The organism is Bacillus sp. GbtcB14 (genome assembly GCF_019091205.1).
In the GTDB taxonomy this organism is placed as follows: domain Bacteria; phylum Bacillota; class Bacilli; order Bacillales; family Bacillaceae_G; genus Bacillus_A; species Bacillus_A cereus_AG.
Genome location: NZ_JAGXJT010000020.1, coordinates 1 through 47,143, shown reverse-complemented (window position 1 = coordinate 47,143; position 47,143 = coordinate 1). Strand labels below are relative to the sequence as shown.

The window sequence follows — 47,143 nt, the reverse complement described above, 5'->3', positions numbered from 1 at the left end:
TGCGATGAAAGTCGCACGTACAGTGCTAAGCGGGGGAAAAGATGGAGATAACTTCAAAGTCTTACCTATCGCAACTAAACGAAAAGGGGAACGGAAAAGAAACCTTCATTTGAAATGATAAAGAATGAAAATGGCGGAGTAGATATGATTTATACAACGAGTGGAGGGAAGCAATCTTTCACTTACTTTTCTGGTCCACCGGAAGATATAGATCATGTTTGCTTGGATTACATGAAAGAACGGTTCGGAAACGTTAGAACTTGGAAACAAGTTGATTTTATAAAGCGGAAATATAAAGAAGGTTATCGAACGATATTCGGAGTAATAGATGAATTAAAAGTAGGTGACAAAGTAGTGATGCATACATGCGGAGAAGCGGCACACTATGACGGTAAAGTTTGGACATGTCGGACGGATCAATTCAAAACGAGTAGTGGCTCGCAAGTGGTGTTTTTAGAAGGATTTAGCGGATACTTCTTAGTTGAATATTTGCAACATGTGAATTTATAAAAAACTAAACAAAGCTGGAAATTAAACTTAAAGTTAGGACTATTATAGTAGCCAAAATATTGGTATTGGGAGGATAATTATGATTGATGCCGTATCAGAAAAAACGTTAATAGCTATTGATAATTTTACGGTTTTTCTATATATAGCAGTAGTTATATATTGTTTCTCTCGGTTATCTCACCGTAAACAATAATAAAATAGTTTCGCATTATTAAGAAGTGAAAGGATTTGATGTTATGGAAATGGAAAAGTTCAATGCAAAAGCATTCTTTATATTTATGGGCATAATTTTATTACTCTGTATCGGTACTAGATTTGCTCAGGAATTTAGGGCGGAACAAGAAAAGAATCATGAGATAAGGATGGAACTAACTAGGAGTAACGTGAAAGTTGCAGAGGATATGGTTGCGAAAGAATTAAATACAGATAATAAAAATTTTCGAATGACTGCTGTACCAGGAGATCTGCTGAATCGAAGTTACTGGATAACTAAAGAGTTAGTATCAGAGATAAAAAAAGATGGGGAAGAATACCGAATCTACTTTGAAACAAAAAGAGTCAGCAATAGTGAAGGGGATCTTGTTATGTATAAACCTACAGGTATATATAAAATTCTTAAAGAAGAGTAGATAATACTATTTGGATTTAAAATTCTGATAATATAATATTTGGAGGTAAATGAAAGGTGAATATAGTAAAATGAATCATAGTAATTTACATAAATCAGGTTATGTTATACTCATATACTTTGTAATGACTCAATTTGTTGGGATTATAGGAGTACAATTGTTAGCAAAGACAGGTTGGTATGATATTAAGGGAAATCAACAGCAAGCAATTCAGCAACTACTTATTCATTGGGAACTAATAGGGTTTTCACTCATATTAACATTCACTTTTCTTGTATATAAGAAAGAAGCGATGAACGATTCGAAGTTATCGATTAAATTATCAAGAAACTCATTCGTATGGATTTTAATAGGAATTGTTGCAGTATTTTTAGCGCAGACAATTGGTAGTATTTTAGATAAGAGTATATTTCACTTAACTACACAATCAGTAAATACATCAAGTAATATTGAAGCTGCAACTATAGCTCCTCTTGCTCTTATATCAATTGTAATTCTTGCTCCGTTAGTTGAGGAACTGGTATTTCGTTACGCGGCCATAAATATACTAAGTCGTAAATTTAATGAAATTGGGTGTATATTAATTAGCTCAGTCTTTTTCTCTATCATGCATTTTGATTTTCCTTTTGTATTTGGATATTTTCTAATCGGACTTGTACTTGCCGCAATATATGTACGTACTAATAGGTTACTAGTCTCATTTATCATTCATGCTACTATGAACTTAATAATTGTTATACTGCAGATTTTTTGATAGAAAATATGTAGGTAAGGAGAGCGTAACTTGACGAAAAAGAAGGCAATATTTTTAGATCGTGATAATGTAATTAATGTTCTGTTACATTAAAGTTAACCATAGGGACTAGATAGTGAAAAGTTCAAGGATGTCTTTTCAAACTATTCTATTACTGTGAGTTCCACTGGAAATTTAGGTTTAAGTATTGGTATTATGAGTGCGAAGTTAGGCTTTAATGTGACTGTTCATATGTCAGCAGATGCGAAAAAGTGGAAAAAAGATTTACTTCGAGGTAAAGGAGTTAATGTTATAGAATATACAGCGGACTATAGTAAAGCCGTAGAAGAAGGAAGAAAACAAGCTGATAAGAATCCGATGTGTTATTTTATCGATGATGAAAATTCAAGGCATTTATTTTTAGGCTATGCTGTAGCCGCTGCGCGCTTACATACACAATTAGAGAAATTTCAAATAAAAATCGGCGAGTCTTGTCCTCTATTTGTTTATCTGCCATGTGGAGTAGGTGGAGGTCCAGGTGGTGTTTCGTTTGGTTTAAAGTTATTGTATGGTGATAATGCGCATGTATTTTTTGCAGAACCTACTCATTCTCCTTGTATGCTATTAGGTATGATGACAGGATTGCATGATGGAATCTCCGTGCAAGATTTTGGAATTGACAATAAAACAGATGCAGATGGACTTGCGGTGGGAAGAGCATCTGGATTTGTAGGTAAAACAATAGAGCCATTTTTAAGTGGTATATATACAATTAGCGATAATCACCTATATAAGTTACTAAAAGGGTTAGTAGATACAGAGGGTATAGAGTTGGAACCATCAGCATTAGCGGGTATGATTGGGCCAATCAAATTGTTTAAAGAAGGACAAAGATATATAACAAATAATGACTTAACAAAAAAATTGAACCAAGGTATTCATATAGTATGGGGAACTGGAGGGAGTATGGTTCCAAAAGAGGTAATGAAAGTATACTATCAGGCAGGTTCTCAGTTAATCAATAAAAAATATTGATAGATATAAAATGAGTTCATTTTTCATGGCTACCTATGAGAAGATGAACTCATTTTCGTTTTTTGGATGATGGCCATTTTCTGGTACTCCATGTCCATCAATTCAAGAAAGTAGATCCTTTTCTAAACGATAAAACTGAACTTCGGTGTTATCAAAACTCAATTTTTCCGTTTAGGGCTTGGTAAAGAAAATGTGCATCCACTATGAACATTTAGAGGTAGATTTACTTCCAAGGAAATATGTCGTGCGTTTTATGGATAGAAGCTCCTGTATTCGAATTTCATAGTATTAGTGAGGGAATTGGAAGGAAAGCGATAAAGATGGGACACAATAAAAGATTTCGTGATAGTAAAGAATTAAGTGCAGTAATAATATCATTTCCAGGAACTACATGTATTTTAAAAAATAAATATTCCGATAAAATTTTACCATGTCTATTTTGGGAGCCTCTGTCAAAGTTGAGTTGGTTTTCTATAGAAAATAGTTATACATATATGTTTATAGTGGTTTGAAGCAGAAAATAGAATTAGAAAAGTCTTCTAGTTGTCTTGAGGTAAAATATATTCTTCAAAATCCTTATTTAAAATTAAAGAGTACCTTGGGAGAGAGGCGCTTTATGGCCAAGGCTAATGATGAAAATAGGTGACTACGATTGTATTGTATGTACGAGTTTAAATAAAACCCTTACTAGGTAGGTAATAAAAAAATAAATTAGATTCTATATTTAACACTTAGAAAACCATCGTCATAACATAAATTGTAGTAATTCAAATGAAAGAGGGTTGGATATTTATGGATTATCCTGGTATTAATGGCTTAATTAGAAGGTATCGTCCTCAAGCAGGTACCACGGCTATATCATATAGTGCAGCGCAAGGTACTCTTCACGCTGTTCATCATGCAATGCAAATGCAACAACAAATGCATCCTCATATGCAACAACACACGTATCCTTATATGTATCCTCATATGCAACAACATTATACATCTACTGGATATTACAATCCTATAGTGATTTCAGCAGATGGGTTATATATATCAACAATTCCCCATGGAACTCTATACAATTTATAGAAAGATTTTAACTGATAAGTAAATGTTCATTTGAAATAACGATTTTATTAAATAGGTAAAAAAAGGGCACCTGACCAGGGTGCCCCGCCCATAACTATGAATAACAATCCATAATAATATATGTGACTTTTGCCCAATCGTGATGGAATCCAATAAAATCTTTATTTTTGAAAAAAGAGGTGATTAATTGATAAGTAAGTGTTCATTTGAAATAACGATTTTATTAAATGGGTAAAAAAAGAGCACCTGACCAGGGTGCTCCGACCATAACTATGAATAACAATCCATGATAATATATGTGACTTTTGCCTAATGGTGATGGAATCCAATAAAATCTTTATTTTTGAAAAAGAGAGGTGGTTCTTTGTACTGGCTATTTTATCAGTTTGATAATGGGAAAATTGTAAATCCTCCTATTACAATACCATTATTTGTTGCAATAGGAGGATTGGAAGTCCTAAGTTAAAGAAATAAGAATTTGTTTTTCAATGCATGTTATTGATCTTAAAGGCGAATGGAATTTTGTTGAGAGTCAATTGTAGAAAGAGAAAGAGTATTGGGAAGGTATTTCTCATATCAAGAAGTCGTTTAAAAAATATATGTTGAAGAATATTTTTAGTTTATTATTTAGAAAGCATGACATATACACAGGAGATTAATACAAATTGTCTTATATACTTAAGTTTCTATAAAATCGTAAATTTAATAAAAGACGAGAGGTAAATATAATAACACAAATAATCTATTTTCTTATATATAATAAATAAATCATTAATAATTCCAAGCTATCAATTTAATTATCAAGAAATGCAATCATATAGATTTTAAAGGGGATCATATTAGTATTTCTAGCGCAGATGATCGGTAGTATTTTAGATAAGAGTATATTCCATCCATTACAGATGTATTTATTTGAAATAAGAACCATTTAGTGAATTAATAATGAGTGCCACTTTAAAAGAAGAGAGGGCTTAGAATGGATAATGATGTTACATAAATATTTTATTTTTGTAAAAAAATGTTGTTTACAAAAGATAAGAAAGCGTACACTAACTAAAAAAGCTAATGCTAATATTGATACTAAAAAAGAGACATTTCTACTTACTTATATTGGTGGATAAAAAGGGGGTATATCATGTTAAATGCTTTTGAAAATAATTTTATTGAAATAATTAATGCTACAGAAAATAATCTGAAAAATATTCATTTAAAGATACCAAAGAAAAAGACGACAGTGTTTGTTGGTCTTTCAGGATCGGGAAAATCATCACTTGTCTTTGATACACTAGCTGCAGTATCAAGGAGGGAGTTAAATGAAACATTTCCAAGTTTTACACAACAATATTTACCGAAATATGGTCAACCTCATGTGGAAAATATTAAACATTTACCAGTAGCAATTGTGGTCGAACAACAACCGATTGGAAAAAGTGCTAGATCCACTTTAGCAACCTATACTGGAATTTATTCGTTAATAAGATTAATGTTTTCTAGGATTGGCAAACCTTTCATTGGATATTCTGAACATTATTCTTTTAATTTACCTCAAGGGATGTGTCCTACCTGTCAAGGATTAGGATATATCGATGAGATTCACGAAGACCTATTAATTGACAAGAACAAGTCACTTAATGAAGGAGCTATTACTTTCGTTAGTTTTGGACCAGGAACTTGGCGATGGGAAGGATACGCCAATAGTGGTTTATTTGATTTGGACAAACCACTTAAAGACTATACTCCAGAAGAATTTGAAATGTTTATGCATGCCCCGCGTCAAAAATTAGAAAACCCTCCTAAAGAATGGGGGAAAACTGCGTTATATGAAGGCTTGGTACCTAGGATAAAACGTTCCATTATTCAAAGCGCTGAAGGTCGACATCACAAAGCAGCAATTGAAGCTGTTGTTACTAAAAAAAACTGTCCGAATTGTAAGGGGACAAGGTTAAATTCAAAAACATTAACAAGCCGAATTAATGGATATAATATTGCAGAGGTCTGTTCCATGGATTTAATTCATCTTGTTGGATTTATTCAGAAAATCACAGAACCAATAGCCAAGGGTGTAACGCGTGAAATATTATCAAAAGTAAACGCATTAATTGATATTGGTTTAGGATATCTATCCCTAAATCGTGGAACAGACACTTTATCAGGTGGCGAGGCTCAGCGAATAAAAATTGCAAAATATTTAAGCAGTTCATTATCTGATTTAGTTTATATTTTTGATGAACCTAGTGTTGGGTTACACCCACATGATATTATCCTTATTAAACAAGCACTAACTAAGCTAAAAGAACAAGGTAATACAGTTATATTAGTTGAACATAATCCTAGCATCATAGAAATGGCTGACTATATTGTAGAAATGGGACCAAAAGCTGGGACTTACGGAGGTTATATAACATTTACTGGAAGTTATCAAGAGTTATTAGAATCGGATACCATAACAGGGAGAATGCTTCAACAACCCATAAAATTCAAAAAAACAAGATCTTTTTCTAAATATATTCAGGTGAATCATATTGAATCTCATAATGTCCATGATGTAGATGTTAAAATTCCAGTTGGAATTATGACAGTAATATCAGGTCCTGCAGGTTCGGGAAAAAGTACTTTAGTTAACGCAGTGAAACGGCAGGTTTCTCCGAACCTTTATATTGATTTAAAACAAGACTCCATAGGTATAAATATAAGGTCGACACCAGCAACTTATTTAAATATATTATCTCCAATTAGAAAACTCTTTGGGAAGGAGAATAATGTATCCATACAACTATTTAGTTTTAATGGAAAAGGGGCTTGTCCAAAATGTAAAGGAAAAGGGGTGACAATTACAGAAATGGCCTTTATGGATCCTGTGACTCAAACATGTGAACTTTGCAACGGAAAACGATATAGCAAAGAAGCTCTCCAATATAAATATCAAGGAAAAAATATTTATGAAGTACTTTCATTACCGATTTATGAAGCTTTGGATTTTTTTAAAGACATTTCAAATATCTATAAAAAGCTAGATAATTTAAAACAGGTAGGACTTGATTATTTAAATCTAAGTCAGTCAATGACTACCTTATCTGGTGGCGAGTTGCAACGTTTAAAATTAGCATTTCAGTTGGAGAATACTGGTCAAATCTATTTTTTGGATGAACCAACTTCCGGACTTCATTTACAGGATACATTAAAGTTGCTTAGGTTATTTAATGATTTGGTAAATAAGGGGAATACTTTAGTGTTGATTGAGCATAATTTAACCGTTATTTCACAAGCAGATTGGCTGATTGATATGGGTCCAGATGCGGGTAAATATGGAGGCCGCATCTGTTACTCGGGAATACCATCGGATTCTATTCAAAACAAGGGATCACGTACTGGCGAAGCGTTACGTGTAGCTATGTCTTATTCGGATGAATATTATTAAAAATATAAATTTTGTTTGTTGAGACTATTTTAAAGAGACGTTCTAACTTCTACTGGCCGATATCTATTAAAGTTTATGTAGTATTGATATTGTGTTTTAAAGACGTTTTTATAAGGAGTGCAATACACTTATCTGTTATTAATAAACTTTTAACATGGATTTCGGTCAATGGGATTTGTCTTAATTAATACATATTAGTGGTCATAATTTTAAAAACTTCGACTGTTTATTTGTAAGATATTCACAGTCCAAGTTTTACATGTATTAATGTAGTGGCTGCTGACCTAGTTCATTTTTACAGACTTACAAATCAACAATCGTTCGGAGTGATAGATGTCTTAGCTAATCGAATATCTATAGCTAAGATATCGAAGTATGCTTAGTTGAGAAGATTGTAAGGACAATTCTACTCCAAGTCCTTTAATTTGAGCTAGTTGTTATAATGTCTTAAAAGCTTTATTGCAGATTATCAGGAAACGAATATTTACACTTATTACTCTAGCTGTAATGAAATCACTATGGTTATATTTATGATGGATATATATCGTTGTTTATGTGGGCAGCAAAAACGATAAATCGTTATAAATAATATGCAGGGATATATCAGCTTGAAAGGGATTTTAAACGATTGATTTAGAGTAGGCATTCAAAATAATGGAATGGTGGTCCATTATGGCGATATATTTATCAATGTTATTTCTTTGTATAAGTAGTTAAAAATAGAAATTTGGCATTCCTAAATGATAGTATGAGATTCAAGAATAGCATAGGGATTTCGCTATTCTTGAAGTCAACGACAGAAAAAATAGACTTTTTGATTAGCAAAGCGGATAGAGAAACTAACACATCATGTCACGTGTTAAATTTGCATGAATGAATATAGCAGTGTGGATTGCTACAAGTATTATAAAGGGAACTTTCAAGGAACTACAAAGAGAGTTGAAAAATATAGGTTTAGAGAAAAGAAATGTAAGTTCAATATTTTTTATGAATCATTAGTATGTACTTAGAAGTTGCTCTAAACAGTGAATTTTCTATTGGTGTACAGTGACAATAAAGATGCTTAATATTTACTTGATGGATTGGCATTATTACGCTAGATAATAGTCTTTTTGTAAAAATAAAGTTGTTTAATTTTTTTATATAGGAATTGTAATGGCTATATAAAAAAATTGTAAAACTCTCGCTAAATATGCAAGAGAAGGTAAGTGTAGTAGCTGTAAAAAGTTAAGCAATTATTGTAAATGATAACAACTTAACCGTTATTTAAACGATTTTATTTTTAATTTAAAAGTAATATTGTCACTCGATACTAATAAAGAATTTCCCTATATAATAGATGATATTTACCTCCTTAGAATCCCACTTAGCCTTGAATAAAGCCGTTTGGAAATCTTTTCCCAGTCATTCATACTTCTCTTATTATCAACATCCAGGTAATTAGTTATTAATAGACATAATGGCTCCATATAATTATTTATTATTTTGTTTAATAGTCCATCGATATATGTACTATCATCAGCTAGTTTTATATGTAAATAATCAAGAAAGTTTACATCATTTTTATTATAATGAATCATGTTCCTTAATACCCTACATTCTTCTCCAATATCTTTATCATAATCACTTATCAAACGAGAAAATTCATAATTGTAACTTTCATCTATTTGAGTAAATTTCCCTTTCAAAAATTTATTCATGTTTTTTATATTGTCCATAACTTCATCTATTTTTATAGATGATAATCTCATTAAAATATATTTATCTAGATTTAATTCAGTTGTATTCAATTGAAGTATATTATAAAGCCATATACAAGTCGAAGCCTCCTGAAGAGACAAGATTAACCTGGTTATTATTATTTTTTCTTCTGCCTCTCCAATAAAAAACACTGAATCATGAATATCCTTATCTCTATAATTCTTTTCATCATTATGAACAAATATCGGGAATTCTGAGTACTTTAATGTACCATTAGAATCTATTACTAGCTTTTCCTTTAGTAAGTTTATTGTCTCACCGACCTTTACAAAAAAACTCTTAAGGTCAATTTGACTTTCTTGTGATAAATCCGGAAAAAAATCAGTATCAATAAATATATAAGTTGGATAGATAGTACTCCCTACTAACTGTCCTTCTTTTAAATAAAAGCCTAAATTATCTATATCATTACCAAATTGATTAATATGAAAATCCATTATTCGATTATATATTTTTATGTTATCGCGCTTTTCATATAATTTGACGCGATGTCTAATTTTTTTTATGTTTGGATCAATAGAAATAGAATCATCAAAGAGTTCTTTATTTATTTGATATATTATTAGACATATGTCCCTAGCTAAAGGGAATATATGTACAGCATTATTCTTTTGGTTCTTTTGTAGTCTTAACAAATAGGACATTCCCATTAAGTCATAATAAGCAGCGTGAATGGCTGACATATTTAATTTATCCTCCCAAAAATCTATTAATTTTCATTGATTCCAATAATTGTCGTTAAATAAAGTTTATCATACTGATACATTTAACTGCTTCACCCAACCCATAAACACATCATTTAATATTCACTTGATGGATCGGGATTATTACGTTAGATAATAGTCTTCTAATGAAAATAAAGTTGTTTAATTTTTGTATGTAGGAATTTTAATAACTATATAATTTACATTGTAAAACCCTTGCTAAATATGCAAGGGAAGGTAGATGTACTAGCTGTAAAAAGCTAAGCAATTATTGTAAATGATAACAACTTAATTGTTATGTAAACGGCTTTATTTATTATTAAACAACAATATTGTCACTTGACAATCAGGACAGGTAGAGAATGCGTAGCTTGTTTATCCTATAGTTAGGCTACAATGAATTAATATCATAATCCCACAAGCCTAACTTCCCCCTAGCGGGTATATAATTTATTAACATTTCTTTATTAGAAACTTCCCAAGCATAATTCCCAACCCTAAAATCCCCTAAAAAGTAGTCATTTCCTGAAACTATACGTCCATCTTCCAATACTGCATTCGTTTGGTTGTCTTCTATTACCTTTAAACAATTTATAAGATTACATACACCAATAATCTTACCGGTTGGTAGATTGTTGGTGTTCAATCCTTGTTTGCTGAGTATAGAATGAATTATTTCATTGTTGCAAGCATTACTATCAATCTTTTTACTCGTGTGAATTGCCAATGAACCACGATATTTAGTATTCCATGTCCTTGTTTCATAGTGAGCTTCATTAGACAGAAAAAGGCTAGCCCATGGTTGAATCATTGAAAGTACCTTCATGTAAGTAATCCCACTTTCTTTTAATATCATTGAAATATAAAGCAAAGTCGTGTTCTTTCAAACACGACTTTGCTTTATATTTATGGTTTGAGAATAACCTTAGTACACTCATCTTCATGGTCATTAAAAATCCGATAAGCTTCACTTGCCTGATCCAATGGGATTTGATGACTAATAATTTGAGTTGGATCTAGTTCGCCGGATGTAATTTTTTCAAATAACATTGGCATGAGATGTATAACAGGGGCTTGGCCCATTTTTAAATTGATATTTCTTTCCCATATATTACCGAGAGGGAATTGATTGTATGTGGAACCATAAACGCCTGTGATTTGAATTGTACCACATTTACGGACTGCATCTGAGGCGATTTTGAGAGGGCTTAGTGTCCCCCCAATCATCATCATACTTTGTTCAATAGATTCAAGCATTGTTTTTTTACCATCCATACCTACACAATCGATAACCACATCCGCTCCGCCATTTGTTAGTTCACGGATATATAGTCCGGTATCAGTGAATTCTTCAAAGTTAATTGTTTCCACATTGTTCATTTGTTTTGCTTTTTGTAATCTGTATGGTAGGCGATCAACAGCAATAACACGTTTAGCTCCATGCATCCAAGCAAACTTTTGTGCCATTAAGCCGATTGGTCCACAACCTAGAATAACGACAGTATCACCCTTTTTTACTCCACCATGCACGACGCTCCAATAAGCTGTTGGTAATACGTCAGATAGGAACAATACTGACTCATCGGGCAGCTCGCATGATTCCGGAATAATGAAGGGAATATTGTTCCCATATGGTACACGTAATAATTCCGCTTGACCTCCGACGTAATCCCCGTAGCGGTCTGTAAAACCGAAGTACCCGCCCGTATCTATATTATAAGGGTTAGGGTCAGTATTGGCATTATCGCATTGACTTTCCATATCTTGTTGGCAATATTGGCAATGACCACAAGCAATATTGAAAGGTAATACAACTCTATCGCCTTTTTTCACGTGTGTAACCTCTGGGCCAACCTCTTCAACAATTCCCATTGGCTCATGACCAACTACATAATCTTGTTGAGCTGGTAATGCGCCTTGATAAATGTGGAGATCGGAACCACAGATCGCAGTTGATGTGATTCTTACGATAATGTCATCGTTTTTTATTAAAACTGGATCTGGGACATTTTTAACCTGCATATCTCTTACCCCTTGGTACGTCACTGCTTTCATTTCTTTACCTCCTAGTCTGTCTTGCTCAGAAATTTCATTATAGTATCGTCCAGTAAATTTAAGTATATACATTTGTATTGATTCAATTTAATTTTTTTCAGCGTACTGCAATGAGATTTTTTTGGATTAGGGATCATCCACATGTTACGCTCATAAACTTGTTAATTGTATTATTGTGCGATGAAAGTTTCTGCCGTATTCTCTGCTAATGAACGAAAAAACTGAGGGGATTTCATAGGTTGTTCCAGCTAAAAAATGACGAAAAACATCCTTTATTCTTTATGCATTAATGTACTTCTGGAAACTCTTGCACTTCTATTTATGGAATAAAGCTCAATAAGAAAATTGATTTATAGAAAAATACACTTAAAAGAAAAGGGGAAGAGAAGGGTTGAGAAAATGAAAAAAACCACGAAACACCTTGATATGAAAGCGTTTCGTGGTTTTTTAGATGTTTCAAACACATCATTTAAGAATTTCTTCCTCTTTTGAGTGTAAATCGTATACATAAGAAAATTGAGTATTATTATTCGATTCCTTCGTTATCCTAACATTTGTATCGATTTTTATGGAAATGGATTGTTTACAGCCTCTGTATATCCTCTTACCAATTTGAATCAACTTAGATTTTATTCAACTGATTTTTTATTAGAATCTTTCGCTAAAAATTCTCTGAAATCATCTCCCCAATCACAGATAGAGTTTACAACGGGTTCTAGAAGTAAACCAATTTCACTCAGTTGATACTCTACTTTAGGAGGTACAACGGGGTATACAACTCTAGTAATTATTTCATCTTCTTCTAATTCTCTCAATTGTCTAATTAACATGCGTTGATTGACATCGGGAAGGTATTTTTGTATTTCACTTAACCTTAATGGAGCCTGTTGGAGCAAACACCATATAATCGCTATTTTCCAACGTCCACCTATAACGGATAAAGCCAAATCTTTGCTAGTGAAAAAAGTTTTTTCTTTATAATCAATAACCATTATATCACCACTTCTTTCTATTAGGGTTTTGTTTATAGTGACAAAAACGTCAGTATTGTCTAGTGAATTATAATATGTAATTATGGAAAAGTAAATTAGAAAACAAAAGAAAGAAGGGATTCAATTGAAAAGTAGAGCTGCTGTTGCATTTAAGCCAGGAGAACCACTTCAAATCGTAGAAATCGATGTAGAAGAACCAAAAGCAAAAGAGGTATTGGTAAAAATACTGTATACTTCTGTCTGTCATACAGATGCTTTTACATTATCAGGTGACGATCCAGAAGGCGTATTTCCTGCTGTATTAGGTCATGAAGGTGCCGGTGTTGTCGTTTCAGTAGGTGATGAAGTGACTTCAGTAAAACCTGGTGATCATGTGATTCCACTATACACGGCTGAATGTGGAGAATGTAAGTTCTGTCGTTCGGGTAAAACAAATTTATGTAGTGCCGTACGAGAAACGCAAGGTAAAGGTTTAATGCCTGATGGAACAACTCGTTTCTCTTATAATGGAGAGCCTATTTATCATTACATGGGAACAAGTACGTTTAGTGAATATACAGTCGTTCCTGAAATCTCTTTAGCAAAAATTGACCAAGAGGCGCCGCTTGATAAGGTTGGCCTATTTGGATGCGGTGTGACTACTGGGATTGGTGCGGTACACAACACAGCAAAAGTAGAAGAAGGGGCTGTGGCAGCTGTATTTGGTTTAGGAGCGATTGGATTAGCCGCTATTCAAGGACTGGTTCAAGCGAAGGCAAGCCGAATTATTGCAGTTGACCTAAATCCTGAAAAATGGGAACTAGCTAAAAAAATGGGAGCGACTGATTTTGTGAATCCTGTGGATTATGACCGCCCAATTCAAGAAGTTATAGTCGAAATGACAGATGGAGGAGTAGATTATAGCTTCGAGTGTATTGGTAATGTTGAAGTAATGAGGTCTGCTCTTGAATGTTGTCACAAAGGTTGGGGTGAAAGCACAATTATCGGTGTAGCAGGCTCTGGTAAAGAGATTCATACTCGTCCATTCCAATTAGTAACGGGTCGAGTATGGCGTGGTTCTGCTTTTGGCGGCGTGAAAGGTAGAACACAGCTTCCAGGAATGGTTAAAGATTATATGGATGGTAAAATCGATATCGATTCATTTATCACACACCACTTAAACTTTACAGACATCAATGAGGCATTTGAATTGCTCCATAAGGGCGAGTCAATCCGTACGATGTTAACATATGAAAAATAATGAGTATATTCAAGGAGGATAACGACATATGACTACCACTAAATTACATCCAAGATTAGATAACGGGATTAATGATTATCCAGTAGTAAAAGACTTTGCAGGAGGAACATTAAAGTGTCTCTGTGAATCAAATAAAGTAGAAGTCAAGGTAGATTCGCAAACAATGCACAACCATGCATGTGGTTGTTCTAAGTGCTGGAAACCAGAAGAATCCATTTTTTCTATAGTAGCTGTAGTACCTCGCGACAAAGTTCATGTCATTAGTAACGGCCATAAGTTAGAGATTGTTGATAAAACAGCAGCAATTCAAAGACATTTTTGTAAAGAATGTAAAGCACATTTATTTGGTCGTATAGAAAATAAAGATCATGCATTTTATGGTTTGGATTTTGTTCATACAGAATTATCAGAGGATAAAGGGTGGTCTGCACCCCAATTTGCTGCATTTGTTTCGTCGGTAATCGAAACGGGTACTCCCGCTTCAAAAATGGCCGATATCCGAAAAAATTTAAATAACATTGGATTACCTACCTATGATGTCCTATCACCTGAGTTAATGGATTTAATTTCTATTAATGCTGCTAAACTAAATGGCACATTAAATGAATAAAAATTTATACTTTAATGTAGTGTAAGTCCGAAATGTAAAAAGTAAATCTTGCTGGTACGCATGATAAATAGCCGCCTGTTTATTGATTTTTCATCAAATAGGCGGCTGTTTTATAATTTTGTACAGGTAGCTTGCCTAATTATTTTTAGATCAGGACACGTGCTGATCCAGCATTTTAGGATTCTAATGTATGGTCAACAAGGCAGAAAACGCTGTACAGAATCTATGTACAAGTACTAATCCGTGTGAAACATCTGTAGAAGAAACGAAAGAAACTGAATGTAACCTCATTTTATGGACAAGATGTTCCCTTCTAAATAAAGATCAGCAATTAACTAAAACAAGGTTCATAAAATTCGCTTTTTTGCAGCCGTTCTAAGAGGGAGCGACTGCAACTATTTTTATAGTTGATTACATTCCATTAATCTAGAGAGGTGTTATCATGACACAATATATTAAAAACAAAAAATTGAAATTTTCGGTTCCCGTCATTTTTCAATTTGCTTTAAATATAGCATTGATTTTATTAGCTTTTATTTTTTTTGTTTTACTTGGAAAAGAAATAATATATTTCATTCAGTTTTCTATATTTAACGAAGGTTTTGAGAATCAATACAAGCTTCTGGATCGCATTTTAATTTTCTTTTTATATTTTGAGTTTATCGCCATGATTACAAAATACTTCCAAGGACATTATCACTTTCCACTACGATACTTTCTTTATATTGGTATTACTGCTATGATTCGTCTGATCATCGTCTACCATGAAAATCCGATTGATACACTTCTTTACGCTTCAGCCATACTGGTACTAATTATCGGTTACTATATTATGAGCTCTTCATCAGCAATGGAGCAAAAATGTTAATTTGAATAACCAAAAGGAACTCACCAAAAAACTAATATACAAACTGTCATAATTAAATATATCAAGCTTATGACGGTTTGTATCTTCTAGAAAGGTTAGGTTTTACATCTTTTTTATTCGTATTTAGAGTAATCTCTTCAACAATATACCTATTTAACAATACTTCACTCATGGATTTATCCCTATTTCAGATTTCCACCCTATATCGAAGCATACTAGTAGACGCGTAAAAGAGACTTCACCAAGAAATGATAAAGTCTTTTTATATATAATGATTTGAAGTAACATCTTAGTCTACAATATAAAGGCCTAAAGTGCTTTTTGACTTTCTGTTAATTAGTTATTAAATCTAAAACCAGTTATCGGATACGGTTTTCTACCTAGTGAAAAGGAAGTTTACCTGTCTCTTCAGAAATAACAAGAACTAGAGCGTGACTTAACATAGTTAAACCGAGAGCAGTACGATGACGAGTTCCGAGTTTTTTCACTCATGATTATAATTGTGATAGGAAGAATATTTGCTGCTGATACAGTCTAACTTCCTCGAATCAAAACTGCCCATCGTGTAAAGGGTTTCCAGGGGAAAATTGATTCCAATAAAAATGAAGTCAAAGCAGTCCTATTGAAGTTTCAGTCCGTACCAGCGAATCTTCTAGTGGAATTATCCTTTCTACGACTATTAAAGCCCATTGTTGGCGTTTTGATAAATTTTGGATCGTTGTAAATATGTCAACATACTTGTCTGTGAACGGCGCTAAGTAATTTTTTTAATAAAAGCTGGTGGCCTTAGCTTCACTTTTCGCAAATCCCTCTTTTATATCCTCGAATTTTTTAAAAGACAATAATGTGCATAGTCCAGATCTTTCAAGCAATTTTTCATTCGAGTCACTAATGGCTCTAGACCTTCTTTCATCAGTCTTTTTATTGGAGTCAAATTGAATTAATCAAAATTTTGTTCCATCGACACCTTTTTACAACTTCCCTTTATATTATTCAAGTTCCTTCATAAATAATTATTTAAAAATTATAGTGACAAAAATGTCAGTATTGTACGATGAATTATAGTATGTAATCATGGGAAAAGTAAAGATTAGAAAAAAGAAAGAAGGGATTCAATTGAAAAGTAGAGCTGCTGTTGCATTTAAGCCAGGAGAACCACTTCAAATCGTAGAAATCGATGTAGAAGAGCCAAAAGCAAGAGAAGTATTGGTAAAAATACTATATACTTCTGTCTGTCATACAGATGCTTTTACATTATCAGGCGACGATCCAGAAGGTGTATTTCCTGCTGTATTAGGTCATGAAGGTGCCGGTGTTGTCGTTTCAGTGGGTGATGAAGTGACTTCAGTAAAACCTGGTGATCATGTGATTCCACTATACACAGCTGAATGTGGAGAATGTAAATTCTGTCGTTCTGGTAAAACAAACCTATGTAGTGCAGTACGAGAAACACAAGGTAAAGGTTTAATGCCTGATGGAACAACTCGTTTCTCTTATAATGGAGAGCCTATTTATCATTACATGGGAACAAGTACATTTAGTGAATATACAGTCGTTCCTGAAATCTCTTTGGCAAAAATTGATCAAGAGGCGCCGCTTGATAAGGTTGGTCTATTTGGATGCGGTGTGACTACTGGGATTGGTGCGGTACACAACACAGCAAAAGTAGAAGAAGGGGCTGTGGCAGCTGTATTTGGTTTAGGAGCGATTGGATTAGCCGCTATTCAAGGACTGGTTCAAGCGAAGGCAAGCCGAATTATTGCTGTAGACTTAAATGAGGATAAATTTGAATTAGCTAAAAAAATGGGCGCAACTGATTTTGTAAACCCTTCTAAATTTGATAAACCAATTCAAGAAGTCATTGTTGAAATGACGGATGGAGGAGTAGATTATAGCTTCGAGTGTATTGGAAATGTTGAAGTAATGAGGTCTGCTCTTGAATGTTGTCACAAAGGTTGGGGTGAAAGCACGATTATCGGTGTAGCAGGCTCTGGTAAAGAAATTCATACTCGTCCATTCCAATTAGTAACAGGTCGAGTATGGCGTGGTTCTGCTTTTGGCGGCGTAAAAGGTAGAACGCAGCTTCCAGGAATGGTTAAAGATTATATGGATGGTAAAATCGATATCGATTCGTTTATCACACACCACTTAAACTTTACAGACATCAATGAGGCATTTGATTTGCTCCATAAGGGTGAGTCAATTCGTACAATGTTAACATATGGAGAGTGAAAAAGTGAGTCTTAAACTTATTGAAAAACATCACTCTTTCGGTGGAGAACAATGTAAGTACCGCCATTATTCAGAAGTCTTACAATGTGATATGACATTTAGTATCTACTTACCATCAAATAAAGAAGAGAAAAAAATTCCTCTTATATGGTGGTTATCTGGTTTAACTTGTACAGATGATAATTTCAGTCAAAAAAGTGGATTTCAAAGATTGGCTGAAAAATATCAAGTGGCAGTCATGATTCCAGATACTTCACCACGTGGGGAATATGTTGCTGATGATGCAGGATGGGACCTTGGACAAGGGGCAGGTTTTTATTTAAATGCAACACAAGATCCATGGGCAAAGCATTATCATATGTATACGTATATCGTAGATGAATTAACAGCTATTGCGTCAACATTGATTCCTAATTTTTCAGGAGAAGAAAGTATAATGGGTCATTCAATGGGAGGTCATGGTGCTTTAGTAATTGGCATGAAAAATGCTGCGAGATTCAAAGCGATTTCTGCCTTTTCTCCTATTGTAAGCCCTAGTCAAGTCCCATGGGGCATAAAAGCCTTTTCCTCTTATTTAGGTGAAGACAAAGATTCTTGGAAAGAATGGGATGCGTCAGAACTGGTTAAAGAAGCTGGTATGCCACCTGTTCTCATTACGCAAGGAATTCAAGATGAGTTTTATCCAAAACAATTAGATGAAACAATTTTCCTAAAGAATGCTCAGAAAAATAATCAAGTAGTAAATTACAAGAAAATAGAGGGTTATGATCATAGCTATTTCTTTATTGCTACTTTCTTAGAGGAACATTTTGCTTTTCATATGAAGTACTTAAGATAATTCTTTTTTACGAAAAATATCCACATTGTAATTGAATGTGGGTATTTTTTGATAACTGCATGTTGTTATATTTTTAAGTTTATTATCTATAAAATAAGAAATTATTTGAAGCATGGGTAAGCTAATTGGGGGTATCGTTAAATTGAATTTCAAAAAAATGTTAGTCAATGACCGTGTTAAACCATACTTATTAAAAGCCCGTTATGGGATTGAAAAAGAAAGTAAACGAGTAGATTTATCGGGAAATTTAGCTAAAACAGATCATCCTAAAAGTATTTCGTTGCGAGATGATCATCCATATATTCAGCGTGATTTTTCAGAATTACAGATGGAAATAATTACACCTGTTACTGAGACATTAGAGGAACTGTTTGATTACCTAGCAGCAATACATGATGTTGCTTATCGTTCTATGGGTAAGAATGAAATGCTTTGGCCATTAAGCATGCCACCACAGTTACCAGAAAAAGACGAAGATATTGTGATTGCAAAATTGAAAAATGCTGAGAATGTTCAATATCGTCAAACTTTATCGAATTCTTATGGCCGTCGTAAACAAATGCTTTGTGGTGTTCATTTTAACTTTGAATTTGGCGATGAGTTAATTCAGGCTTTATTTAACGCGCAATCGGAGATTAAGGATTATCAGCATTTTAAAACAGAGATGTATCTAAAAGCCACAAGAAACTATTTACACCATCGATGGTTATTCACTTATTTTTACGGATCTTCTCCTAGTAGTGAAAAGAATTTTTTTGAAGAAGATTCGTTGAAAGAGGTAGTAAGAAGCATTAGAAGCAGTAAATATGGTTATACCAATTCCAATGATGTTCAAGTGTCATATAGCAGTATACAGAACTATGTATCAGATCTTTCTTTGATGGTTAAAAGAGGGCTTCTGTCAGCAGAAAGAGAATTTTATTCACCTGTCCGTTTAAGAGGCGGACATCATGCTTCAGATTTAGAGGATCACGGTATTAGTTACATTGAATTAAGAAATATAGACTTAAACCCTTTTGAAACGTATGGATTTAGCTATGAACAAGCGGAATTTCTCCATCTTTTCTTAATTTATTTACTATGGAAAGATGAAGGAGAAAATTGTGATGAGTGGGTAAAAATGGGCGACTTTTACACTGATATAGTGGCTCTTGAGCACCCATTAGAGCATACACAATTTGAAATAGAAGCTAAAAATATGATTAATGAGATGGAACAGTTAGCAGAAACTTTAAATTTGACTATTTCAGAGACGTTATTTGTGCAACTGAGAGAAATGTTAATGGATCCAAGTAAGACTTTAGCTGGGAGACTTTATAAAGAAAGTGAAAAAAGCAGTCAAGGTCAAGTGGCTACGTCGATTGCTAAAGAAAATTATAAAAAATCATGGGATAAGCCCTATCAATTAGCAGGATTTACTGACATGGAGTTGTCTACTCAGATTTTAATGTTTGATGCGATTCAACAAGGGATCCAAGTAGAAATCTTGGATCGACAAGATCAATTTTTGAAGCTGAAATTAAAAGATCATGTTGAATATGTGAAAAATGGGAATATGACGAGTAAAGACAATTATGTATCCACTTTAATTATGGAAAATAAAACAGTAACAAAGAAAATTCTTCAACAACATGGATTCCGTGTGCCGAAAGGTGAGGAATTTCAGACGATTGAACAGGCTTTACGTTCCTATGATTTCTTTGCTACCAAACCTTTTGTTGTGAAACCGAAAACAACAAATTATGGATTAGGAATATCAATTTTCAAAGAAGACGCCAGTTATAAAGATTATCAACAAGCCATTACATTAGCATTTAAAGAAGACTCTTCTATATTAGTAGAAGAATTTCTTAATGGAACAGAATATCGATTTTTTGTATTAAATAATCGAGTTTATGCTGTTTTATTAAGAATTCCTGCGAATGTTAAAGGTGACGGCAAACATACAATCGAAGAGTTAGTCGTGCAAAAGAATCGCGACACGCTAAGAGGAAGAGACCATAGGACACCTTTAGAAACTATACAGTTAGGTGAATTGGAGAACCTTATGCTTAAAGCTCAAGGATATGGAACGGATTCAATTCCAGAGAATGATGAAATCGTCTATTTACGTGAAAACTCTAATATTAGTACAGGTGGAGACTCGATTGATGTGACAGATCACATTCCTGATGATTATAAAAAAATAGCAGTGGATGCAGTATCCGCACTTGGAGTTGAAATTTGTGGTATCGATTTAATTATTGAAAATACCGAAGTTCCTGCTACTAATAAAAATGCTTACGGAATTATTGAAGCGAACTTTAATCCATCCATGTATATGCACATCTATCCATATAAAGGAGAGTCCCGACGTTTAACTATGCATATCATACATTATTTATTCCCCGAATTATTAAAAAATCAGTCAAATTAGGGGTACCACTATTAAAATTTCAAATTTACAACGCTAAGCACATTTCTAAATTGATTCCGGCACTTCTAACAAAGTTAAGAAAAAGTGATTTAGTTGAACAAGCAAAGGCATAACACATTTTATATTGACTAATATGTTATGCCTTTTATTAATCCGCATTTTCCAGACGCTACCCCAATATAATCTGTTTGAGTGGACTCGAGATGACTAAGGGGATTTTAAACTTAAACCTCCGCTAGATTTTTTTACATCTATTAGTGTTTATTTGATGATAGGGGGAAAAGCTTCATCCTAAAATTGGGTAACAGTTCTTTATTGGAAATTTCCCAAATATAGTTCTCTACCACAAATCTCCTAAGGAATATTCGATATCTAAAATTATACGTCCATCTTCCAGTACTGTATTTCCTTGATTGTCTTCCGTTAGGTTTAAACAATTTATAAGATTACATACACCAATAATTATACCAGTTGCTAAATTAATTTTATTCAATCCATGCGAACTTTTGTGTCATTAGACCGAAAGAACTCAATTTAGATGGTACTCTTTTTTATTTTAATGAGAAGATAGAGTACAGGTAAGTATAAAAATATAAGATATAATCCGACTTTTGAAAATAGTTGCGAAAGACTTTGGATCTGGTCTTTATTCTCGATTAGATTCCCTATACATAACATTAAAATCAAAAAAAGGATTAAAAAAGTTCTTTGTTTAATATTTGTTATTTTTCTAGCACCTCTACACGCAGCCCATAATTTAATACAAATATTTGGTAGAGCCAATAGGAACCAAATTGAAACTACAACAATTTCAAACCTTTCAATTATAGGGAACTCGGCTATTTTCATTATTGATATTGAAGGCCAATTGGTATGTTTAAGATATTCTTCGCTGAAGTACAAAAATGTCAGAAAAGCAATATAAAGATATAGTAAGGTAATGAAAAATACGCACAGGTGCGCCCATTTTTTTGATTTTTCAGGTTTTTTGAGAAAAGGATAAAACATTAGTATTGCTTCAAAGCCAAGATATTGAAAAAACATGGTTTTAGAAGATCCTAATATATCTGTTAAGGAATGGTTAAACAATGGTAATATATTGTTGATGTCAGCGTAATCAATTGCAAATAAATTAAGAGGGGGAAGGATCAATAGCGGGATGACTGTACCCCAGAAACAAATGCCTGCAATCACGCGGAATCCACTTGAAACAATATAATAAATCAAGATTAGAAATACTAATCCTATTTGCCATGTATTCATTAAAGGGAACATCCACACTTGTACAACTTCAATATATACTCTATAAACAATTATGGCCAATGAAAAAAAATAAATAACAAAAAGGCAATTAAATAGCCACCCGATCCATTTTCCAAAACAATACTGGTTAATAAAAATTATATCATTGTTAACTGCCTCTAGTATCTTATATATCAACCAAATTGCCATATGTATACTAATACTTGTTAAGATTATTGATAACCAAGCATCATAGCCGGCATCCTTTGCTATCTCTCTCTGGAAGTTCAAAATTCCAATACCAATGACGTTAGAGAATATTAAAAAAAAGACATAAAAATCTGATACCATAAATCGTTCATTAACAACGTTTTTCACAGTCATCCTCCTTATGGGACATTCACTCATCTAAACCTGTCTGAATTATATCCACATTTGTATCAACTGAAATGTTCATCTGAGGATAAAAACTTAAATAGTGTTGATAATTCCAGTTTTTTGATTTAGCCTTGAGTCTCTCTCCAAGCCCAATCGGGTCTACTTCGTATTCTTGAAATATTGAAATCAACTGTTCAATTTGTTTATTAAAGTGTGCCTCCAATAGTTTCTCCGTCTTTTGAACATCTGCTTTCTTGGATAAATCAATCCATTTGGGAACCTTTTTAACCTGAATTTTTAAAGATAGCTTGATGTTTATTACAGGATTTTTTTCGTTTTTGATTTTATATTTCGATTTCGAATCTAAACTTCTTAAAAAAATTCTCCCTTCTTTATTATCATCTTCCACTTTTGTCTCATAACTACCGTGTTTGATTGGAGAATCTAATAATCTTAATAGATAGGACTGTTCCAAATTAATATGATTTATATACTTTCCTTTTTTAAATAATGCAATTCCATCAATTTTAGCTCTCCCATCTTCTAAGATAAAAAAGGTAGATAAGGATCTTTTCCTTCACTATAAAAATCATTCAAAAATATATGAAGGTTCATTTTAGGTAATCCCGCATATTTAATGTTCTGATTGATTTTATCGTAGAAGTGAGCAGAGACCTTTTCTGACATACTAGATTTTATAACTGCCTCGACATCTCCTTCAGTAATCCCCATTTGAAGCCGAGATCCTATAATAGGATCTCTACTTAAATATTGGATAATTTCATCGATCTTTTGTTCCTCAACAAAATCTTCACTAAATAAAATTGTACGTAGTTGCCCTATATCAATTGGGTAGGAGGATTTAGAATTTAAATTTATAAGTACTTTATCAAAAGTTTCCGCCTCAGTGCTCAATGTATGAAATATATTTTTTCCTTGTTCTTCGAAAGTTGGATACACAACTGTTCCTTTTACTTTTTCTTCTTTTAAATCGTAGCCTAGGACTTGAATAATTTGGACATGATCAATAATTCTTTGATTAACACAACCAACTAAAAACAAATTAATACAAAATACTCCCAAAAAATACTTCTTCATTATTCACCTCAATAACTACTCATTCATCAAAATCATTTTTCTTTTTTCTTTCAGGATTAGGATGATACCTCCAAATAGACTTTGGACGTAAATAAGTTTTTCTTTTTTCGGTTTTATTTAATGGTAGCCTAAGAAAGGTATCTGAATAATCTTTAACCCTTAAAGGGTATAACGGAACTGTATAGGGTGCTCCTAATGATTCTAATCGCGTAATATGTGTAAGTATAAAACAAATACCTATTACAATTCCTAATCCACCCCAAACAGCTGAAAAAAATATTAACGGAAATCTTAAAAATCGAATGTTATTAGACATTTTATAATTTGGTGTTGTAAATGAAGCTAACGCTGCTAATGCTACGATAATAAGTAATACATTACTAGTTAATCCAGCTTCCACAGATGCTTGACCAATGACAATACCACCTACTATCCCTAAAGTCTGGCCAACTTTAGTTGGTAACCTTGCGCCTGCTTCTCTTAAAAGTTCGATTGTAAGTTCCAAAAAAATCACTTCTAACACTGGAGGGAAAGGAACATTATGACGAGAAAACCCAAGGGTGCTAAGTAATACTCTAGGTATCATTTCAGAATGATAAGTTAAGACTGCAATATATATTGGTGTTGCAAAAATTGAGAATAATACACTTAATATCCGAATAACACGAAAAAATGAAGCTAATACCCAGGGAAAGTAGTAGTCTTCAGGGGATGTGAAAAAATCAAGTAATGTGGATGGCCCGGTAATCGCGTAAGACGAACCATGATTAAATACAACTACCTGACCGTTAACTAAAGAAAATGCAGCCTTATCAATACGCTCTGTTGGGAGTAGAAGAGGAAAAGGCGAATTGGAATTATCTTCTATTATCTGATGGAGCTGAGAAGAGTCAAAAACTACATCATAATTTATAGCTTCTAAACGTTGTATCATTGTTTGAACGTAGTCATCATTTGTTACCCCATCAATATAGGCGACCACTACTTTAGTGTTCGAAATTGTACCAATATGAATTTCTTTAAATATTAAATCTGGCGTATTAACAGTTTGTCGTAACAAATTTAAATTAGTTGTAATATCTTCAATAAAACCAATTCTTGGCCCAATCACACTATACTCATTCTCAACGTTGTTTTGAACACGCATTCCAGCATTTGTATTAGATATATTTACCAGAGCGCAACATTTATCTTTTTCAGTAATTTGAATGATAGCGTACCCTGTCATCAATTTAGATTTAATACAACCAATATCATCCGTTATTATAATATCTTCGATAGGGATTATTTTTTGTATGTCATTAATATTCTTAATATTATTGCTTTGGTAAAATGGAGCTCTAAAGATCGGGAAAATATGCTCTTCTAATTTTTTCTGATCAATTATTGAAGTATAATACGATATAAGTAAATACCCCTCAGTTTTCGTTAGCTGCGTTTGATAAAAATCATGAGATTTTTTTGCTTTTTCAAGCAAATCTTCTATTGAATGCATATTGCTGCTTGACTTTTCATCTGTTTTTTTTATGTTTTTATCCGAACTTTTTTTTATAATCAAATGTTTCACCTCTAAACACAGGATGGTTAATCAAATTGAATTTATTAAACTTGTTGCCACTACATTTTAATTTTTAGTCAAGTCATTACGGTCAACTACAATTGGAGGCTGTTCTAGCCATCCTTTTTCTCATATAATCTCTTACTTCTTTAGAGCAATTAATTTGACTAAACCCTAACTCAAGCACCATTTTCAACGTTGTTTTTTGAATATTTAAGTACACTCCACTAATTTCAGTTGTATTAATAGGTCTTCGTTTAGTTAACCATCCAGTAGAACTAGTTTTACTATTATTGAATTTGCTGTTCTGTGTATTATTTAATAGCGAAAAATATAACACGCCAAGCTATCATCCATATATTAAGCCCATAGCGCAGTGTGTTCAGTGGCACTCATTTTCGTTTGGTGTTCCGAATCATTCATTTTCTAATTTCTTCTAGACATCTACATAGTTAAATTGTCCATATTCCCAGAATAATATTTATAAAAAAATGAAAGCAATAAAATTAACATTTTATAATGTGAAGAGTTTTTTAGGAAATAAAACTTCTGGTCTTTGCAGAGGAATACTAACTATTATAGGTACTATAAAAATATAGGACCGAACAATTTATATGCCAAAAATATCAGATAGTAGCAATGATTTAAATACCTTGAGCTATTCCCCCAGTGGTTTATTAGTTGTTTTTTCTACAAAACCACTAAATTTATCTTCCAAATCACAGATGGCAGTTACTACGGGTTCTAGGAATAACCTATTTCATTAAGTTCATACTCAACCTTTGGAGGTACTATAGGATATACACACCTAGTAATTATTTTATCTTCCTCTAACTCTCTTAATCGTCGGATTAACATGCATTGATTCATATCAAGAAAATTTTTTTGTATCTCACTTCATCTTAAAGGTGAACGGTGTAACAAAATCCATATAATTGCTATTTTCCAACTTCCTCCTATCTACAGATAAAGTTAAATCGTGTCCATTGAAAAATTCTTTGTCCTTATAATGAATAACCATAATTTCCGACTTTTTACCACGAAAAATGTTTATAGTGACGGATTTGTCAGTATTGTAATTAAAAATATAAAGTGTAATCTTAGTAATGTAAATAATAAAAAAAGAAGGTAGGGATTCAGTTGAAAAGTAGAGCTGCTGTTGCGTTTAAATCAGGAGAACCACTTCAAATTGTAGAAATCGATGTAGAAGAGCCAAAAGCAAAAGAGGTATTAGTAAAAATATTATACACCTCTGTCTGTCATACAGATGCTTTTACCTTATCAGGTGATGACCCAGAAGGTATATTTCCCGCTGTACTAGGTCATGAAGGTGCTGGTGTGGTTGTTTCTGTAGGGGCTGAAGTGACTTCAGTAAAGCCTGGTGATCACGTGATTCCACTATACACAGCTGAATGTGGAGAATGTAAATTCTGTCGTTCTGGTAAAACAAACCTATGTAGTGCAGTACGAGAAACACAAGGTAAAGGTTTAATGCCTGATGGAACAACTCGTTTCTCTTATAACGGAGAGCCACTTTATCATTACATGGGGACTAGTACATTCAGTGAATATACAGTTGTGAATGAAATTAACTTAGCGAAGATCGACGAAAATGCTCCGTTAGATAAAGTTGCCTTATTAGGTTGTGGTGTGACTACAGGTATTGGTGCGGTACACAACACTGCAAAAGTGGAAGAAGGAGCTGTGGCAGCGGTATTTGGTTTAGGAGCGATTGGATTAGCCGCTATTCAAGGACTGGTTCAAGCGAAAGCAAGCCGAATTATCGCAGTTGATCTAAATCCCGAAAAATGGGAACTAGCTAAAAAAATGGGAGCGACTGATTTTGTGAATCCTGCGGATTATGATCGCCCAATTCAGGAAGTTATAGTCGAAATGACAGATGGAGGCGTGGATTATAGCTTCGAGTGTATTGGTAATGTTGAAGTAATGAAGTCCGCTCTTGAAGCATGTCATAAGGGTTGGGGTGAAAGTATTATTATCGGTGTAGCTGGTGCTGGTAAAGAGATTCATACCCGTCCATTCCAATTAGTAACAGGCCGAGTATGGCGTGGGTCAGCCTTTGGTGGGGTTAAGGGAAGATCTGAGCTTCCAAAAATGGTTGAAGATTATATGGAGGGTGATATTGATTTAGATTCGTTTATTACTCATCATTTAGAATTCAAAGACATCAATGAGGCATTTGATTTATTACACAAAGGTGAATCCATTCGTACGATTTTAACATATGGAGAGTGAGATAATGAGTCTTAAATGTATTGAACAACATCGTTCTTTTGAAGGAGAGCAACGTAAATATAGTCATTATTCAAAAGTTTTGCAATGTGATATGAAATTTAGTATCTACTTACCATCAAATAAAGAAAAGAAAAAAATCCCGCTTATATGGTGGTTATCTGGTTTAACTTGTACAGATGATAATTTTAGTCAAAAAAGTGGATTCCAACGTTTGGCTGAAAAGCATCAAGTTGCAGTAATCATGCCAGATACTTCACCGCGTGGAGAACACGTTTCAGATGATACAGGATGGGACCTTGGACAAGGGGCAGGTTTTTATTTAAATGCAACACAAGATCCATGGGCAAAGCATTATCACATGTATACGTATATCGTAGATGAATTAACAGCTATTGCGTCAACTTTGATTCCTAATTTTTCAGGAGAAGAAAGTATAATGGGTCATTCAATGGGAGGTCATGGTGCTTTAGTAATTGGCATGAAAAATGCTAAGAGATTCAAAGCAATTTCTGCTTTTTCGCCAATCTTAACCCCTAGTCAAGTTCCGTGGGGAATCAATGCTTTCACTTCTTATTTAGGTGAAGATAAAGATTCTTGGAAACAATGGGATGCTTCAGAATTAATTAAAGAAGATACGATTCCACCTATTCTTATTATGCAAGGTAGTCAAGACGAGTTTTATCCAAAACAATTGGAAGAGCATATTTTCTTAGAGAATGCTCAAAAAGATAGTCAACTGGTAACTTATAAAAAAATGGAGGGCTATGATCATAGCTATTTCTTTATTTCCACTTTCTTACATGAGCATTTCTCTTTCCATATGAAGTATGTAAGATGATTCTTATTTACAGCAAAATATAGTAACAAAAGTATCCGCATGTAGTTAAGATGCGGGTACTTTTGATTGTTATATTTTGTGATGAAGTATTTTTATAAAAAAGTGTGTTGGGATGGATAGTTTATGTGGATTAAAAAAATGACGATTAAATATTGTATGAAATCAGGGTTATTGAAATTTCAGAATGGGACTGGAAATAAAAAAAGTCAAATTAATTTATTTGAGAGTCTAACTGAAACTTCTAAAGCTATTTCAATAAAAGGTACCATATCTGCATCTCAAGAATTCCTGGCGGTACAGGTAGACAGTATTCCGCCTAATACTAAACCAGTAGAGAGGGTATTTAATTATTTAGGAATTCACAAATTTGCATCTCTTTCTGAGGACGATAATAAAAGGATTTGGCCACTAATATCAAAATGGTAAATTACAAAAAAATAGTAAATATCATTTCAAGTGTTTAAGATGAATAATTTTAGTCACAGACTGAAAATTAATAAAAAAAGTTGATGGAGTACGGCTTATATAAAAAAATGTTAATTAATAATTAAATGAAACCGTACTTATTCAAAGCCCGCTATGGGATTTGAATAAATATAGTATTCGATATATTGAATTAAGGAACCTTGTTTTAAACCCATTTGAAACATACGGAATTGGCTATGAAAAGCAGAATTCTTGTATATTTTCCTCGTCTATCTACTTTGGATTGATGAAGCCGATAATAATGATGAATGGTTAGAAATTGATAATGTTCATAATAATAATAATGTAGCCCTTAAGCATCCCTTAGAACATAAGCAATTTAAAACAGATGCTATGCACATTATCTATGAAATGGAAATTGTAATTGTAATTAAGATGTTCGGTGTAACGGTTTCGGGTACTTTATTTTTTATTTAAGAAAAATGCTTACTGATCTAAGTGAAAATGTTGGAAGAAGATTGTTTTAAGAAAGTCTCAAAAATAGTCAAAGTCAAGTGGCTACCCATATTGCTAAAGAAAATCATAAAAAGTTTTGGGATAAACCATATCAATTAACGGGATTTACTGACATGGAGTTATCAAGAAAAATTTTGATGTTTGATGCTATTCAACAAGGGATGTAGGTTGATATTTTAGATTGATAAAATCAATTTTAAAAATTAAAATTGGGAAATCATATTGAATATGTAAAAAATGGGGGCATGACAAGTAAAGATAGTTATATATCACCATTAATTATGGAAAATAAAATAATAAGAAAAAATTCTTACGGTAGCATGGGTTTCGGTATACCGATAGGTGCGGAATTTAATGATATAGAAAAAGCTATACGTTCCTATGATATATTTTCAAGGTTTGAAATATTTTTAAATCTAACACATGGATACGATTAAAAGTAGAAGTATATGGAGTCCTGATTAAAAAAGGAGTTAAAAATCGATTACATTTAATGTAAGGCCAAAAATGAGATTGGGACGGGAATAATGTACAAATCAATATTTTAAAATGATGTGTTAATTACATTTTATGGTTATAATGTAATTAAATTAAATTTATATAATGGAGGGACAATATTGGATAAAAATGAAAAGGAAAGTTTTGAAGAGAAAAACTCGGTAGAAGAAATTGAGGATTTTTTTCAAGGACTTGGGGAAAAGATAAGTCAATATTCTGGATTGGATATTAAATTTCCAATTAATCAGCAGGAAGAAAATTTACTTTACAATCTTAAAGGTAAACTATCGTTAAATATACCTCAGGTAACTAATAGAGTAACAATGGAAATAATTAAAATTGTTCAAGAGATTTTAGAAAAATCAGTCGGTGATACAGGTATGCTTAATGGAAATATACTGCAAAATATTCAAAGAGAATTATCCCTCATATTAATTGATAAAAAATATCTTAGTCTAAGTCCCACACAGCAGTATAAGTTTTGGGAAAATATAAATTCATTGAAAAATATTGGAACTAAAACTTATGAAGGAAATTCGGTGAATATTGGAGTAATATATTGTCTCGATGAAGAATTAACAATTGAAGAAATAAAGAATTTAAATGTGGAAATCAAAACTATTGAGAATAGAAAGCCTATTCAACAATTCTTTCTGGATGAAAAACCCTTTCTAAGACTAATAGATAACAAATCGTTAGTAGTGTCAGTTAATAAAAACTTTGAAGTGTTTGCAATGATAAGAAAAAAAAATGAAGGGAAAAGCTTGTCAGATATAATCAAATCGCAGTTTAATAACTGGACAATAAATGAGATGAAGAGAAAAACATTTTTGAATTTAACTGATGATTTCAAAAAAACAAGAAAGGGACATGAGTTAAATGAGGACCTAAAAAATGAAATGCGTAAATCAGAAGAATTTTTGATAGCTTATACTAAGGGATTAAGAACTCAAGAACGTCTAAACTATATTTATTTTTCACTTTCAGACAAAAAAATGGATGTATTCCTTAATAAAGAATTTTTTCTTAGTTATGACAATGGGGATTGGAAATTGAAACATTATGGTTTAATGTTGGCTTCATTAATGAGGATTTTATTTACGAAAACGCTAGATTTATTGTATTCTTTAGGGGCCGATTGTTACAAAGAGCTTCATTTGAAAATGACAGCTTCTATAATAAAATTAGTAAACGTTATTGAAATGTTATCGAAAAAAGGAAGTAGTTCAATTTTTATTATTGTACTTCAAAATGAACATAACACTAATCTAACATATAGTGATGCTGAAGAATTTTTGGTAAAGAATAAATTTAAGAAAAATAATTTAGACAGAGACTTTTTAAATGTTATTAGAGATAATAAAAGGCATTTGAGTGTTACAGAGATAGATAAATTTTTATTAGAAACTATTTCAGTAGTTGATGGTGCAATGGTAATTGATGGCCATATGAATATAGTGAGTTTCGGAGAGATTATTGAAATGCCTAACAATGTGGTATATAAAGATACATTTGGTACAGGAACAAAGGCTGCTAGATATGCCTCAAATTTAGGAATTGCGATTAAAATCTCAGAGGACGGTGATATTTACATTTTTAGTAACGAAGAATTGTTGTTGAAAATATAGTGAAATGAGTCGAATGGTCCCAGCAACCGTGATAGGGAAATACGTTAATGAGTGAGATAGCATTTGATACTGAATTGAGACATAATTTGTATTTAATAGTCGAATGAGATTATAGGGAAGATCTCTTTACATTTCCTTAGGTTTTTTTACTGCTAATGATGTGTTTTATAAATAATACTTGTATAGATAGGGGCATACGGCCCTTTTTTAGTACTCTTTAATAAAAGGGAAAGAATGGTGAAAGTAGTTACTTTCAATTTAGATGGAACTTTGTCGATAGAGATAGTTCTCTCAAGCTTGTTATAAAAATCAATACGCGCTGTACATTAATGAACTCAAACATGTATCTGAAAAACAATATGCAAACTGATTTATTAAGTTATATACAAGAGGTATGTTTGGAAAGGAAAAGTATATGGAGTTTATTAGTCATGATTACAAATGCATCTTATGGAATATGCACCTTATTACCCTTCATTTTATATGGAATATTATTCCTCTCAAGTTTGTCGGTATTAACGCTTTCTATAGTATCGCTCCATTGTACCTATTTTCCGTTGTATTCTTTTTGACAACCAGATAATATGAATAAAATAGACAGACAAAAAATAAGCATAAGCTTCTTTTTCAAAATCTTTATCCCTTTTTATAAGCAAATATGTATTTCCAAGATGTTTATTTAAAGAATTAAGTACAATATAGAAAAATTATTCGCAGGATATATAGTAAGAATTTTTGCATTATAGAGAAAGTTCTTACTGATTTACAATTTATTTCTTCTTACAAATAAGCTTTTTATTACTTACTATAAATAGAGTTTCATAATTTATAAATAAGTTGTAAACTAATGGAAAGCAATAAATTAATGTGAATATACCAATATACATATTAGTGGAGAGTTTTAATAAATGAAGAAGAGGGGATTTTTCAATTGGTAAAAACAGCAAATAGTGCATACGATAATTTTATTAAAAATTCTGTGGACTTAGATAGCGAACAAACTGGAATTGCTAGAAATAGTAGAGATTGGTTGTATGGGAATTTAAAAAATTTTCCTAAAGTTGTTGAAAATTTCCCGAAGCTTTATGCAGGGAAAGAAATTATTGGTTTTGGATCTTTTAGAAGAAGAACAAAAATACGTCCACTTGACGATATCGATCTTATGCTAGTTTTTACAGGTGAAGGAACGACGTATACGGAATACGCAGATAAAATAGTATTAAACGTCCCGGAGGATGCAGATAAGTTAAGGAAGTTAGTTAATGATGATGGTACACTAAATTCAATTAGAGTAATAGAAAAGATTAAGAGTAGTTTATCAATAATTCCACAATACAAAAAAGCAGAAATTCATAGAAGACAAGAAGCAACAACTTTAGAGCTCTCAACTTATGATTGGGTTTTTGATATTGTACCAGCTTTTATTACTTCAGAGAATGCTTATGGAAAAAGTTATTATATTATACCAGATGGTAGTGGAAACTGGAAAAAAACTGATCCCAGAATTGATAATGAAAGAGCGACTGAAACGAACCAAAAATTTGATGGGAATGTATTAGGTCTTATTCGTGTTATAAAGTACTGGAATACTAACTGTTCTAAAAAAATATCTTCTTACTTAATGGAAAATATTGTTTTGGATTATTTTCAAAATAAATTTTATTGGAACGGCATGAAACAAGAGCTAAGAGGATTTTTCGAATACTTAAAAACCTCTATATACAATAGTCATTACGATCCCAAAGGGATACAAGGGGATTTAAATACATTGGATTATAATACTAAGTTTTCCATTAGTAACCAATCTAGTGGATGCTTTGAAAACATAGATTTGGCTATAAGGTATGAGAATTTAGGACAACATAAAGAAGCTATAGAATGTTGGAAAAAAGTTTTTGGTGATGAGTTCCCATCACATGAAGATTAGGATGGTGTAAGGGTGTTAGAGAAGCAAAACAGTGAAGAAAATATAGAGCTCTTGAGAGCAATGAGATATTGCTATAACAAGTCAAAAACATTTTATGCGGTAAGAATATGTATTAGTATATTTATTCCGATACTCTCAATAAGTATTTATTTATTTAATCGCGGGAGCACTGGAACATCGAATGCTGGTGTCTGGTTCTCAGTAATAGGTTCCATGTGGTTGTTAATTGCTTATCAAATCGAGAAGCTAGAAAGTGGCTATATTGAAAAAGGAGCTAAGATACAAGAAAAATTTGATATTAACCTATTTAATATAAGATGGAACAATGTGCTTGTAGGTAATCAAATTTCTCCTGAGGACATTAGGGATTTTTCATCTGAATTTAAAGGAGATGAAGAAAAACTAAAAAACTGGTATGGGGGATTATCTTCAAAACACTTCTATGTTAATGTAATTTTAGCTCAACGAAGTAATTTGATGTGGGCAATTTCATTAAAACGTAATTTTTCAATTTTATTATTTGCAGTTTCTGGGTTATATCTAATTTTAACTATTGCATTTGGATTTTTTGTGAATATGTCAATGCAAGAATATATCATAAAAATATTATTACCTTCGATGTCTATATTAATTTATGGTTTTAAAACATCCGATGAATTGAAGAAGCAATCAAATAAATTAGAGGCATTAGGAAATAGTATTATTAACAAATTTGATACTGGGAATTTATCTGAGATTAATGCAAGTGCATGTAGAGAATATCAAGATGCAATTTTTATTTATAATAGAATAAGGTCAATATTAATACCTGAATGGTTATATTGGCTAAGGCAACCGAAAGATGATGAAAAAATGATTCAAATAAATAAAAGATTAACTGAAAGATCTAACTTATTGTAATTTTTTAGGATGTTTATTTTAAAATGTGGTTTTTACCATTGAATTATGTTCTTAATCATTTGATTTTTGAGGCAGACATATTAGTATTGTAAAAAACTTGTAGGAACCCCTACAAGTTTTTTTGTGGATAATATAAAAAAAGTGAAACAAGCTATCTCATAATTTGAATCGGAGCAAACACTCTAGCTACGGGTTGATTTCATTATATATCAAACATTAACATTTAGGTTTTAATATTTGAAAATTATGTGAATTTAGAAAGAGAAAACGAAAGCACGTCTTCCCTTTCTAAAAGTTCCACTTATTCACTTTGTATAAACCTCTTTAAATAAATGTTGATATCATAATAAAATAGTGAAAATATAGGTATAGGTAATTTGAGAAGAATATAGTATTCTTGCTTATTAATCAGTATTTTAATTGGAATGTAATTTATAATTTTCTGATGGATTTATAGTTGTAATGAAATATACTTTTCTAATTAATCTTAAACTAGAAAAGTATGCATTTTAGGATGAAAAGCTATATATTGGATGTTTTCTGGAAATGTTTAATTGTTTGGGTGAGGTCTTGATAAAAATCTTTATTTGTTTTTAGAAACGAATTTATTTCCCTTTTTCATTTGAATTTCACATGAAATTTAGTGTGAATGATTCAAAAGTAACTATACATGGGTACGAACCTTCCTAAACAATTTAGTTTAAATTTGTTAGTTATACTTTTGAAAATTATAGAGCTTATGCAATTGAATAGTTTACAAATTTAATTTAAATATTGACAACAGAATTTATGAAGTACTTACAGATCGTGTTAGATTTGTAAATAAACCAGAAGATATTTACCTGCTACCTGGTGCAGCTGACGCAATTGCTATATTTAATAGACAGGGTTATATGGTCCTAGTTACGTCGAATCAAGGAGGTGTCGGATTGGGTTATATGACTCAAGAAGAGCTCTTAGAAATACATAAACATATGCAAGAAAAATTAATTAATGAAAACGCCGGTGCTCATATACAAGAATTTGCTGCCTGTATCCATCGGCCAAAAGATGGGTGTTCTTGTAGAAAACCAGAGGCTGGTATGCTGCTGCAGTTAGCTCAAAAGTACGATATTGATTTAGCGAGCAGCTATATGATTGGTGACCAAGAAACCGATATATGTGCAGGGAAGAAGGCTGGAACAAGAACAGTTCGAATTGCTGATTCTTTGGAGGAAACAAAAGCAAATTTAAAATTTCCTTCTTTGCTTAATGTAGCGCTTGGAAACATTTTTTAATATTTTTTATGAAGATAAAGTTTTAACAAGTGGTGATTAGTAACAATAAAGATATTTAATTCTACTGGCCAAAAAATAAAGTACAGCATTAAAATAAGAATTTTAGTTATAAAAATAGGCATAAGGAGGTATTTTTCAATGAGTGAATTTCAATCAGGAAAAAGAGAAGGATATATTTATGGTTATATATTTCTTTCGGGAAATAAAGTTTAATCAAAAAAACTCCACAAACCCATATTATATGGTAAATAAGAAGACTCCATTTTGAAAAAAGATTAATCAAAATGGAGTCTTCTGTTAGAAATCCGAATCTAGTTTTTATAAAAAAGATTAATCAAAACTCATAGACATATCTATTACAACAATTTACTTATACCTAACCTATTCTTCAAACCAAAACAGAACTTCAATAGGTGCATTCAAAACCTTCGCAATATCATAAGTGAGTTTGAATGAAGGATTATATTTTCCATTTTCGAGATTGCCAATTGTTTCCCTTCGGACACCAACCTCATTGGCTAGATCTTCTTGAGACATACTTAGCTTTACCCTAAATTCTTTCATTCGAGTTTTAAGTGGCATCTTGCATCCCTTTCTTTTCTCTACGTTCAAATATTTCTAAATTAATTACAAAAGTTCCTAATGGTATTACAACTGCAAGTACAACGCATAATCTGATTACATGTACATTTGCAAAAATAACGATACTTAAGATTAGTAAAACACCCATTACTAATGCCACGAAAAATGACTTTGTGGCAGCAATGCGAACATGTAGGATAAAAAGTTCATCTGGTATAACTTTTGCATATAAAAAGAAGGGGAAGAAAGCGAAAAAGTAATATGTAAATGATGTTTCACCTAAAAATGAATGAGGACCTAAAAGTCCTAGAAATCCTAGAAATCCAATAAACCCCAAGTAAGCCAGTTTGTTTTTCATGTGAATTCTCCTTTGTGATGTATTTCGCACTAATTGTTATAAATATATCACATCAACTTGGAAATAAAAAGGATTGAAAACGGTACGACTTTTTTATAAGCAGTTAATCTTTTTTCAAAACGGTTAAACTTTATTGCAAACCTACATCAAAAATGCCTTTTACTAAATAATATTATTATCTAATACATAAGTATTAAAGGTTTATTAAAATACATATTTTAATAAAGAAAAGACACCTAAGGTGCCTTCCTCTGACTTGAACCACTTTAATTTTAATAACATCATTTTACAATCACAAATATATCTTTAATCTTTCATATGATATTTTATCATTTTTTTCAGTCAATTGCATGAAACTGGTGAAAAATAGGTTATTTTTTGTAAATGCCTTTTCTCCATATCCATTCAATGGGACCATAGCGAAAATATTTACTCCAAATTTTGCTGAATATAATTTGCGCAAAGATAATTAAAATCCCGAAGATACATAATTGCCAGTAATATACCTGTGAGACATCTTTAAAGTTCAACGAAAGAATGACAAGAGTTAGTATACTTTGGCTAATGTAATTCGTTAAAGCATACTTGCCTACGTTCATAAAGGGTTGCAGCTGCTCTATATATTTTTTATTCTCACAAACCCTAAGTAGAGTACAAACATAGAATATAGCTAGCGTTTTCCCTCCAAATAGAATCCATAGTTTAATATCCTGAGAGTAATAGACATCCGTTTTTATAAAATAGTAGATAATAGGACAAGAGAGAAGACATGAAATGCATAACGAACTCCACTGGATAAATCTAATTTCCTTTATTAATTCCGGTACCCTTTTAAAAATATCTTTCTTACCAGCCCATAAACCAATTAAGAACAAGCCTATATATTCCGGAATTCCTATTAGTAATTGTTGAAATTCCTCGATTATTAAAAAGAACAGACGAGCTTTTACTTGTTGTGAATAATGTGTAAATAGATTTACAGTGTGATTGGTAGTGTTGCCTGTAAACATATATTGATAGTAACTAGGTACGGCAGAAATAGAAGAACTTGCTTGTATAAATAAAATAGCATGTAGTGTATAGCTAACAAATAGAGAGATGCAGCCAACTATAAAGATAAGCTTTGTAGATCGCTTATAAAAGAACAATAGGATAAAACCAGCTAAGGCATATGCGTGTAGAATATCTCCATACCATAGAAAGATAAAGTGGAGTAAACCAAAGAGTAGCAAAATACACAATCTACGGCTAAATAGCTTATATATAGAATATCCTTTTGCTTCCGCGTTTTTTATAAAGATAAAAAATCCTACCCCAAATAAGAATGCAAAAATAGTATAGAATTTTGCTTGTATAAACAAATCTATTAAAAAACGAATCCCTTTATCTGTACCGGAATAACCGGCCTGGTTAAAGGGATCTAGTCCCGTCATAGTAGGTAGATTAGAAAATAGGATACATAGTATGGCTATACCTCTTATTGCGTCTAAAGAATAAATACGGGCGTTTTGTTGCATGTAAATTCCCCTTTCTTAAAAAGAAAAACGAGCACTATATTAACTAGCGCTCGAATTACGTCTCGCAAAGAATCCGTCATATGTAGCAGCTGACACTGCACCTTCTAGGCGTTCAATTTCTTCACCTCTGTTATAAGCTACAACAACTGGAGTGCCAGGAATATCGAACTCTTGAAAGGCACTTTGATTTTCTGGCGTAGAGATATCAATACGATAGATGGTTCTATCATGCTTTTTTGACATACTATTGATATCTGGTGCTGCCTTTTTACAATAATGACAAGTTGGTTGATAGTAGTACGCAATAAACTCTTCATGGGATTGTATTTTTTGCTTTAATTCTTCTTTTGAAATATCTTTAATATTTTCGGGCGATCCTTTTGTTTCTGCAGCTGATACAATTGTTTTGTTTGGTGTTACAGTCTCTGGGTTAACAGATTCATTTTTAGTTAAAGTAAAGATAGCGATACAAGCAACGCATAATGTAGTAACAATTGCTCCAATTTTGTAGACTTTATTCATAGTAAATTCCTCCTTAAAGTAAAAAAAAGGACAAACCTCGCCCGAGTTAACTGGGCGTAAGGTTTGTCCTTCACGCTACGTACAATAGAGTATAAACAATGGAAACAAATTTTCTACTTATATTTTAACATATAATCCATATAAAATACTATATAAATTTTCAACAAAAGCACTAGATTATAAAATTTCACGTACCATATTATTTTTAAACCTATTTACAAAGTAAACAGTACATAGTACAATTCAGTAAGCATCTATTTACTTTGTAAACGGGAGGGTCTGTAATGACAAATTTTATTGATCTGGAAGAACTTGCATTAATCCTAAAAATTAATAGCTCAGAGATTGTAGAAAGAATCGTTAAACAATATACGATGGATTCAAAAGATATTATGGATAGATTTGAAATTAGTAAACAAAGATTGTTAGCTTTAAAAAAGCAAGGTGTACTTAAAGAAATAAAAAAAGGTATATTTATAATACCGGATGCTGAGGAAATGCGAAAAAAACAAGTTGAAGAAAAAAGATTACAGAAGTATTCTAACTACGATTTAACGCCAGCATATAAAAAAATAGAGGAAGATATCTTGATAGTGAATAAACTACGCTTCTTTGATTGCCTAACAATGGTAAATAAAAGTGAAGATTCCATGAAATATAATAAGCACTTAGAAAGTACCTTACACTCAATTTATGAAATCTTTAAAGATGGTGGAGTCCTTTACTTTACATTACATAAAGGATTTGATGAGGTCGAAAATTTGCAAGAGCTAAAAGAGTTAGAAATTATACAAAGGAAGTTTACTAAGAATGAATTTATAAAATTTCTAGAATCGGTTGAAATGAGGATTTTGGGAATACAAAAAGTCTTAGGATTCGTTTCTATCTTAAATAATTTAAAAACATTAAAGTAATATTATAATGCATATCATGCTTCCGTTGAGTATTAAACAATTGATGGTTTACAAAAAAATATAGTATGTAAAGTAACTGGTACAGGATCTGTCTTTAGTGATATGTACTTAAAATAAGGATATTTATATAACAATAAATAGAAGGTGAATTAAGTGACGACAAATTATGTATTTACTGGCCACAAGTTTTTGGAATTTGTAGACTCTTCTAAGATTATAGAAGAAGCGAATGAAAAATTAAGTTCTTCTATAAAAATTGAAGATAAAAAGAAATTGAGTACGTATTTTGAAGAAGTAATTAGAAATAATCCTAAAGATAGGTATTTACTTAACACTATATTTTTTGAGCATATAATGTACAGTAGATTAAGAAATATTTTTGTAGATAGATTTAATGTTACAGATAACACGTTAGAGGTTTCGACTTTTAACATGAAAGTAAAGCGAATTCTAGAAAGTTTTAATAACGAAACAAGAATACCGCAAGCACTACTCTCTAAAATGAATGATGGTAAGTATTATTTAATGGATATGTTAGACATAAAGGCTTTAGGTACTAAATTTATTGCAGGCTATGACTATACTACTAATGGAGATAAGGTGAAAACTGCTAGATTTATATTTGTTCAAGTTGTACCTAGAGGAACAAGGATAGGATACTTTATAGCGGGAATAGATATTAATTTCGAAAATGGTACTTGTTTAACAATGATTCGAAATTTAACTGACATAAAAGATATTGAGAATGAAAAAGAGGCAGAATCTAAAAAAAATGATGAGAATAATCAATATGATGATTATCCAAAATCTTTTAATCGCTTGTATTCAACTGTTAAAAATTTGATAGTTGAACCTTTAATTAATTTAGAAAGTATAGATGTGAAGTCAGATAGGAAAGGAATGTATAATTTATGTTCCAATCTTTTACATAATCTATTAGGAGACATCCATGAAGAAGTTTTAAAAGCTACAGAAGAAGAGGTAAAGGATAGCGTCCAAACTATTCTTAGAAAACTATTCCCAAATGATAGTGCATTTATTAAAACTAATACTGCTCCGCTTGGAATGAAAATACAATCGATGTTATGTTCTGCGTTTATAAGCAAAAAGTATAAAACAAAGGATATAGTAAAAATAGCAAAACAGATACCTCTAAAAGGGTATCCAACAAGAATAAAATTTATTTCCAGTAAATTTAGTAAAGGGGCTGCACAATCCGGAGGATCTAAAATTCCTGTTGCCTATACAGATTTATTTCATAGCCTCTATACTGAATTTGAAAAATCATCTGATTTAGAAGAATGGTCTATTTCTTGGTTTTTAGATTTTAGAAATACTAACCCAGATAATTGTTTGGTTTCACAGACTACAATTTATGCTAAGCAGACATCCTTTAGAATAGTATTTTTACAGAAAAAATCACTAGGCAAGGAGTTTATATATCATGTCATTGGAGAACTTAATCATTACCGCTAAACAGGAATTACTCAAGTCGCAAGAAGAGGTTTTAAGTTTACTTGAAACTTTAATTAACACAGTTAATATGCAACCTTTCTCAAAAGAAGATCTTTATCATGCAAAATTAAACGAAAAAGAAATAAACTTTCTTGTGAAACACTTATTACAAGAAAGTTTATTTGAAAAAAGTTATGCCTATGAATGTCTAAAACATGAAGAACATGATGTTGTAGAAGATTTAAACGAAGATTGTGAGTTCTGTGAGCAGAAAATCCATGAAAGTCCATCCCATTTTATTAAAGAAATATTTGAATTAAGAGAGGAGTTTATACAGATGGTAAATTCTAAACAAGAGGAAATGCTAACAAAGTATTTGCAAGAGGAATATATGGATAACTACTTGTTATTGAAAGAAAATGTCGATAAGATAGTCCCATTTTTAGGAGCAGGCGTCTCAAAGCCACTTGGTCTTCCGGATTGGTATGGATTAATTTGGGGTATGAAAGAAAAGCTTCATACAGCAATAGATAAAGAGTACTGTGAAGGTTTAATTAATAGTGGTGATTTCCTAGGTGCTGTAGATACAATACTTGAGTATTCACCAACTTTAAATACTGAGGATAAAATAAAAACATATATAACGAATAAAATAGACAGCGATTTTAATAATCAAGTAGATGAAAGTAAGCATAACATTAGGGATATTATGAATTTGGCTTCTAGTTTTATACTGACTACAAATTATGATAATGCATTAGATGTATATAGGAATAAAGAGAAGGACGGTTATAGTTCTCCTAAGATAATCGAAGATATAGAAAATCTACAGAATCATTTAAATAAAGGTAAAAAGCAAGTTGTTCATTTTCACGGTATGGCAGAAAGGCCTAAAACAATGGTTGTTACGAAAAATGATTATAATGATTTGTATACGGATCGAAAAACAAAAGACTTCCTAAATGGAATTATGTCTGGTAAATTCTTGTTGTTTATTGGATTTTCTTTTAAAGATGTATATTTTAAGGAAATATATAGGGACATTCACAATAGCATAGGCGGTCAGCACTTTATTATTGTGCCTAATTTACATCCCCGTGAGAATAAACAATTATCTCATAGGGGATTAACACCAATTGGTATAAAAGTTCCAACCGAAAGTGATAAGTTTCAGCAAGGCATGGTGGATGCTATTAAATATATAATAAATAGCATCATATAATATATGATAAAAAATCGCCAAATATAAGTTGTAATCCATCTATTCATCTAGTAACGTAAAAAAAGACACTATAGAAAGTGTCTTTTTTTACGTTGACATACTATGAAAGAAAATGTAGTGATTAATCATAATTTGTTGGATGCTTCTTGGTTAAATCTAGTATAACATTAAAACAAACATTTATACATGCAAATTTACATATATTAAGATTTTATCAAATCAGGAGAGTCATCTCAAATACTATTAGGAAAATTAAATTTTTCTATATCTAAAACTAAGTTAGTCTCATTAGGGTCTGATATGAATATCAAACCCTTTTCATTATATGTAATTATTTCACTGCATCTTTTAATTCTTTTCCAGCCTTAAAAGCAGGTACTTTTGAAGCAGCGATTTGCATTTCTTCACCTGTTTGTGGGTTACGTCCTGTACGTGCAGATCTTTCGCGAACCTCAAATGTACCAAATCCAAGAATCTGAACTTTCTCCTCACTTGCTAGTGCCGTTGTAATTGTATCTAATACAGCTTGTGTTGCTGCAGCTGCATCTTTTTGTGTAAGTTCTGCTTTTTCTGCTACTACTTTTGTTAATTCAGTCTTATTCATTTTCTACACCTCGTTATATGTAATTAGGTGACTATTATAACGTGCCTATACTTTTGATGCAATTAGTACTATACCCATAGATTGTTTCTTAGCAGTCTAGATAAAACCATGTTAGTCCTTCTTTAGACTATTTAAAATATAATCTGTGAGTTCACTACTATTAAGCCCTTTTTGCTCTTTTAATTCGTTCATTTCACTAATGAAAGCATTAGTAGAATTAGACTGAAAGAGTAATAACAGTGAAACTGCCTGGTCTAATAGTCTTGTTTTAGGTATATTTGTATCCTCTTTAAGTTTTTCTAATCTTTCATTCAAATCATTGGCTAATGTTGTAGATAATTGTTTTCTATTCACTACTTTATAATGTTTCTTTTTAGTCATATTGAACACCCTTTAACTTTTTCATATTTATATAATAGCATTACTATAGAGTTTCTATCAATTTAATTAAACAACAATAAACTTCATGAAGTTTATTGTTGTTTAATATCTGTGTTCATTATATAATCAATATATAAAGTTTTATTTATTGATTATGAACTATAATTAAACGAAAGGGGGTTACCACGATGGGACTTTTAACTCTTATCATATCAATCTTTATCTTTTCTATAGTTACCCTAGCAACGATTATTGTTCTTTGGCTAAAAACTAAGCAGCTTTATGCTCCAGACATAATTAGATTAACTGGAGCAATTATTTGTTTAATTAGTTCGGGAATTTTACTTATGTTTAAAGATAAATTTGAACCTACTTATAATAATTTGACGGTAACAATTGGTCATTACACAGGGATCTCATTGAATATAACAATTTTATGCTTATTAGGATTCTTCTTGCTGCTTGCTCTTTTTAAAGCAAATAGACTATGAACATAAATTAACTAATAATGGGATTTAAATGAATAATTTCAATGATTTGATTAATTTATTTTGGTCTTGTTTATGGATAGTGGGTTGTGTATCTGTATTACTAATTACTTTGATATTAATGAAACGGATGATTTTTGGAAAATCAACATATAGAGGGTATTCTAGTAGTAATAAGAAGGCGATGGGTGTTGCTTTGTTTTCATCTATTACAAGCAATAATGATGATGGAAAAGATTAAAGAAATTAATTCTATTTAAAATTCTTGTTTTTTCTACTTACAGTTTTCCAGTTGTTGAATCAAATTATGTCGTTGTTTTGAGCGAATACAATAATTATGGGAGGGTAACGTAGTATGCAAACACTAGCAATACTAGCAATTTCACTCGTTATAACTGCTGGCGTAATGTTATTATTCGGTATAAATAACGATTTGAGTTCTATTCACGAAAATCCTTTACCTACAGTATTTATAATAGTGACGGTAGCTATTCTTTCCATATCGTTATATTACTCTGGTAAAGATGCAGATCATAATCTTGCAGTACTTGCTATAAACTTGAGAGACCTTGAACAAAAGCAAATAGATGATAAAAATAGACTATTAGAAAATGAACTGGGAACGACTAGCGATAAATTATTAGTCGAAGATTATGAGGATTATACGAAGGTAACCAGTGAAAAAGGGGTATTTAGAGTTATCTTTACACGTGATATGGATGATAATATGATCATCAAAAAGATTACCCCGATTCTAACTAATTAATATAGGAGAGTTCTCCTGTTATTTACTTTGAAAACAATCAATTTATTAAATATATTCAGATGAAAGGACAGATTGCAATGAGCATAAAAAAACCAATGATATTAGCAATTTTATTTTGTGGATTAGTTTTAGGGAGCTTCATTGGAGGGAGTATTCCCTTAAATAAATTCACTATACCATTACTTTTTATAAGCCCTCTTTTACTAGCTGTATCTTTTAAATTTAGGCATTTAGGCGAATACAATTGGAAAGGACAAATTGTATTAATTTGTTTTTCGGTAGGTGTCTTGCTATTGGCTTATGGTGTAATTTACTTTTTCCATGAATTTGCGAATAGCTTTTTTGTTAAACTTGCAACAATCACTAATCAAAAATAGCATTAGAGAAAAGTGGCTTATGGAAAGGTTTGAGTTAAGTTGACAGCATTACAATTCGTAACTTTTTTATTATTGTTTATATGTATTGTTTCAATTGCTATAATCATTATCGGTTCTAATCTACCTGAGATTGCAAAAATTGTTGTATCAGTTGTAATGGTAGGGAGTTTTATAGGATTAATGGTATGCGGGTACTTCCAAACAATTGAACAGGATCAAACGGTTAAACAAAAAAATGAAAGGTTAGCGTACAACGAAAAAAAACAAGAGGAACTGCTAAAAGAAAAGCTCAAATTACCTATTACAGATATTTTAATAGAACCAGTATCAAAAACGGAGTATTACAAGGTGACCACAAATACAGGGATTTATAAATTAGCTTACGCATATGATCCAAATGATAGGGTTATAGGTTTTAAGGAATTTAAGCAAATCACATCTACAATAAACTAAGAAGGTAATTCTGAGCAGTCTAATTACAATTAAAATTATAGAAATAGAGTGAAAACGTAATGTTTATACTCAACGCTTGAAAAAAAGCTTAGTTAACTAATTAAAAGGAGCTTTTACATGTTAGAGAATCTTGAAATGAGAAAAAAGCAACACGAAATAAATATAAAAAAATATAAAAAAATTCAAAAGTACTACAATCCATTTTTGTGGACAATCTCAATTATCTATTTTCTCTATTTCATGATCATTGATAATTCTCTTTCAGTACATCTATTACTTTCTTTCGTTATCGGCTTGATTCTTTGGAGTATAGGCCTAGCTATTAATTTGAAACTCGTGAACGAATTAAAAGGAAAGGGAAAAATCTTAAATATAGAAACAATAAACGAAATGAAAAATAACAAATATATGAGTCCAGGAAGAAAAGAACGTTATATCACAGATTATAATGCAACGAAAGATGGATTAGAAAAGATAATGATTTATGCTAACTTTATGTTAGAAGCTAAAGAGAGAGAAAACGAAATAAAAGATGATAATAGTAATTTAGATATGTAATTGTAGCGAGAGGAGCATGAAATTATGTCGATAGAACAGTATATTAATCTTCGTAAAAGAGGGAAAAAAATTGAGGAGATTCAAAAACAATCACTTTTAAGTGAAGCTACACTTTTAACATTAGAACTAGGCTATAAATGTTATGAAAAAAACATTTCGTTGGATAAAGCAATTAATCTTATCGATAAAATTGTAGTATTAAATGCAAATGATACCCAAAATACATCATTTAGTACGTCTGTCCATATGTGATAGATAGATCCGAAGGAGAAAGAGCAAATGCCTAAAGAAGAAATGAAAATGAGTATAGATGAAATAAAAAATGCCATATTGAATCCAGATTTAATCAAATGTTTGCATGGTGTTAACATATCTAATCAATGGGGAGCAATAAATGGTAGACAATTGTTATTAGATGTATATAGATTATGTGAGAAACATGAAGATTTATTAAAAGAACTGAACGATTTAAAAAACAAATAAAAGGGTGGTAAAGCATGAAATCAACAGGTGTTACACGTAAAATAGATGAATTAGGACGTATTGTTCTACCGAAAGAATTGAGAAGAACATTAGGAATCGCAGAAAAAGATCCTATAGAAATATTTGTAGAAGGTGAAAAGATAATACTACAAAAATACAAGTCATATGATGCTTGTACAATAACTGGTGATATTTCAGAAAAAAACATGTCATTAGCTAATGGACAAATTGTTCTTAGTCCTGAAGGGGCTGAACTTTTAATTAAAGAAATTCAGCAACACTTAGTAAAGTAAGAATTATTTTATACAGTTATAAACCATATTAAAAGTATTTCACGATACAATTTAAGAGAGAGGAACACTATAAAAATGAAAAAATTAACTTTTCTTAAATTAGCCTTATTAGTTTTATATGTAATGGTTGGACTGAACATATTATTAAAAGCTGACGTTGAAACTCTTATGCAAATAGCTGAAGAACAAGCTGTCATACTCCAAAGAATAATCCTGATATTTGTCTTTATTGGAACTCTATTAACATCTCTTTACTATATCACTCTTCAAAAAGAACAAGCAGATGAGAGGAAAAAAGCAAAATCGTTATTTGCTATGTATATAGTTGTTACAATTATGGCACTGTTTTCTAGTGACATAGCTAATTACATTAAAGATTTTATTTAACCTAATAACATCTATTCATATATATATAAAGAAAAAAGACATCATATGGTTAAAGACATATGAATAATAAGAGTAAAGATAGTAAGGATTGATTATCCCTACTATCTTTTTTTATCTAAACGGATA

At 31.7% G+C, this 47,143-nt stretch carries 46 protein-coding genes and 4 pseudogenes; 33 read left to right on the top strand and 17 right to left on the bottom strand.

The window, feature by feature from the left end; genetic code table 11:
- The first annotated feature begins 114 nt into the window (after positions 1-114).
- The 7 genes and pseudogenes from KVT31_RS28020 to KVT31_RS27995 all read left to right on the top strand — a co-directional run bounded on the left by KVT31_RS28020 (position 115) and on the right by KVT31_RS27995 (position 7,399).
- Positions 115-510, top strand: coding sequence for a hypothetical protein (locus tag KVT31_RS28020; RefSeq protein WP_000594391.1), 396 nt, complete (start codon positions 115-117; stop codon positions 508-510).
- A 236-nt stretch (positions 511-746) separates the two neighbouring features.
- Positions 747-1,139, top strand: a complete 393-nt coding sequence (locus tag KVT31_RS28015) for a hypothetical protein (RefSeq protein ID WP_000425110.1) — start codon at positions 747-749, stop codon at positions 1,137-1,139.
- A gap of 49 nt (positions 1,140-1,188) precedes the next feature.
- Entirely contained in the window at positions 1,189-1,893 is a 705-nt protein-coding gene (locus KVT31_RS28010) for a CPBP family intramembrane glutamic endopeptidase (protein ID WP_000675653.1), read from the top strand.
- Positions 1,894-2,001: 108 nt separating this feature from the next.
- A pseudogene (locus tag KVT31_RS28005) lies at positions 2,002-2,907 on the top strand (D-serine ammonia-lyase); the annotation flags it as partial.
- Between the two features lie 792 nt (positions 2,908-3,699).
- The gene (locus tag KVT31_RS28000; protein WP_000386178.1) at positions 3,700-3,981 is read left to right on the top strand and encodes a DUF3947 family protein; all 282 of its coding nucleotides are present in this window, start codon (positions 3,700-3,702) and stop codon (positions 3,979-3,981) included.
- Positions 3,982-4,718: 737 nt separating this feature from the next.
- A pseudogene (locus tag KVT31_RS30485) lies at positions 4,719-4,871 on the top strand (CPBP family intramembrane glutamic endopeptidase); the annotation flags it as partial.
- A gap of 245 nt (positions 4,872-5,116) precedes the next feature.
- The gene (locus KVT31_RS27995) at positions 5,117-7,399 is read left to right on the top strand and encodes an ATP-binding cassette domain-containing protein (RefSeq protein ID WP_000930527.1); all 2,283 of its coding nucleotides are present in this window, start codon (positions 5,117-5,119) and stop codon (positions 7,397-7,399) included.
- Between the two features lie 1,346 nt (positions 7,400-8,745).
- Here KVT31_RS27995 and KVT31_RS27990 read toward each other — a convergent pair.
- The 4 genes from KVT31_RS27990 to KVT31_RS27975 form a co-directional block, all read right to left on the bottom strand.
- Entirely contained in the window at positions 8,746-9,843 is a 1,098-nt protein-coding gene (locus tag KVT31_RS27990) for a hypothetical protein (RefSeq protein WP_001273064.1), read from the bottom strand.
- Between the two features lie 412 nt (positions 9,844-10,255).
- Positions 10,256-10,690, bottom strand: coding sequence for an ASCH domain-containing protein (locus tag KVT31_RS27985; protein WP_000866541.1), 435 nt, complete (start codon positions 10,688-10,690; stop codon positions 10,256-10,258).
- 80 nt (positions 10,691-10,770) lie between these two features.
- Complete coding sequence (locus KVT31_RS27980; RefSeq protein ID WP_000649094.1) at positions 10,771-11,919, bottom strand: zinc-dependent alcohol dehydrogenase; 1,149 nt, start codon at positions 11,917-11,919, stop codon at positions 10,771-10,773.
- A 629-nt stretch (positions 11,920-12,548) separates the two neighbouring features.
- Positions 12,549-12,911, bottom strand: a complete 363-nt coding sequence (locus KVT31_RS27975) for a winged helix-turn-helix transcriptional regulator (RefSeq protein ID WP_000234131.1) — start codon at positions 12,909-12,911, stop codon at positions 12,549-12,551.
- 124 nt (positions 12,912-13,035) lie between these two features.
- Between KVT31_RS27975 and KVT31_RS27970 the strand changes: the two genes are divergently transcribed.
- The 3 genes from KVT31_RS27970 to psiE all read left to right on the top strand — a co-directional run bounded on the left by KVT31_RS27970 (position 13,036) and on the right by psiE (position 15,629).
- Positions 13,036-14,151, top strand: a complete 1,116-nt coding sequence (locus KVT31_RS27970) for an S-(hydroxymethyl)glutathione dehydrogenase/class III alcohol dehydrogenase (protein ID WP_000842152.1) — start codon at positions 13,036-13,038, stop codon at positions 14,149-14,151.
- Between the two features lie 28 nt (positions 14,152-14,179).
- Complete coding sequence (gene gfa / locus KVT31_RS27965; RefSeq protein ID WP_000214001.1) at positions 14,180-14,761, top strand: S-(hydroxymethyl)glutathione synthase; 582 nt, start codon at positions 14,180-14,182, stop codon at positions 14,759-14,761.
- 442 nt (positions 14,762-15,203) lie between these two features.
- Entirely contained in the window at positions 15,204-15,629 is a 426-nt protein-coding gene (gene psiE / locus KVT31_RS27960) for a phosphate-starvation-inducible protein PsiE (protein WP_000195740.1), read from the top strand.
- Between the two features lie 380 nt (positions 15,630-16,009).
- Here the strand turns inward: psiE and KVT31_RS30805 are convergent, their stop codons facing one another.
- Positions 16,010-16,072 carry a hypothetical protein gene (locus KVT31_RS30805; protein ID WP_231691668.1) on the bottom strand — a complete coding sequence of 21 codons (63 nt, stop codon included), beginning with the start codon at positions 16,070-16,072 and terminating at the stop codon, positions 16,010-16,012.
- A 673-nt stretch (positions 16,073-16,745) separates the two neighbouring features.
- On the opposite strand from KVT31_RS30805, the gene KVT31_RS27950 reads away from it, so the two are divergent.
- The 3 genes from KVT31_RS27950 to gshAB all read left to right on the top strand — a co-directional run bounded on the left by KVT31_RS27950 (position 16,746) and on the right by gshAB (position 21,115).
- Positions 16,746-17,861, top strand: a complete 1,116-nt coding sequence (locus KVT31_RS27950; protein WP_033657046.1) for an S-(hydroxymethyl)glutathione dehydrogenase/class III alcohol dehydrogenase — start codon at positions 16,746-16,748, stop codon at positions 17,859-17,861.
- 4 nt (positions 17,862-17,865) lie between these two features.
- Complete coding sequence (fghA, locus tag KVT31_RS27945; RefSeq protein WP_000053812.1) at positions 17,866-18,699, top strand: S-formylglutathione hydrolase; 834 nt, start codon at positions 17,866-17,868, stop codon at positions 18,697-18,699.
- Positions 18,700-18,841: 142 nt separating this feature from the next.
- Positions 18,842-21,115 (top strand): bifunctional glutamate--cysteine ligase GshA/glutathione synthetase GshB, encoded by a 2,274-nt coding sequence (gshAB, locus tag KVT31_RS27940; RefSeq protein ID WP_001009634.1) that lies wholly within the window; start codon positions 18,842-18,844, stop codon positions 21,113-21,115.
- A 534-nt stretch (positions 21,116-21,649) separates the two neighbouring features.
- Here the strand turns inward: gshAB and KVT31_RS27935 are convergent.
- The 6 genes and pseudogenes from KVT31_RS27935 to KVT31_RS27910 all read right to left on the bottom strand — a co-directional run bounded on the left by KVT31_RS27935 (position 21,650) and on the right by KVT31_RS27910 (position 26,412).
- Entirely contained in the window at positions 21,650-22,741 is a 1,092-nt protein-coding gene (locus KVT31_RS27935; RefSeq protein ID WP_002078656.1) for a GerAB/ArcD/ProY family transporter, read from the bottom strand.
- A 16-nt stretch (positions 22,742-22,757) separates the two neighbouring features.
- Positions 22,758-23,252 (bottom strand): Ger(x)C family spore germination C-terminal domain-containing protein, encoded by a 495-nt coding sequence (locus KVT31_RS27930; protein ID WP_071722027.1) that lies wholly within the window; start codon positions 23,250-23,252, stop codon positions 22,758-22,760.
- Between the two features lie 26 nt (positions 23,253-23,278).
- Positions 23,279-23,833 carry a Ger(x)C family spore germination protein gene (locus tag KVT31_RS27925; protein ID WP_224742185.1) on the bottom strand — a complete coding sequence of 185 codons (555 nt, stop codon included), beginning with the start codon at positions 23,831-23,833 and terminating at the stop codon, positions 23,279-23,281.
- Between the two features lie 19 nt (positions 23,834-23,852).
- Complete coding sequence (locus KVT31_RS27920) at positions 23,853-25,328, bottom strand: spore germination protein (RefSeq protein WP_046199532.1); 1,476 nt, start codon at positions 25,326-25,328, stop codon at positions 23,853-23,855.
- Between the two features lie 154 nt (positions 25,329-25,482).
- The gene (locus tag KVT31_RS30775) at positions 25,483-25,731 is read right to left on the bottom strand and encodes a DUF3231 family protein (RefSeq protein WP_078387106.1); all 249 of its coding nucleotides are present in this window, start codon (positions 25,729-25,731) and stop codon (positions 25,483-25,485) included.
- 318 nt (positions 25,732-26,049) lie between these two features.
- Positions 26,050-26,412 (bottom strand): annotated as a pseudogene (locus KVT31_RS27910) (winged helix-turn-helix transcriptional regulator).
- 119 nt (positions 26,413-26,531) lie between these two features.
- On the opposite strand from KVT31_RS27910, the gene KVT31_RS27905 reads away from it, so the two are divergent.
- From KVT31_RS27905 to KVT31_RS27865, 8 genes and pseudogenes are all read left to right on the top strand, one after another.
- The gene (locus KVT31_RS27905; RefSeq protein WP_000842156.1) at positions 26,532-27,647 is read left to right on the top strand and encodes an S-(hydroxymethyl)glutathione dehydrogenase/class III alcohol dehydrogenase; all 1,116 of its coding nucleotides are present in this window, start codon (positions 26,532-26,534) and stop codon (positions 27,645-27,647) included.
- Positions 27,648-27,651: 4 nt separating this feature from the next.
- On the top strand, positions 27,652-28,485 hold the full coding sequence (fghA, locus tag KVT31_RS27900) for an S-formylglutathione hydrolase (protein WP_000053343.1): 834 nt from the start codon (positions 27,652-27,654) through the stop codon (positions 28,483-28,485).
- Between the two features lie 123 nt (positions 28,486-28,608).
- Positions 28,609-28,911, top strand: a complete 303-nt coding sequence (locus KVT31_RS27895; protein ID WP_000264858.1) for a hypothetical protein — start codon at positions 28,609-28,611, stop codon at positions 28,909-28,911.
- A 157-nt stretch (positions 28,912-29,068) separates the two neighbouring features.
- A pseudogene (locus KVT31_RS30475) lies at positions 29,069-29,822 on the top strand (bifunctional glutamate--cysteine ligase/glutathione synthetase); the annotation flags it as partial.
- Between the two features lie 222 nt (positions 29,823-30,044).
- A complete protein-coding gene (locus KVT31_RS27880) occupies positions 30,045-31,553 on the top strand; it encodes a hypothetical protein (RefSeq protein WP_000359990.1) in 1,509 nt (502 codons plus the stop codon).
- Positions 31,554-32,484: 931 nt separating this feature from the next.
- The gene (locus KVT31_RS27875; protein WP_000241092.1) at positions 32,485-33,480 is read left to right on the top strand and encodes a nucleotidyltransferase family protein; all 996 of its coding nucleotides are present in this window, start codon (positions 32,485-32,487) and stop codon (positions 33,478-33,480) included.
- Between the two features lie 12 nt (positions 33,481-33,492).
- Positions 33,493-34,380 carry an S-4TM family putative pore-forming effector gene (locus tag KVT31_RS27870; protein ID WP_000890773.1) on the top strand — a complete coding sequence of 296 codons (888 nt, stop codon included), beginning with the start codon at positions 33,493-33,495 and terminating at the stop codon, positions 34,378-34,380.
- 749 nt (positions 34,381-35,129) lie between these two features.
- Positions 35,130-35,657 carry a D-glycero-alpha-D-manno-heptose-1,7-bisphosphate 7-phosphatase gene (locus KVT31_RS27865; protein ID WP_033656688.1) on the top strand — a complete coding sequence of 176 codons (528 nt, stop codon included), beginning with the start codon at positions 35,130-35,132 and terminating at the stop codon, positions 35,655-35,657.
- Between the two features lie 381 nt (positions 35,658-36,038).
- Here KVT31_RS27865 and KVT31_RS27860 read toward each other — a convergent pair whose 3' ends face one another.
- The 4 genes from KVT31_RS27860 to KVT31_RS27845 form a co-directional block, all read right to left on the bottom strand.
- Positions 36,039-36,239 carry a helix-turn-helix transcriptional regulator gene (locus KVT31_RS27860; protein WP_001128811.1) on the bottom strand — a complete coding sequence of 67 codons (201 nt, stop codon included), beginning with the start codon at positions 36,237-36,239 and terminating at the stop codon, positions 36,039-36,041.
- Complete coding sequence (locus tag KVT31_RS27855; protein WP_000791542.1) at positions 36,229-36,597, bottom strand: DUF3796 domain-containing protein; 369 nt, start codon at positions 36,595-36,597, stop codon at positions 36,229-36,231. Before KVT31_RS27855 ends, KVT31_RS27860 begins: the two co-directional genes overlap by 11 nt.
- 371 nt (positions 36,598-36,968) lie before the next feature.
- A complete protein-coding gene (locus KVT31_RS27850) occupies positions 36,969-38,114 on the bottom strand; it encodes a DUF418 domain-containing protein (RefSeq protein WP_001186864.1) in 1,146 nt (381 codons plus the stop codon).
- Positions 38,115-38,153: 39 nt separating this feature from the next.
- Entirely contained in the window at positions 38,154-38,636 is a 483-nt protein-coding gene (locus KVT31_RS27845; RefSeq protein ID WP_001045585.1) for a thioredoxin family protein, read from the bottom strand.
- Positions 38,637-38,920: 284 nt separating this feature from the next.
- Between KVT31_RS27845 and KVT31_RS27840 the strand changes: the two genes are divergently transcribed.
- From KVT31_RS27840 to KVT31_RS27830, 3 genes are all read left to right on the top strand, one after another.
- Positions 38,921-39,550: a hypothetical protein gene (locus KVT31_RS27840; RefSeq protein WP_000181006.1), complete on the top strand. Its 630-nt coding sequence runs from the start codon at positions 38,921-38,923 to the stop codon at positions 39,548-39,550.
- A 153-nt stretch (positions 39,551-39,703) separates the two neighbouring features.
- Complete coding sequence (locus KVT31_RS27835; protein WP_000210898.1) at positions 39,704-41,026, top strand: hypothetical protein; 1,323 nt, start codon at positions 39,704-39,706, stop codon at positions 41,024-41,026.
- Positions 40,995-42,227: an SIR2 family NAD-dependent protein deacylase gene (locus tag KVT31_RS27830; RefSeq protein WP_000051204.1), complete on the top strand. Its 1,233-nt coding sequence runs from the start codon at positions 40,995-40,997 to the stop codon at positions 42,225-42,227. The genes KVT31_RS27835 and KVT31_RS27830 overlap by 32 nt, the downstream gene beginning before the upstream one ends.
- A 331-nt stretch (positions 42,228-42,558) precedes the next feature.
- Here KVT31_RS27830 and KVT31_RS27825 read toward each other — a convergent pair whose 3' ends face one another.
- Positions 42,559-42,831: an HU family DNA-binding protein gene (locus KVT31_RS27825; RefSeq protein ID WP_001043947.1), complete on the bottom strand. Its 273-nt coding sequence runs from the start codon at positions 42,829-42,831 to the stop codon at positions 42,559-42,561.
- 111 nt (positions 42,832-42,942) lie between these two features.
- Positions 42,943-43,212, bottom strand: a complete 270-nt coding sequence (locus KVT31_RS27820; RefSeq protein ID WP_000162598.1) for a ribbon-helix-helix domain-containing protein — start codon at positions 43,210-43,212, stop codon at positions 42,943-42,945.
- A 188-nt stretch (positions 43,213-43,400) separates the two neighbouring features.
- Here KVT31_RS27820 and KVT31_RS27815 point away from each other — a divergent pair, with 188 nt between their 5' ends.
- The 9 genes from KVT31_RS27815 to KVT31_RS27775 all read left to right on the top strand — a co-directional run bounded on the left by KVT31_RS27815 (position 43,401) and on the right by KVT31_RS27775 (position 47,017).
- Positions 43,401-43,703, top strand: a complete 303-nt coding sequence (locus KVT31_RS27815; protein ID WP_000523775.1) for a hypothetical protein — start codon at positions 43,401-43,403, stop codon at positions 43,701-43,703.
- Between the two features lie 352 nt (positions 43,704-44,055).
- Positions 44,056-44,466, top strand: a complete 411-nt coding sequence (locus tag KVT31_RS27810) for a hypothetical protein (protein WP_001193820.1) — start codon at positions 44,056-44,058, stop codon at positions 44,464-44,466.
- 77 nt (positions 44,467-44,543) lie between these two features.
- Positions 44,544-44,843, top strand: coding sequence for a hypothetical protein (locus tag KVT31_RS27805; RefSeq protein WP_000023422.1), 300 nt, complete (start codon positions 44,544-44,546; stop codon positions 44,841-44,843).
- Positions 44,844-44,882: 39 nt separating this feature from the next.
- Positions 44,883-45,296 (top strand): hypothetical protein, encoded by a 414-nt coding sequence (locus tag KVT31_RS27800; protein WP_000126133.1) that lies wholly within the window; start codon positions 44,883-44,885, stop codon positions 45,294-45,296.
- Positions 45,297-45,413: 117 nt separating this feature from the next.
- Positions 45,414-45,854, top strand: coding sequence for a hypothetical protein (locus tag KVT31_RS27795; protein ID WP_000892314.1), 441 nt, complete (start codon positions 45,414-45,416; stop codon positions 45,852-45,854).
- Positions 45,855-45,878: 24 nt separating this feature from the next.
- Positions 45,879-46,106, top strand: a complete 228-nt coding sequence (locus KVT31_RS27790) for a hypothetical protein (protein ID WP_000021288.1) — start codon at positions 45,879-45,881, stop codon at positions 46,104-46,106.
- Between the two features lie 27 nt (positions 46,107-46,133).
- Positions 46,134-46,337 carry a hypothetical protein gene (locus KVT31_RS27785; protein ID WP_001123650.1) on the top strand — a complete coding sequence of 68 codons (204 nt, stop codon included), beginning with the start codon at positions 46,134-46,136 and terminating at the stop codon, positions 46,335-46,337.
- 14 nt (positions 46,338-46,351) lie between these two features.
- A complete protein-coding gene (locus KVT31_RS27780; protein WP_000843050.1) occupies positions 46,352-46,630 on the top strand; it encodes an AbrB/MazE/SpoVT family DNA-binding domain-containing protein in 279 nt (92 codons plus the stop codon).
- Positions 46,631-46,705: 75 nt separating this feature from the next.
- Positions 46,706-47,017, top strand: a complete 312-nt coding sequence (locus KVT31_RS27775) for a hypothetical protein (protein WP_000736944.1) — start codon at positions 46,706-46,708, stop codon at positions 47,015-47,017.
- The last annotated feature ends 126 nt before the right edge of the window (positions 47,018-47,143 follow it).

Coding starts and splice junctions, on each gene's coding strand:
- KVT31_RS27995 (WP_000930527.1), top strand. CDS start 5,117: ATGTTAAATGCTTTTGAAAATAATTTTATTGAAATAATTAATGCTACA.
- KVT31_RS28010 (WP_000675653.1), top strand. CDS start 1,189: ATGAAAGGTGAATATAGTAAAATGAATCATAGTAATTTACATAAATCA.
- KVT31_RS27845 (WP_001045585.1), bottom strand. CDS start 38,636: ATGAATAAAGTCTACAAAATTGGAGCAATTGTTACTACATTATGCGTT.
- KVT31_RS27815 (WP_000523775.1), top strand. CDS start 43,401: ATGGGACTTTTAACTCTTATCATATCAATCTTTATCTTTTCTATAGTT.
- KVT31_RS27935 (WP_002078656.1), bottom strand. CDS start 22,741: ATGACTGTGAAAAACGTTGTTAATGAACGATTTATGGTATCAGATTTT.
- KVT31_RS27780 (WP_000843050.1), top strand. CDS start 46,352: ATGAAATCAACAGGTGTTACACGTAAAATAGATGAATTAGGACGTATT.
- KVT31_RS27840 (WP_000181006.1), top strand. CDS start 38,921: ATGACAAATTTTATTGATCTGGAAGAACTTGCATTAATCCTAAAAATT.
- fghA (WP_000053343.1), top strand. CDS start 27,652: ATGAGTCTTAAATGTATTGAACAACATCGTTCTTTTGAAGGAGAGCAA.
- KVT31_RS27830 (WP_000051204.1), top strand. CDS start 40,995: ATGTCATTGGAGAACTTAATCATTACCGCTAAACAGGAATTACTCAAG.
- KVT31_RS28020 (WP_000594391.1), top strand. CDS start 115: ATGATAAAGAATGAAAATGGCGGAGTAGATATGATTTATACAACGAGT.
- KVT31_RS27820 (WP_000162598.1), bottom strand. CDS start 43,212: ATGACTAAAAAGAAACATTATAAAGTAGTGAATAGAAAACAATTATCT.
- KVT31_RS27920 (WP_046199532.1), bottom strand. CDS start 25,328: ATGCATTCAATAGAAGATTTGCTTGAAAAAGCAAAAAAATCTCATGAT.
- KVT31_RS27985 (WP_000866541.1), bottom strand. CDS start 10,690: ATGAAGGTACTTTCAATGATTCAACCATGGGCTAGCCTTTTTCTGTCT.
- KVT31_RS28000 (WP_000386178.1), top strand. CDS start 3,700: ATGGATTATCCTGGTATTAATGGCTTAATTAGAAGGTATCGTCCTCAA.
- psiE (WP_000195740.1), top strand. CDS start 15,204: ATGACACAATATATTAAAAACAAAAAATTGAAATTTTCGGTTCCCGTC.
- gfa (WP_000214001.1), top strand. CDS start 14,180: ATGACTACCACTAAATTACATCCAAGATTAGATAACGGGATTAATGAT.
- KVT31_RS27805 (WP_000023422.1), top strand. CDS start 44,544: ATGAGCATAAAAAAACCAATGATATTAGCAATTTTATTTTGTGGATTA.
- KVT31_RS27795 (WP_000892314.1), top strand. CDS start 45,414: ATGTTAGAGAATCTTGAAATGAGAAAAAAGCAACACGAAATAAATATA.
- KVT31_RS27790 (WP_000021288.1), top strand. CDS start 45,879: ATGTCGATAGAACAGTATATTAATCTTCGTAAAAGAGGGAAAAAAATT.
- KVT31_RS28015 (WP_000425110.1), top strand. CDS start 747: ATGGAAATGGAAAAGTTCAATGCAAAAGCATTCTTTATATTTATGGGC.
- KVT31_RS27825 (WP_001043947.1), bottom strand. CDS start 42,831: ATGAATAAGACTGAATTAACAAAAGTAGTAGCAGAAAAAGCAGAACTT.
- KVT31_RS27980 (WP_000649094.1), bottom strand. CDS start 11,919: ATGAAAGCAGTGACGTACCAAGGGGTAAGAGATATGCAGGTTAAAAAT.
- KVT31_RS27925 (WP_224742185.1), bottom strand. CDS start 23,833: ATGAAGAAGTATTTTTTGGGAGTATTTTGTATTAATTTGTTTTTAGTT.
- KVT31_RS27775 (WP_000736944.1), top strand. CDS start 46,706: ATGAAAAAATTAACTTTTCTTAAATTAGCCTTATTAGTTTTATATGTA.
- KVT31_RS27895 (WP_000264858.1), top strand. CDS start 28,609: ATGTGGATTAAAAAAATGACGATTAAATATTGTATGAAATCAGGGTTA.
- KVT31_RS27785 (WP_001123650.1), top strand. CDS start 46,134: ATGCCTAAAGAAGAAATGAAAATGAGTATAGATGAAATAAAAAATGCC.
- KVT31_RS27990 (WP_001273064.1), bottom strand. CDS start 9,843: ATGTCAGCCATTCACGCTGCTTATTATGACTTAATGGGAATGTCCTAT.
- KVT31_RS27975 (WP_000234131.1), bottom strand. CDS start 12,911: ATGGTTATTGATTATAAAGAAAAAACTTTTTTCACTAGCAAAGATTTG.
- KVT31_RS27860 (WP_001128811.1), bottom strand. CDS start 36,239: ATGCCACTTAAAACTCGAATGAAAGAATTTAGGGTAAAGCTAAGTATG.
- KVT31_RS27850 (WP_001186864.1), bottom strand. CDS start 38,114: ATGCAACAAAACGCCCGTATTTATTCTTTAGACGCAATAAGAGGTATA.
- KVT31_RS27810 (WP_001193820.1), top strand. CDS start 44,056: ATGCAAACACTAGCAATACTAGCAATTTCACTCGTTATAACTGCTGGC.
- KVT31_RS27855 (WP_000791542.1), bottom strand. CDS start 36,597: ATGAAAAACAAACTGGCTTACTTGGGGTTTATTGGATTTCTAGGATTT.